Raw genomic sequence first — 56,781 nt, 5'->3', positions numbered from 1 at the left:
AATATAAGTTTAAAAAAGAAAAGTTATGAAAAAAAATTACAAGTAAATTTTTTAGAAAATTTACTTGTTGAAGCTAAAGATTTGATTCAAGAAAATTATGATAAATATAAAATTACTCACATGGTGATAAATAAATATATTATAAATGGCAAAATTTACACAAACTTCATAAATAATCAGGACACTGACAATCTTGGCTTAGAAATTAATTTTAAGTGTTTTCATAAAAATCTTTTGTTACAAATTACTCATATATTAGACAAATATCATATTGAGATTGATAGATTTCTTGATTTAAAATATGTAAATAGTTCTTTTCCAGATGAAAATATTGATCCGGTAATAAGATGCTATAAAGTTTTAGATGGTTTCAATCAAAATGAAATTAATTTAGAACCAAAAAATATTAAAAAAATTGGTTTTTTTGAGAAGTTTTTTCAACTTTTCAGCTAAAATTGTTTTTTCTTGTAACATTAGTTGTTTTTTAATCTTACAAATTTCAAAATAGACGTATGGTATGTCTTATTTAACTCAAAAAACTTTAAAAAATAATGTTTCATTTAGTGGGGTAGCACTTCATAGTGGCCTAGATGTAAATGTAAGCATTAAACCTGCTGAACCTAACTTTGGTATAGTATTTAAAAGGATGGACATCGCAAATGATAATTTAGTATATCCAAATTTTATGAATGTTTCTAATACCTCTTTAAACACAACTATAGAGAATGAATTTGGTGCAAAAGTATCAACAATAGAACATTTGATGGGCGCTTTGTTTGGTCTTGGTATAGATAATGCTTTGATAGAGATAGATAATGAGGAAGTTCCTATTTTAGATGGATCAGCAAAAATATTTATTGAAAAAATAATTAATGCAGGAATTGAGATAAGTGATGTGCCAATTAAAATAATTAAAATTAATAAAGAAATAAATTTTTCAGATGGGGAAAGGTTTATATCAATTAAGCCATCTACATTGAGTTTGGATATAGATTTTGAATTAAAATATAAAAATGAAATTATTGGAAACCAGAGAAATAATTTTAAAGTTTATGAAGATGATTTAACAGATGTATATAATTCTAGAACTTATTGTCTTTACGAAGATATAGAGATGATAAAGAAAAATGGTCTTGCTAAAGGTGGTAGCTTAGAAAATGCTGTAGTAGTTAAGGGAAAAGAAATTTTAAACCCCGAAGGATTGAGAAATGACAAAGAATTTGTAAATCATAAAATTTTAGATTGTATTGGAGATCTTTACACCTCGGGCTATAGAATTGTAGCATCTGTAAAATGTTCTCAAGGAGGACATTATTTAACAAATCAATTGTTAAGAAAAGTTTTTCAAAATAGAGAAAATTTTTCGATTATAGAAATTAAAGAAAAAAACCTTCCTCATTCACTAATAAATAGAAATATATTAAAATCTATTGCTTAAATATTAATAAATATTTATTAAAATATCATATTTAAGAGTATAAGTTTATCAATTGTGAAAAATATAGCACATCTTTTTGTAATATTGATTTTTTGTTTATCCTGCTCAAAGCAGACTGTTGAGAAATCGGTAATTAAAGAAACAAATCTAGAGCTCCAAATGATAGAAGCATACAAAGAAGGATTAGAACAATTAAAAAAAGGTGATGTTTTATTTGCTGCGAAAAAATTTAATGAAGCTGAAATTCTTTTTCCTCAATCTGAAGTGGCTCCAAGGTCAGCATTGATGGCTGCATATTCTTATTATTCACAAAATTATTATGGTGATGCTATAGCTGAATTAAATAGATTTCTTAGAGTTTACCCAAATCACAAAAATATAGCTTATGCTGAATATTTATTAGGTTTATCTTACTATGAACAAATTGTTGATGAAACAAAGGATTTAAATTCAATACAGAGTTCAAAAAAAATATTCTTAGATGTTGTGAAAAAATATCCCAATACAGATTTTGCAATTGATGCTGAATATAAAATTAGTCTAATTAATACAATATTGGCCGCAAAAGAGATGTATCTAGGAAGGTATTATTTTGATAGAAAAAAATGGATAGCATCTATAAATAGATTTAAATTTGTTGTTGATAATTACGAAACATCAATTTATGTGGAGGAAGCCCTTCATAGACTGGTTGAAATTTATTATATTATTGGATTAGAGCAAGAGTCAAAAAAATATGCTAGTTTATTAGGTTACAATTATAAGTCATCTAAATGGTACGAAAATTCGTATAATATTTTTGATAAAAATTACCAAAAAATTAAAATTCGAAAAGAAGAGAATAGTATTTTAAAAAGCTTTAAATCTCTATTTAATTGAGATGAATAAAAAAGTAATTCAAAAAAAATATAATAATAAAATTCGATTAATTAGCAAATATAATAGTTATTATTATGATAAGAGTGAGCCTATTGTTAATGATGAAGTATACGATAATTTAAAAAAGGAGATTTTACAACTTGAAATAGATTATGAATTTTTAAATTCAGAAAAATCTCCTAGTAAAATTGTTGGATATAAACCTTCAAAAAACTTTAAAAAATCATCACATAAAGTACCTATGCTATCTTTAGGAAATGCTTTTTCCGAAGAAGATTTGAACAACTTTGAAAAAAAAATTAAAAATTTTTTATCTATTAAAGAAAATATTAATATTTATTATAGTGCAGAACCTAAAATTGATGGAATATCTGCTTCTTTAACTTATATAAAAGGAAAGTTTCATAAAGGTCTTTCGAGGGGCGATGGGAAAGAAGGAGAAGATATAACTTTAAATTTAGAAACAATTGATGATATTCCAAAAGTTGTCTTATCTGAGGATTTTCCTGAGGAAATAGATATTAGAGGAGAAGTATTTATTCAAAATAGTGATTTTAAAAATTTAAATAACAAATTTGCTAATCCTAGAAATGCGGCATCAGGATCTTTAAGACAAAAAAACCCAAATGATACAAAAAAAATACCTTTAAAATTTATTGCATATACTTTTGGATATGAAAAAGGTTTGTTAGTAGAAAACCAATCTGATTTTATAAAAAAATTAAGCAAATGGGGTTTTAAAACAAATCCATTAAACAAATTAATTTCTGGAGTTAAAAATTTAATTGAAAATTATAATGAAATAGAAAAAAAAAGAGCAAATCTAGATTTTGATATAGATGGAATTGTTTACAAGATTAATGATTTTGCTATGCAAAAAAGATTAGGAAATGTGGCTAATGCTCCAAGGTGGGCAATAGCTCATAAGTTTTCATCTAATAAAGCTATTTCCCAAATATTAGATATTGAAATTCAAGTTGGTAGAACTGGAGCTTTAACCCCAGTGGCAAAAATTAAACCTATTAATATTGGTGGAGTAGTTGTGTCAAATGCAACACTGCATAATGAAGATGAAATAAATAGAAAAGATATCAGAATTGGTGATACAGCTGTTGTTGAAAGAGCAGGTGATGTAATACCTCATATACTATCTGTTGATTTAAAAAAAAGATCAAAAAATAGTTTAAAATTTGTATTTCCAAAAAAATGTCCTTCATGTGGGTCGGTAACAATTAAGGATTTTAATTCAGTTACAAAAAAAATTGATGCAGTTAGAAGATGTTCCAGTGAAGGTTATTATTGCGAAAAAATTTCAATTGAAAAATTAAAGCATTTTGTTTCTAAAGAGGCGTTCAATATAGATGGATTAGGAAAAAAGATAGTTGAAGGTTTTTGGAAACAAAAATTTATAAAATATCCTCAAGATATATTTAAACTAAACTATGATAAAATTGAAAAACTGGAAGGTTGGGGAAAATTATCTGTAGAAAACTTAAAATATTCTATTAATCAAAGAAAAAATATATCCCTAGAAAGATTTATTTATTCATTAGGCATAAGACATATAGGATTAGAAAACGCAAAATTGTTATCAAAATATTTTGTATCATTTTTAAAGTTTAAAAACTTATCTACAACAAAGAACTATGAAGATTTGTTAAATATTGATGGAATAGGTGATACTCAAATAAAATCTATTAAAAGTTTTTTTATAAATAAAGAAAATATTCAAGTTTTAAATGAATTAGAAAAAGTTTTGATAATTAAAAATGCAACTTCAACAAAAAAAGATGGAATTTTAAAAAATAAAACATTTTTAGTAACAGGAAAACTAAATAATATTAGTAGAGCAGAAGTTAAATCATTAATTGAAGAAAATTCAGGCACAACGGTAAGCACTGTTTCAAAAAAACTAGATTATTTAATTACAGGTGAAAAACCAACAAAAAAGAAAATAGATAATGCTAAGCAGTTAAAAATAAAAATTATAGATCAAGGCGAATTTTTGAAAATGTTAAATAAAACTAGCTAACCATTTTTTCTCATTTGAATTTAAATAGCCTGATATTTTTGAATAAACTTCCAAATGATATTTGAAAAGATAATTTTTTTCGTTTTTGGTTAACAAGTTATAATTTATTAAATCTTTTTCAATCGGCGCCAAAGTCAAATTTTCAAAAAATAAATTTTTTTTTGATTTTTTTACATAAACTAAATTTTCAATTCGAATTCCATATTCATTAGTTTTATAATATCCAGGCTCATTACTTAAAATCATACCTTCTTTTATTTTCACTGTGTTTATTTTTGTAATTGACTGTGGTCCCTCATGTACATTAAGAAAAAAACCAACACCATGACCAGTGCCATGTGCATAATCTAAATTACTTTTGTTTAAAAATTTTCTAGCTCTTTTGTCAATTTTTTTACCAACATTATCTTTATTAATGTCAGTTGTAGCCACTGCAATATGACCTTTGAGAACTTTGGTAAAAATATTTTTAATATTTTTTTTTTGTTTTGAAAAACAAATTGTTCTAGTAACATCTGTTGTACCATATTTGTATTGCCCTCCAGAATCACAAAGAAAAATGTCTTTTTTATCTATAATTCTGCAATCATTTTTTTTTGCTCGATAATGAACAATTGCACCATTCTTCCCAGCACCAGCAATTGTATCAAAGCTTGGATATAAAAAATTTTTATTTCTTTTTCGAAAATTTTCTAATTTTATTGCTGCGTCAACCTCTGTAATTTTCTTTTTATTAACTTTTTTTATCCAATATAGAAATTTTGTTAAGGCCACCCCATCTGAAATATGAGCATTAATCATATTTTTAATTTCAGTTTTATTTTTAATTGCCTTTAAATGATAAGTAGGATCTTCTCTGTTTATAATATTAAATTTCGACTTGATTAAATTTTCATAGAATATCGAGCAAGATTTATCATCTATTATAAAGTTTTTTCCTTTTAGATTTAAGATTTTTTTTGGTAAATCTTCAATATCTAAAAATTCATTTTTTTTTAAAATTTTATTTTTAAATAGTTTTTTACATTTTTGGATTTTGCTAATTAACAAAATTTTATTTGTTTTACTTATTATTAGTCTTGAATTTGGTACAGGACTGTTAGGACCATCCCCACCTCTTATGTTTAAAATCCACGCAACATTTTCTGGTGCGCTTATAAAAATGTAGTCTGATTTATTTTTTTTTAAATATTTTGATATTTTATTAATTTTAGATTTAGTACCTTCACCAGTAATTGTTTTGTTTAACGAGAAAAAAGGTATAGCTAAATTTTCTCTTTCTTTTTTTATTTCGTCAATTAGATTTTTATTGATAAATTTAATTTTATTATATTTTAAAAAAAAGTTTTTAATTTGTGTATTTGTAAATAATTTTGGATCAATACCAAGTTTTAGATTTTTAAATAAATTAAAATTTATTAATTTTTCAAATCCAAGAATTTTAAAATTTTTACCACACTCAATTTGACTTTGGATAGTATATCTACCATCAGTAAATAAATAATTTTTATTTTTTAATATTATAGCTAATCCAGCAGATCCACTAAAATTTGAAATAATTTTTAGTCGATTAATTTTAGAGTATTCAGTAAAATAATCATCATTTTTAGGAACGATATATCCATCAATTCCATTTTTTTTAAACTTTGTTCTCAATAATTTAATATAATTTTTCACTTAATTCTCTTTTGATATCTTATCCAACCTGGACTTCTAGTTCCTTCATCAATTTCAAAATCTTGGTTAAATTCAAAATCATCATCACTGTTAATTTCCTCTTCAAAGAAAGAATTTTTCTCTAAATGTTTTTCTGGTAGCTCGTCAATAAATCTTGAAGCCATACTGTCGATCCAGTCTCCTTGATAAAATCTGTTCATTGAAAAAGATATTATAGCTTTTTTCTTTGCTCTAGTAATCCCCACATAAGCTAATCGTCTTTCCTCTTCTAAGCCGTTTTGACCTTTTTCTTCAATTGATTTTTGATGAGGAAATAACCCTTCCTCCCAGCCAGGTAAAAAAACCACGTCAAATTCTAGTCCTTTTGCAGCATGCATCGTCATCATATTTATTTTTTCACCATCCCATTCTTGGTCTATTGACGTTGCTAATGAAACGTGTTCAAGAAAACTTTCTAAATTATCAAACTCTTTCATAGCACTTAATAATTCTTTGATATTTTCAAGTCTATTTTCATTATCAAGATCCTTCTTATTTTTTAACATGGCAGAGTATCCTGACTCATCTAATACTATTTGTAATAGTTTGATATGATTTGAATTTTTTATGATTAATTCATTTCTCCATTTATTTATAGAATTTAAAAATAAATTTAGTCCAATTTTTGCTTTCGGTTTTATTAGATTTTGTTCAAGCATAAGCTTTGATGCTTTTTCTAAATTTAAATTTTCTTTTTTTGCAAATTCATGGATATTTTTTAAAGTACCATCTCCTATTGATCTTTTTGGATTATTAACAATTCTCTCAAAAGCAAGATCATCTTTTTCTTGATGAATCAACCTCAAATAAGCTACACAATCTTTTATTTCAGCTCGTTCATAAAATTTCGTTCCTCCTAATATTCTGTATGGCATACCAATTTTGAGAAATCGCTCTTCAAATTCACGCGTTTGAAAAATAGCTCTAACAAGAATAGCTATATTATTGTAAGAAAATTTTTTTTTAATTTTTTTTTCTATTTCATCTGAAACTCCTATTGCTTCATCTTTTCCATTTTTAAAACAATTCAATTGAACTAAGTCACCTTCTTCCATAGTTGTAATTAAAGTTTTACCAACTCTATTTTGATTGTTAGAAATTAGATTAGACGCTACAGACAAAATATTTTGTGACGATCTATAATTTTGTTCTAATCTTATTACTTTAGTGTTTTTATATACTTGATCAAATTCTAAAAAATTTTTTATTTCTGCACCTCTCCAGCTATAAATTGATTGGTCGTCATCCCCAACACAACAAATGTTGTTATTTTTTTCTGATAATAGATTTAGCCATTTGCTTTGTATAAAATTTGTATCTTGATACTCATCGACAAGTATATATTTGAAATTTTTTGAATAAATTTCTCTAATATCAGAATTGAACTCTAAAATTTTTACTGTATGTAAAATCAAATCTCCAAAGTCACATGAATTTAGATCAGTTAATTTTTGTTGATAAATTTTGTATAATGGTAAAATATTTTTCTCGTAAATATCTTTTTTATTTATGATTACTTCATTTGGGTAATAGCCTTTATTTTTCCATCTATCAATTATTGCAAGTATAAATCTTGGCGATAGTTGTTTGATATCAATATTTTCAGCTTTACAGATATTTTTGATAAGTCGAGTTTGGTCATCTGTATCTATTATTGTAAAGTTGGAGTTCAAATTTGCTGCAGATGCATGTTTTCTTAATAATTTTGCACAAATTGAATGAAATGTTCCAAGCCAAGACAGTCCTATAGCTGTAGAACCAAGAATTTTACCAACTCTATTTTGCATTTCTTTTGCAGCTTTATTAGTGAATGTGACTGCAAGAATTTGATTTGGATAAGCTTTTTTTTCTTTAATAATGTTAGCTATTCTTGATGTTAATACTTTTGTTTTTCCAGACCCAGCTCCAGCCACAATTAATAAAGGCCCATCTAAGTGCATCACAGCTTCTTTTTGAGCCTCGTTTAAATTATTTAAATATTCTCTATTTATCATTCAAAATAATGTTTTATAAGTTTCTTGTTCAAAATGAATACTTCAAACTTTTTTGCTAAATTTCTTAAAAACCTTAGTAAATCAATTAATAGTCTATTAGAAAAATATTTAAACAAGTTAAATATTAATAATTTTAAAAGACTGTTATTAAACAATAAAATTTTCTTTACTATTGTCGCAGCAATTATTTTATTTTTTTCATATATTTCTTTACCTAATATTTATAACCAAGATAAAATTTCAAATGAAATACAAAGTAATCTATTTAACAAATTAAACCTAGAGTTTCATTTTTCAAATGAATTAGAATATAAATTTTTACCAAGACCTCATTTTGTAACTAAGGAATCATCAATAATTAATGATGAAAGTAAAATTTCTGAAATTAAAACAACAAAGATTTATGTTTCATTAGAAAACTTGTTTTCTTTAAGAAATATGAAGGTAACAGATGTTGTCTTAGAAGAAGCAAATTTCAATTTAAATAAAAATAATTACAATTTTTTTTTCAAACTTTTGAATGCTAATTTCAAAGAGAGTAAATTACAAATTATTAATAGTAATATTTTTTATAGAAATTATGAAAATGATGTATTGTTAATTAATAATATTTTAAATTCAAAATATTATTATGATCCAAATGAGCTAAAAAATATTTTTTATTCAGAGAATGAAATTTTTAACGTTCCTTATTCCCTTGAAATATTTACTGATGAGAATGATAAAATTATTTATTCAAAAATAAACTTAGAATCTTTTAGATTAAAGTTTGATAACAAATTATCTCTCGGAAAAGATTTTAATTTAGGTTTAACTGAGTTTAGTTTTTTAAATCAAAAAAGTATTGCAAAATACAAAACAAATAAGAATTTTTTTGAATTTAGTTTGAATGATAAATCACAAGCATTAAAATTTTTACTTAATGGCAAATTTAATTTTAAACCTTTTTATTCTTATTTAGAGGGTAAAGTAAATGAAATAAATTTTACATCTTTTTTTTCTTCAAATGCTATAATCAAAGACTTACTTAAAACAGAAATACTAAATAACAAAAATATTGATTTCAAACTTGATATTAAGGCTGAAGAAATAAAAAATTTTGATAGTTTTAAAAATATTTTTTTAAAATCAAAAATTCATGAGGGATTAATTGACTTTGATCAAACTAAATTTAGTTGGAAAAATAATGTTAATTTTGAACTTAAAGATAGCTTAGTTTATGTAAGAGATGGTCAACTGATTTTAGATGGAAGCACTGAGTTAGCTGTAATTAACTCAAATGAAGTTTATAAATTCTTATTGACTCCAAAAAAATTAAGAAAACAAATTAATAAAATTAATATTAACTTTACTTATTTTTTTGATGAAAAAATAATAAAAATTAAAAATATTCTTGTAGATGGTAAATTAAATAAAAAATTGAATGACAATTTGAGAATTATCTATTTAAAAGATGATAACTTGCAAAATAAAATATACTTTAAAAATTTATTAAATGATGCAATTAAAAATTATGCAGGATAAATCATTTTTCTTGGATCAACTATTTTTTCATAATCTTTTTCGCTAATTAATCCTGTTTTTAATGCTTCTTGTTTTAAAGTAGTATTGTTTTTTAGCGCAGTTTTTGCAATTTTGGCTGCATTATCATAACCAATATGAGGAGCTAAAGCTGTGACTAGCATTAGTGAATTATCTAAGTGTTCTTTAATTTTCTTCTTGTTAGCTTTAATCCCTTTCACACAATATACAGCAAAATTTTTTGTACTATCAGCAATTAAGTCAATCGATTGTAAAATGTTATGAGCAATTAATGGTTTGAAAACGTTTAATTCAAAATGTCCGTGGGATCCAGCCATTGTAATACCGTTGTGATTTCCAATTACTTTTACACAAACCATCGTAACTGCTTCACACTGGGTTGGATTTACTTTCCCTGGCATTATTGATGAGCCTGGTTCATTTTCAGGTAATATTAATTCTCCATATCCAGCTCTTGGACCAGAACCTAAGAACCTAATATCATTTGAAATTTTCATCAACGCAACTGCACAAGTATTTAAAGTTCCAGAAAAGTTAACAATTGCATCATGAGCAGCAAGTTCTGCAAATTTGTTTGATGAAGGTTTAAATTTTATTTTAGTGAATTTAGCAATTTCTTTAACAATTTTTTTATCAAAGTTTTTTTTTGAATTTATTCCAGTTCCAACAGCTGTACCACCTTGAGCCAAAAATAGAATTTCTCTTAATGCGTATTCAATCCGTTCAATACATTTTTTTAGTTGAGCATGATAACCTGAAAATTCTTGACCAAGAGATAGTGGTGTTGCATCTTGAAGGTGAGTTCTTCCAATTTTAACTATGTTTTTAAATTCTTTTGTTTTATTCTTTAGCTCTTTTTCTAAGATTTTTAAACTTGGCAACATTTTAGCTAAAGTTTCTGTTGCTATAGAAATATGCATTGCAGTCGGAAAAACATCATTGGTGGACTGTGATTTGTTAACATGATCATTTGGATGTACTGGTTTTTTTGTGCCTTTTTTTCCACCAAGTATTTCAATAGCTCTGTTAGCAATTACTTCATTAACATTCATATTTGTCTGTGTTCCAGAACCTGTTTGCCAAACTTTTAAAGGAAAATTTTCATCTAACTTTCCTTTAATAACCTCATCTGAAGCTTTGATTATTGCTTTAGAAATTTTACTATTAATTAATTTATCTTTAGCATGAACTATTGCTGCTGATCTTTTGATAATAGCAATAGATTTAATTATAGAAATGTTAACTAAAATTTTCCCAATATTAAAAAATTTATTAGATCTTTGTGTTGAGGCACCCCAGTACTTATTATTAGGTACATTTATGCTTCCAAGACTGTCAAATTCTTTTCTTAATTTCATTGATTAATTTTTAAGTAATAAATATTTATATTCATACAATAAATTTTAAAAAACTTACAGGAGCAATATGTCGAATTTTAGCAAAGTTGGAACTTTTATGAAAACTTTTGGTCAAGATGTTAAAACTAAACCATCTTTTAGTACCGATAAAATAAACAAACTAAGAATAGATCTAATTAAAGAAGAGTTAGATGAGCTTACAGAAGCTATGAATAATAAAGATTTATTAGAAGTTGCAGATGCTTTAACTGATATTTTATATGTTACTTATGGTGCAGGCCATGCATTTGGAATTGATTTAGATAAATGTTTTGAAGAGGTTCAAAATTCAAATATGAGTAAATTAGATGAAAATGGAAAACCAATTTATAATGAAGCTGGAAAAGTTATGAAAGGTCCTAATTATTTTAAACCAGATTTATCAAAGTTTGTGAATTAAATTTCTAATTTAAAGTCAACCGCAGGAGCGCTGTGAGTAATGCTGCCCACAGATATTCTATCAACACCAGTGGAAGCAATAGCTTTGACAGTTTTTAAATTAACATTACCAGATGCTTCTGTTTCATAATACTTTTTAGCAATTTTAACACTATTTCTTAAACTTTTAATATTCATATTATCAAGCAAAACAGTATTAAATTTTAGACCTATAATTGATTTAAGTTGTCCAACTGTATCAACTTCAACTGTAATTTTTTTCCCCTGTTTATTTTTTATGGCTTTTACAACTAAAGTTTTTAAATCCGAACTTGCTACGTGGTTATCTTTAATTAAATATTCATCACTTAAATTAAATCTATGATTTGTACCACCTCCAAGCTTAACAGCATATTTTTGTATAACTCTTAGATTTGGAATTGTTTTTCTTGTACAACAAATTTTAGTTTTCTTTCCAGCTAATTTAACAAATTTGTTTGTTTTAGTTGCTATTCCTGAAATGTGAGATAAAAAATTTAGAGCAACTCTTTCCGCAATCAAAATATTTTTTGCTTTGCCTTTTATTACTGCAACTAAGGATCCTTTTTTAATATTTGAACCATCTTTTTCTTTAATTAAAAACTTAATTTTACTATCAATTAATTTAAAAGTTTGTTTTGCAAATAATAAACCTCCTACTATTGCATTTTGATTCGATATCAATTTAACTGTTATGATCTTATCGTTTTCAATTAAGCTTGAAGTAATGTCTCCTGAAGGATATAGATCTTCGTTCAGAGCAAGTTTGACTGTGCTTTTGATAAATTCTTTACTTAATTTAATTTTTGACACTTAATTATCTGCCAATGGCTGCCATTCTTTCAACAGATATTCTAGCTTTTTCGATTGTTTCTTTATCCATTATTATTTCACCAGTTTCATTTTCTAAACAATCCAATATTTTTGGAAGCGTAATTTTTTTCATGTGCGGACACATATTGCATGGTTTAATAAAATCTACATTTGGATTTTCTACTTGTATGTTGTCACTCATAGAGCACTCAGTTACCATCATTACTTTTTTTGGCTGATTATCTTTTACATATTTGATCATTCCAGATGTAGATCCTGCAAAATCACTTGCTCCAATTACGTCTGGTGGACACTCTGGATGAGCAATAATTTTAATACCTGGATTGTTTTTTCTTATATCTTCTATTTCTTTCTTATTAAATTGGTCGTGTACTATGCAAATTCCTTTCCAAGATATAATTTCCACATCAGTCTGAGATGCAACATACTTTGCAAGGTAATCATCAGGTAAAAATATAACTTTTTTTACTCCAAGAGATTTAACAATTTTGACAGCATTAGCAGATGTACAACAAACATCTGTTTCAGCTTTTACTTCAGCTGAGGTATTTACGTATGATACTACCGGAACACCTGGGTACTTCTCTTTTAGTAATCTCACATCTTTACCAGTAATTGAGGATGATAAAGAACAACCCGCTTCCATATCTGGTAAAATTACTTTCTTATTAGGGCTCATTAGTTTTGCAGTTTCAGCCATAAAGTGAACTCCTGCCATTAGAATTATATCTGCTGAAGTTTTTGAAGCTTCTATAGCTAGCGCGAGTGAGTCTGCAGAGAAATCAGCAACACCATGATAAATTTCTGGTGTTTGATAGTTGTGAGCTAAAATTACTGCATTTTTCTCTTTTTTTAATTTATTAATTTTATGTATGTATGGTGCGTGTACTGACCATTCTATCTCAGGCATTACCTTTGAAATTTTTTGATAAATTGGATCTGTTGCTTTACGTACTTCTTGTGTAAATTCCATAAGGATTTTTTACCAATTTGAAACAAACTTGTCATTCATTAATTATGAGACATATCGCGGTCGTGCTGAAATTGGTAGACAGGCACGGTTGAGGGCCGTGTGGACTTAGTCCATGAGAGTTCGAGTCTCTCCGACCGCACCAAAATTATTTATTTTAATTAATCCAATAAGGTTTTTTAACAGTTATTGTTGCTTCTTTAGTTTTAAAATTTACTTTTTCATCAAAGTTTTCATCTAAATATTTTATTAAAGCAAAAGGGTAATCATTATCTATCAACACTTTTCCTATTTCATTTTCATTATTAAAGATACCTTCCCCTTCATTTAATTTTCCTTCAATAATTTTAATAGGCATCAATCTTTTTGAAAGTTTATTTTTTAATTTAATTCTAGCTGTATTTTCTTGGCCTACATAACAACCTTTTTTAAAATCAATTCCATTTAGTTCTTCAAAATTACATTCAATACCAAATAATTTATTTTGTAATTTATTCAAATCTTTCGGAACTATTCCTAGCTTATGACTTAGAGAATAGTATTCGTTTACATTTGAATCATGAAGATCAAGTTTTTTTAAAGATAAATAAAGTTTTTCTAAATTAATAATTAATCTTGCTCCCAATTGTTTATTTCTTGGGTCTAAAAGAATAGGATCTTCTCTATATTTAATTGTAAATCCTGCTTGATCTTTTGCATCATCAAATTTTAAAAATTTTTCATTAGAAAAAGCTGCCACAACAAATTCATTACTTAAATTAAGTATTTCAACTTTTGATCTTAGCTTATATAGAGACAACTGGTTGAATAATCCATCTGCTTGATACTTTTCACAATCTAAGAGATAACCTGATTTATGTTTTATAATAATAAATTCATATAAAAATTTTCCTTGTGGACTTAGCAAAGATGCAAAACAACTATCAACCTCGCTTACTTTATTTATGTCGTTGCTTATAAGATTTTGCAGAAAATCTTTTGCGTCATCTCCGTTTATATAAAGAATTGATCTATCTTCTAAAATGTAAACGTTTTTGATATTCATATTTGATTAATTGTTATTTTTAATATAATAACTTTTTCTTCAAATGTTAGATCTTATAATCAAAAATGGACAATGTTACATCAATGGTGAATTAAAAAATGTTGATGTTGCAATAAAAGATGGAAAAATTCATCAGATCGGTCAAATTTCTGATGAAGCAAAAGAGACAATTAATTCAGAAGGCCAAACTGTTTTGCCAGGTTGTATAGACACACAAACACACTTTAGAGAACCCGGATCAACAGATACTGAAGATCTTCACTCAGGAAGTAGAGCAGCAATTGCTGGAGGGATTACAAGTGTTTTTGAGATGCCAAATACAAATCCACCAACTTCAAATCTGAAAGAATTTCAAAGAAAACTAGATCTTGCTAAAAATAGAATGTATTGCAATTACGCTTTTTACTTTGGCGCAACTGCTGATAATGCAGATGATTTAGCTAGTTTAAAAAATTTAGAGGGATGTTGTGGAATTAAACTTTTTGCTGGATCTTCCACAGGTAATTTACTTGTTGCCGAAGAAGATGATATAGATAAAGTTTTTCAAAATGCATCAAAAGTTGTTGCAGTTCATTCAGAAGACGAAGCGATATTAAAAATTAATAAAAAATTAATTAAAGAGGGAGATGTTCATACTCATCCAGTATGGCGAAGTGCCGAATGCGCAATAGCATCAACTAGAAGAATTGTTAGAATTGCAGAAAAACATAACAAAAAAGCTCATGTTCTTCATATTACAACAAAAGAAGAAATAGATTTTCTTTCACAGCATAAAGGCAATATTACCTTTGAGATAACTCCTCAACATTTAACACTTTATGCTCCAGATTGTTACGACAAGCTTGGAACTTATGCTCAAATGAACCCACCATTAAGAGACAAATCTCATTATGATAGATTATGGTATGGAGTTAGAAATAATTTTAATGATACTATTGGATCAGACCATGCACCTCACTTAAAAGAAAATAAAGATAAAATATATCCTAATACTCCTTCAGGAATGCCAGGTGTTCAAACTTTAATGCCTGTAATGTTAAATCATATTAATGATGGAAAATTAACTTTAAATCAGTTGATGAATTTTGTTTGTGAGAATCCTGTAAAAATTTTTGGAATTAAAAACAAAGGGTTTATCAAAGAGGGTTATGATGCTGATTTTACAATTGTAGACATGAATAAAACAATTGAAATTAAAAATGAAAATATTGAGAGTAAATGTAAATGGTCACCATTTAATGGATTCAAATTTAAAGGAACACCAACGCACACTATCATTGCAGGAAAAATTAAAATGCAAGATGGTAAAATTTTAGGAGACCCAGAGGGAACTCCTTTACAATTTAGTTAATCTTAACTGTAAAACTATTAACAAGAATTACACCTAAAACAATTAAAAATAATCCCAAGATTGCTTGCCAAGCTAAGGTTTGTTTAAAAAATATATATCCTAGTATAGCAATTGTAAAAATTCCTAAACCACTCCATGTGGCATAGACAATTGCTATTGGAAGTTTGTTTACAACAAAAGTTAATAGATAAAATGCACAAAGATAAAAAATTGATAAAGCAACTGTAGGTATAACTTTAGTAAAGTTTTGAGAAACAGGTAACAACATTGTTCCAGCAACTTCACAAAAAATTGCAGCAATCAAAAATATATAAGTTTTAATCATTATTTAAAATTTTATGACTTACTAAATCTTCTTTAATTTCATCTAAAATTGCTGGATCATCTATTGTTGGTGGAATTTTATACTCAATACCATCTGCAATTTTTCTTATTGTTCCTCTTAAAATTTTTCCTGATCTAGTTTTTGGTAATCTTTTTATAACTATAACCGTCTTAAATGCAGCAACAGGACCAATTTTGTCTCTAACCATTTGCACACATTCTTTTGAGATAGTTTCATCGTCTTTATCAACACCTGATTTCAAAACTACTAAACCAATTGGTAATTGACCTTTTAATTTATCTGCAATTCCAAGTACTGCGCATTCAGCAACAGACTGATGTTCAGATAAAACTTCTTCAATTGCACCAGTTGATAATCTGTGACCAGCAACATTTATAATGTCATCTGTTCTAGACATGATCCAAATATAACCATCATCATCAATGTGACCTGCATCATAAGTTTGATAATAACCTTCGTAATTAGTCATATAGTTTTCTTTGTATCTTTGATCTGCATTCCAAAGAGTAGGAAATGTCCCAGGAGGCAAAGGTAGTTTCACCACAATGTCTCCCATTTCATTTGGTTTAGCTAAAGATTGATCTGGTTTAATGATTTTTACATCATATCCAGGAACCGCTTTACAAGCTGAGCCATATTTAGTCTCCATCATTTCAATCCCTGTGCAATTTGAGCTAATTGCCCAACTGGTTTCAGTTTGCCACCAATGATCAATAACTGGGACTTTCAATAAATTTTCAGCCCATTTAATAGTATCTGGATCTGCTCTTTCCCCAGCAAGAAAGAGGCTTTGAAAACTAGATAAGTCGTATTTTGAAAAAAATTTACCATCAGGATCTTCTTTCTTTATAGCTCTAAATGCAGTAGGTGCAGTAAATAATGATTTTACTTTATAATCTGAGATGATTTTCCAAAAAGCACCAGCATCTGGAGTTCCAACTGGTTTACCTTCAAATAAAACTGTAGTGCATCCCTTAAATAATGGAGCATAAACAATATAAGAGTGACCAACAATCCAACCAATGTCACTAGCTGACCACCAAATATCATCAGTATCAATATTGTAGATATTCTTCATAGTCCATTTAAGAGCAACTATATGACCACCAGTGTCTCTAACTATACCCTTTGGTGTTCCTGTTGTTCCAGAGGTATAAAGAATATAAGCAAAATCATTTGAATTAATTTCAACACAATCAGCATCAGATGAATTTGATATAGCTTCATCCCAACTAATTTCTGTTGGCGCATTTAAATTGACTTCATTTCCTGATCTTTGAAATAAAATCATCTTTTCAATTTTATGATTTGCTATTTTTATCGCTTCATCTACTAAAGGCTTATATTCAACTGTTCTTCCAGGCTCAAAACCACAAGAAGCTGTTACTAATAATTTTGCTTTGCTGTCATCTATTCTGCTTGCAAGTTCATTTGAGGCAAATCCACCAAAAACAACTGAGTGTATGGCTCCAATTCTAGCACAAGCAAGCATAGCAATTACAGCTTCAGGAATCATTGGCATGTAAATTATTACTCTGTCTCCTTTATTTACATCTTGTTGCTTTAAGGCTCCTGCAAATTTTGATACTTTTGACCTTAGTTCTTCGTAAGTAAACTTAGCTTTATTGCCAGTGATAGGACTATCGTAGATTAAAGCAGTTTTTTGACCTCTTCCTTGGTCAATATGAATGTCTAGAGCATTATAACAAGTGTTAGTAATACCATCCTCGAACCATTTATAGAAAGGAGGATTAGATTTATTTAAAATTTTTGTTGGTTTTTTAAACCAAAAGATATCTTCACTCGCTTCTTGCCAAAATTTTTCGGGGTTTTGAATGGAATTTTCGTAAATACTTTGAAATTTTTTTGACATTCTAATTTGATTCGATTTTTGTTATTTTTTTGGTTTTTAACTTATAAATTGCATTTAATTTTAAAAATTCAGTAAAATCAATGCAAATTAATGACAATTAAGTCTTCATAAAACTAATTTTATTTGCTATTTAACCCCAACTTTGGCTTAGGGTTACTTAAGTCTAGTTTATATAAACTAATAAATAAAAACTAACGAAGAGGGAGTTTTTTATGAAAAAACTTAAATTGTTTGCTCTTACAGTTGTTGCTCTTATGGGCGTAACTGGTGTTGCAAACGCTGAAACAGCTATGCTGGCTCAAGACGATTTTGTAGGTATTTCGTTTTGGTTAGTATCTATGGCTTGTTTAGCTGCTACTGTATTCTTTTTCTTAGAAAGAAGTTCAGTTCCAGCTGGATGGAGAGTTTCAATGACAGTTGCTGGTCTAGTAACTGGTATTGCATTCGTACACTACATGTACATGAGAGATGTATGGATCGCTACTGGTGACTCACCAACTGTATACAGATACATTGACTGGTTAATTACAGTGCCATTATTGATGTTAGAATTCTATTTTGTTCTAGCAGCGGTAAACAAATCAGACTCTGGAATTTTCTGGAGACTAATGATTGGTACATTAGTAATGCTAGTAGGTGGATACTTAGGAGAAGCTGGATACATCAACGCTACACTTGGTTTCATAATCGGTATGGCTGGTTGGGTATACATCTTATATGAAGTATTCTCTGGTGAAGCAGGTAAGAGAGCAGCGAAAAGTGGTAACAAATCACTTGTAACTGCTTTTGGTGCAATGAGAATGATCGTTACTGTAGGTTGGGCGATCTACCCATTAGGTTACATTTTTGGTTACCTAACAGGTGGTGTAGATGCTAACTCACTAAACGTGATTTACAACGCAGCTGACTTCTTGAACAAGATCGCTTTCGGTCTGATCATTTGGGCAGCAGCTATGCAACAACCTGGTAGAGCTAAGTAGTAGTTTTACTTAAGATTTAAAAAAGGGCAGGTACAATATTGTACTTGCCCTTTTTTTTTGCCTTATGTAAAATTATGTATAGTTATTATACATATTTTTTTATTATGGATGTAAAACTTGAAAAATGGCACCGATGTAAAGTTGATATAGAGGTTCTTAAAGAACTTTCAAAAAAATCTGACATTAAAGGACTTCAACATGTTTCAGTTTTTTTTGGATTGTTATTGGTAACAGGAACTTTGGCATATATAACTTGGGGCACATGGTGGTCTGCTTTTTGGTTTTTAGTTTATGGAAACATTTATGGTTTTTCAAATCCATTGTGGCATGAGACAGGTCATAAAACTGCCTTTCAATCAAAATCTTTAAATGAATTTTTTTACTATGTCTCTTCATACCTTTCTAATTTTGAACCATTAAGATGGAGATACACACACTTTGTTCATCATGGAAATACCTATTCAACAGAAAATCCATTTGATCATGAAATTGAATATGGAAATAATTTAAAAGAAACACCAAAAAATTTATTAATGAATTTAATTCCTTTTATGGAACTTATTTATTTTAAAAAAAGTATCGCTTACGAAATTATTCAACATGCATTGGGTGTAAAAACGAAAGTAATGCAAGACTGCATTCCTGAAAATGCACAATCAAAAGTAATTTTTAATTCTAGAATTTTTGTTGCAATTTGGATTGCAATTATTTTGTGGTCTTTAATTACTTTATCTTGGTTACCTGTTTTATTTTTTTTATTACCAAAATTTTATGGAAGAACTTTACACAAGCTTGTTTCTTTTACTCAACATGCGGGTTTAGCAAGAAATATTAAAGATCATAGATACACAACAAGAGAAATGTATTTAAATCCTATTTTAAGCTTTTTATATTGGAAAATGGAATATCATGTAACGCACCACATGTTTCCAACAGTTCCATCTTATAACTTAGATAAACTTCATCACCATATTAAAGATCAATTACCAAGGACAAATGATGGTTTAATTGATGCCTACAAAGAAATTTTACCAGCTATAATGAAACAAACAGAAGACACTAGTTATTTTTTCAAAAAGGAAGTACCTGAACCTCAAAATGCATAAAATTGACCAAGTATGTTTTTACTTACTTGCTCAATTTAGATAAGAACCTATATATAACGCATGGCAAAAATTACTTACCACACACACGATAATAAAACTCAAACTATTGATGTTCAAAACGGATTAACAGTAATGGAAGGTGCTGTTCAAAATGATATTCCAGGAATTGATGCTGATTGTGGAGGCGGGATGGCATGTGCTACTTGTCATGTGTATGTCAAAGAAGATTGGTTGGATAAACTTCCAACTAAAGAAGATGGCGAAGAAGATATGTTGGATATGGCGTATGAGCCTAGTAAAAATAGTAGATTAAGTTGCCAATTGATTGTTTCAGATGAATTAGATGGATTGGAAGTGACCATTCCAGAAAAACAAGCTTAAATGAATAAAACAGATGTACTAATTATTGGAGCTGGTCCCACAGGTTTATTTTGTGCTCATCAACTCGGAATTATTGGACTTCAATGTGAAATCGTAGACAATCTTGATAAAGCAGGTGGACAGTGTATCGAGCTTTATCCAGATAAACCCATTTATGATATTCCAGCTATTCCAGAATGTACTGGCGAAGAGTTAACAAATAATCTCTTACAACAAATTAAACCTTTTAATGTGAAATTTCATTTAAATGAAAGAGTAGAGGAACTTAAAAAAGTTGAAAATCGTTGGCATGTCAAAACTAGCAATGGTCAAGAATTTGATGTAGCAGCAATTATTATTGCTGGAGGCGTTGGATCATTTGAACCTAGAAAGTTTCCTGTTAAAGAATGTGAAAAATTTGAAGGATCTTCTTTATTTTACTCAATAAAAGACAAAACAATTTTTAAAGACAAAACTATTTCAATTTTTGGTGGAGGAGACTCAGCTTTAGATTGGGCTATAGAATTATCAAACACATCAAAAGTAAATTTAATTCATAGACGTGATGGATTTAGTGGAGCTGAATCAAGTGTTCAAAAAGTAAAAGAATTAAATGACCAAGGAAAATTAAATTTGTACACCAAATATCAAATGGATGCTGTAAGTGGAGATAATCAAATTAGTTCTGTTAAAATAAAACATGATGATGGCGAAATAAAAGAATTACAATCTGATTTTGTACTTGGTTTCTTTGGTTTAATTATGCAACTAGGTCCTATTTTAAATTGGGGATTAAGTATCAATAAAAAAACAGTCGAAGTAAACACTGAAAACTTTGAGACAAATGTTGAGGGTATATTTGCAATCGGAGATATTTGTTCTTACCCAGGTAAATTAAAATTAATTCTGTCTGGCTTTCATGAAGGGGCATTAGCTGCAAGAGGTTGTTTTAAATATGCAAGACCAGATGAAAAATTAAGATTTGAGTTCACTACCACTTCAAAAGCTGCACAAGAGCGACTTGGTGTAAAAAAATGATTGAACTTTTTTCTGCTAATACTCCTAATGGATGGAAAATAGGTATTATGCTGGAAGAGATTGGTTATGAGTATAAAGTAACTAAAATTGATTTAGGAAAAGACGAACAATTTAATCCTGATTTTATAAAGTTAAGCCCATTTGGAAAAATTCCTGTAATCACAGACCATGAAAATAACAAAAGTATTTTCGAGTCTGGTGCAATATTGATGTACTTAGGTGAAAAAAGTGGAAAATTTTATGATGAAAAAGATCGATTAGTGATTAATCAATGGTTGATGGCTCAAATGGGAACCATCGGTCCTATGATTGGTCAACATCACCAATTTCATCATTATAATCCTGGAAAAAGTGAATTCGGAGAGGAAAGATATTTTAAAATTGCAAAAAGAATTTATGGAGAATTAGAAGCAAGATTAAAAGTTTCTAAATTTTTAGCTGGAGATAATTACACAATTGCTGATATTGCAACTTGGCCGTGGCTTGCAAGGCATGAATGGCATGATATTGGCTTAAAAAATTATGAAAATTTATCTAGATGGTATTTAGAAATTGCAAACCGTGAGGCTGTAGTAAAAGGATACGCATTTATGGATAAAGAGGCTAAAATTCCAAAAATTTAATTAATCATCTGCATGAACTTTTTCGTCTTTTTCATGCTTTTCTTGTGCAGCAATCGTGTATTTGGCAACAGGTCTTGCCATTAATCTTTTTAATCCAATTGGTTCCGCTGTATCCAAGCAATAACCATAAGTATCATCCATTATTCTTCTTAAAGCTTTATCAATTTCAGAAATTAATTTTATTTGTCTATTAATTGCTTTCATTTCTACATTGCTATCAATATATGAGTTTGCTTGATCAACAATATCTGCAGAAATATTATTGTCATCCATAGAACCATTATAAAGAGCTTCATTATTTGCTTTAATTAATTCTTTTTTCCATTCATTTAATTTCATTCTGAAATAGACTTTATGTTTTTCACACATATATTTTTCAGTTTCTTTTGGAACATAAGTTTTTGAAATTTTTATAGAAGCTTTTTTAGCTGTTGAAGCCTCAGTTTTCTTTGGCTTACTTGCAACTTTAGTTTTTGGTTTAGAAACTTTTTTCTTTGCTTTAGTAGTTTTAGGCATTACTTAATTTTGAATTGCCGGAGTATATTCAGCAAAATAGGGGTGTCAAGCAAGCTGAATTGTTATAAATATTTACATAATGACCAATAATAACAAAAATATAGATAATCTTTTTTATATTTTTGTTACATCCCATCTAATTTTTTGGACTTTGATTCCAACTATTACAAATCACAATTTACCCTTAGATACAATTGAAGCTTTAGCTTGGGGGAGCAATCTAGATTGGGGTTTCAATAAGCACCCACCTATGAGTGCTTTTTTTCCAGAAGTATTTTTTCAAATTTTTGGTTCACAGGATTGGAGTTATTATTTACTAAGCCAAATTTTTGTAATTTTTTCATTTTATTATGTATTCAAACTTTCAAATGAAATACTTAAGAATAAATTTCTTGGTTTAATTTCAGTTTTATTAATTGAAACAATTTATTTTTATAATTTTACTACACCTGAGTTTAACGTGAATGTATGTCAGTTACCTTTTTGGTCATTAACAGCATATTATTCTTGGAAAATTTATAATGCTAAAAATATTAAATTTTGGGACTGTTTTTTAATAGGTTTGTTTGGTGCGTTAGGATTTTTATCAAAATATTTATTCGTTTACTTATTGGTTTCTATTGCTTTTTTATTTATTTATTTAATTATTAAAAAAGAAAGAAAGTTTGATTTTAAATATTTAATATCAATAGAAGTATTTATAGTTGCTTTAGTTCCTCACTTAATTTGGCTTAATAATAATGAATTCATTACAATTACTTATGGACTTGCAAGAACAGGTTTAGAGCAATCAAGTTTTATTGATCACATAAAATATCCATTAATATTTTTAGGAAAACAAATTGGTATATTAATCCCATTTATAATTTTGACTTTGTTATTGATCAAAAAACTTAAATATAAAATTAATTTCAAAGATAAAAATTTATTATTTTTGTTAGCAATAAATATATTACCAATTGCTCTGATGTTTTTAACTTCTTTGATTACAGGATCAAAAATTAGAACAATGTGGATGACACCATTCTATTTATTCTTTGGAACATTAATTGTTTATTTATTCCAATCTCAAATAAATTTAAAAAAAAAACTAAAACCTTTTATGGTTGGATTTTTGTTCTTTTTCTTTTTGTCACCTGTTCTATACGCTTATGTTTCGGCCTCAAAAGACGATAAGAGAACAGATTATCCAGGTAAAGAAATTGCGATGAAAACTCAATATGCTTGGGATCAACAGTTTGACTCAACTATTAATGTAGTGCTTGGAGATGAATGGAATGCAGGCAATTTATCTTATCATTTAAAATCTAGACCAGTTTGGGAAGGTATAGTTGAAAGAGAAAAACTAGATCAATTGAAAGATTATATGTGTCTTGATAGTATCTGTGTTGGATCAAGATAATCTATGAAATATGTCATTTTAGTACCTGTTTACAATGACCGAGAGTCTTTGAAGCTATTAATTGAAAATATTAATCATGAAATAAAAGATTTAAATTCTGAAATATCATTAGTGGTAATTAATGATGCTTCTTCACAACAAATCATTGATGAATATCCAAATATTGAAAATATTCACTCAATTGAAATCATCAACATGAAAGAAAACAGAGGTCATGCAAGATGTATTGCTTCTGGCTTAAAATATATCTATGAAAAAAAGGAATTTGATTATGTCATTCCTATGGATGGTGATGGTGAAGATAGACCTGAAGAAATTAAAAATTTTATTGAATTATCAAAAGAAGCTGGAGACAGATCTATAATAGGTGAAAGGGTAAAAAGATCAGAAAGTATGTTCTTTAAGTTATGCTACCAATTTCACAAATTTTTAACTTTAGCATTTACTGGACAATCAATTAAATTTGGTAATTTTACATGTCTTTCAAAAGCAACTGTAAAAAAAATGTTAGATGAAAAATCTACTTGGAATAGTTTTTCTGGATCATTAAAAAAAATAGAAAAAGATTTAATTTCTTCTCCATCAATTAGAGGAAAAAGATATTTTGGTCCATCTCAAATGAGTTTCTTTAAACTATTAAAACACTCTCTTTCAATAATAAGTGTTTTTAGAAAAACAGTTTTAATTCGTTCAGCTTTATTCATAGTTTTTTATATTTTGTTAATCAAAAGTAATGCATCAATTGTAACTTCATTACCTTTAGTTTTGTTATTAATAATGATTTATTCAATTTCTAGTTTAGCTTTAAGAGAAAATATTGAAGAATTTAATAATTCCTTAACAAACATACACGATATTGATAAAATAAAGTAATTTATTTATATTTTTGATAATGAAAAACTTTTTTAGAAAAGTTGCTTTTGGAATTGGTCCAAATGAAGAAGTACCTTCAGACCCACTTAATTGGGCTCTAAATCAACTAGATGATGTCCCAGACTTAGCGTGGAAAGGTAGAATTCATTCTGAAAAAGAAATGAGAGAAATATACTCACGTGAATGGCGTGTTGAGGAGATGAAACTTAGAAAAAAATTTAAGGATAACAAAAATCTTTATAAAGCTAATAAAAATTTATTAAGACACAAAACAGGACAAAGATTTTGGGAGTCACTTGAAATAAGTATTAGGCATACCGAGGCATTACAAAGTCAATCTCCTGTGCTTGCAAAATTATGGTTTTTTTGGGCAAATCATTTTGCAATTGTTGATAAAGATTTTTTACCAAACTATCATACAGGACCTTACCACAGAGAAAGCATCAGGTTGAACTTAAATCAATCTTTTGAAAAGTTAGTTTATGATGCAACAACATCCTGGGCAATGATAAGAAATCTAGATAATAGTGATAATGAAGGTCCAAAAAGTAAATCAGGAAAAGAAGAATGGAGAAGAAAAAAAAAGAAACCAGCAACAATTAATGAAAATCATGCAAGAGAATTATTAGAACTTCATACTGTTTCACCAGCAGCTGGTTATACTCAAGAAGACATAACACAATTAGCCTACATCATGACTGGCTGGAGACTTGGTTGGAGTAAATCAACTGATGATACTAAAAAAGTTGAATTTGCAAGTGATGTTCATCAACCTGGAAAAAAAACTGTATTTGGAAAAAAATATAAAAGTGGAAGAAAAGGTTTAGCCGCTGTGATCAAAGATTTAGTTCATCATCCAAACTGTAGAGATTTTATTGCTACAAAATTATGTAGACATTTAATTACTGATGAACCTACCGAGGAAATGAAAAAACCAATCATTAAAGCTTTTAAAGACTCTGATGGTTTTTTACCTGAAATTCATAAAGCAGCGATCAAAGTGGCATTTGAATATAATGATGAATACAAAAAATTTCAAAATCCAGAAAATTGGTTTATTCAAATGTCTAAATTGTCAGATTTTAAATGGCCACCATCACCAAAACTTATGGATACATACGAATTAGGTAATAAACCTTTGGGCATATATAGAAAGCCAGAGTGGAAACTTAATGATTTAGGACACAATCCTTTTAGAGCAGCACAACCAAATGGATTTTCTGATTTGGCGATTGATTGGATATCTCCAGAACTTTTAATTAGGAGATTAGTATATGCAAAAGATACTTATGAGTTAACAAGATCTGAAAATAATAATTTAGAGTTTTATGAAAAAATAGTTAACAAAAATTTTGATAACCCTGAAAAAATATTAAAATACCTTGAAAAAACTAATAAACTTTATGAAAAACAGATATTGTTATTTAACCATCCGGAGTTTTTAAGAGCATGAAAATAAATAGGAGAGATTTTTTAAAAACCACAGCAATGACATCTTTGTATTTTGCTGGGTTCGGACTACCAACTTTCGCTAGTCAAAATAAGAAAAATTTGGTTGTCATCATGTTACAAGGTGGAATGGATGGGCTTTGTGCTGTTCCTGTAAAAGATGATAAAAATTTTCAAAAATTAAGAAGTAAAATAAATTTAGATAAGACTTTAGATTTAACCTCTGATTTTGATTTACATCCAGCATTAGAAAATTTTAAATCTTTGTGGGATCAAAATAATGCATCTGTGTTTCATGCAACTAGCATTCCTTATAAGGAAAGATCTCACTTTGAAGGCCAAAACTTAATGATGACGGGTGGAAGAGTGCCATATAAACACAAAACAGGCTGGCTCGGAAGAGGGATGAAGCTTGCAGGCTTAACAGGAAATGGTTTAGCACTTTCGCTTCCAATGCCACTACTGATAAGAGGTGTCCCACTGAATGATAACTATTATCCAATTAAGTCCTCTTTGCCTAATAAAGGACTTTTAAATATTATTGAGGGAGAGTTTGAACAATATTCAGAGAGTGATTTGAGTGCAACATTATCTATGGTTAAAAAAAGAAAATTTAATTCTTATGCTGGAAATAATAATAGTTCTTTAGCAAGAGAGGCAGGTCAACAACTTTCCGATCCTAATGGACCTAGAGTTGCAGTCTTTCAAGTTGAAGAGTTTGATACGCATGCTGCTCAAGGAGGAGTTCATGGAACTCACGCAGATTGTTTAAGGGAGTATGATCAAATATTAAGGGGATTAAAAGCTTCTATGGGATCCGCTTTTAAAGATACTTTAATATTAACTCTCACTGAATTTGGAAGAACTATTAAGCAAAATGGTGGAAATGGAACAGAGCATGGCTATGGAACAGCAGTTTTAATGGCAGGAGGTTTGATTAAAAAATCAGAAGTTCATGCAGATTGGCCAGGTTTAAAGAAAAAAGAATTATTTCAAGGTAGAGATTTAAATGCAACAGTAGATGCAAGATCTATATATGCTTCTGCCATGTCAACAGTGTTTGATGTTGAATTTGAAAGAATTCAAAAAGACGTTTTCTGGGGTGAAGATTTACAAAATTTATCGGATAAGCTTTTTAAAGCTTAATGAAAAAGTTACTAATTATATTTGTATTACTTTTTTTCCCAAATTTAAGTTTAGCTAATGATTTTAAATCAATAAAAAAGAAAGCGACAGTTAGTAATCCAAAAATAATTTTTCCAATTCAAACCAACAAGGGTGAGTGTTCAGAACCTGCATATCATGCCTTTGTTCAAAAAATTGATCCAATTGAAAAATTAGATGCTCCTACAGGATATGGTTTAGATGATAGATTTGATCAAGTTAGAAGCAACTTTGAGCAATACAGTATTCCTTGCAGTGGTGGTAATGTTCAATCATGCGAAATAGTAAAAAAAATTATTTTAAAATGGGCTAAAGCAGATGCTCCAAAAAGATTAAAATCAGGTGATTTATGGAACGATACGTTAACTATTAATTTACATATAAATAATCCAATGATGTCAGCTTATTCTTTTGCAAGACAATTAATTGAATTTACGTCTGAAGAAGAAAAATTAATTGAAGACTGGTTTACAAGAACTGTCAAAAGAGGAGAGCATTTAATGTATGGTGAGAAATACGGAGATAGTACAGGCGCAAGAGGAGTTCCAATGAGCGCCCATAATCATGCTATTACTTCTGCGATTTCTCATATGCAGTTAGGAATAATTTTGAATGATCATAAACTTTTTAGAAAAGCATTTAAAAATTTTGAGCACGCCATTAGGTATCAAAGAAAAAATGGAAGTTTACCTATAGAAGTTAGACGAGGTGGAAGAGCAATGTTCTATCAAGGAAGAGCTATGAATGCACTTACAGCAATTGCAATTATTGCTGAACATCAAGGATATAATATTTGGGAATATGATCATAAAGGCAAGGGAAAAAATTTTCATAATCTAGTAAAATTTTTTATAGATTTTACAGAAAATAATGAAATTGTTTTTAAGTATGCAAAAGAAATGAAAGCACCTGGTCCTGCAAAAGATTATAAAAATCAAGATTTAAAAATTAGGAGAAGTTCTAATTGGGGTTGGTTTTATGCTTATGCCACAAGATTTCCAAATCATGAAAATATAAAAAGAATTGAGCAGTGGGTCAAAAATCCAGAAGACCTAAACAAATATCAATTAGGTTTTGTAAGACATTATAATAATATTGGTAAAAGGATGTTTGGGGATGCTTCATGGACAGTTGTTGAGGCCAACTGTCATTTTTTAAAATAAAGATTTGATACTTATTTAAAAAACTTCAAAACTTATCCACAGCCTGTAATTTGAATTGAAATAGTATTTTATAAATAATAGCATTTTGATTTATGAGAATAGAAGAAGAGCTTAAGCTAGATTACTCTGATGTCTTATTTAGACCTAAGAGAAGTACTTTAAAAAGTAGAAAAGACGTCAATCTACTTAGAACTTATAGATTTAAATATAGTAAAAACGAGTGGTCAGGCATTCCTATTATGGCAGCCAACATGGATGGTGTTGGTGAATTAAGTATAGCTGAAAAATTAAATGATCATCAAATGATTACCTGTTTAACAAAACAACATGATGTAAAAAAAATAAAACAAAACAAAAATATTAAAAAAATCTATCCTAATATCGCACTTAGTGTTGGTATTAAAAAAGAAGATTTTCAAAACTTAGATAAGGTTTTGAAAGAATTTAGTTTTTTCAAATTCATTTGCATTGATGTTGCAAATGGTTACTCAGAGCATTTTACAAATTTTATTAAATCAGTGAGAGAAAAATACCCAACAAAAACTATTATTGCTGGAAATGTTGTTACCGCAGACATGACACAAGAATTAGTCCTAAGTGGTGCAGATATTGTTAAAGTTGGAATAGGACCCGGAAGTGTTTGTACAACAAGAATTCAAACTGGAGTAGGGTATCCACAATTAAGTGCAGTTATAGAATGTGCAGATGCAGCTCATGGACTTGGCGCGCATGTTATTGCTGATGGAGGATGCACATGTCCAGGTGATGTTGCAAAAGGTTTTGGAGGTGGCGCAGACTTTGTAATGTTAGGTGGAATGTTGGCAGGTCATGATGAGGGAAAAGGAAAAATAGTAAAAGTAAATGGCTCTAAATATATTGAATTTTATGGATCAAGCTCAGAAGTTGCCAATAAAAAACATTATGGTGGTTTAGCAGATTATAGAAGTAGTGAAGGAAGAAAAGTTAGAGTTAAATATAGAGGCAAAATAAACGATACAGTTTTAAATATTCTTGGTGGTGTTAGAAGTAGCTGTACTTATGTAGGAGCACCATCATTAAAACAATTAAGTAAATGTACTACTTTTGTAAGAGTATCTAGTCAATTTAATGATACTTTTGTGAAGTAATATTATTTTATTATGAAAAAAATTATAATTATTATTTTTAGCTTTGTATTTTTGTCCAACAATGTTGTTGCAAATGATAAATATCTTAACGAGTTTAATAAGTGGTTATTAGACAACGGTCATACTCAGTATGTAAATATTGAACAAAAAGAAGGATGCAAAAAATTAATTCAAAAACATGGTTTAAAATTACCAAAGGTCGGTCTTGTTGATGAACCAAAGGTTAAAACTAACGAGTGGTTCTGGCTTGAATGTCATAAACCTCAAATTATAAATAATCTAAAAATCAAATTTTTTAAAAAAAAAGATGGTAAAATTCGTGACTCAATTCCGTGGAATGCAAAAAAAATTAGTGATGATACTTTATTATATTATGGATTTGTAAGAAGTAAAAAAGCAGATTTGATGGGCGGAAAATGGTTAACGGAAGCTTCATCAAAACCATATGAATTTGAACTCGATTTACGTGAAGACAAAAAGGTAGATAAAGAATTAAAGAAATCAGCTTTAATGAGCTATCTATTATTTGAAAATGGTAAAATAACCGTAGACAAGAAAAGTCCTGAAGATCGATTTGGTATTCTTTTACATGAAGAGGCTAAACTTTTTTCATCATCAGTCGGCAAAACAATTGTATCGTATGTTTTAGGAAATGCAGTCTGCGAAGGGTATATTGATGGAGTAAATTCTAAAATCGATGATTGGCCACTAATAAAAAATACACTTTATGATGGTCAAAAAATAATTGATGTAATTAATATGTCTGCTGGAGATCAAGAATATATAAATGTTAATGAGAGAGTTAAAAAAACTGGAAACACAGCAGGCAATTATACAATTAAATATCTTATGGAAGAAGTTTTTAAAAATTCTACAAAAAAGAAACAAAAATGGAATTATAGTGGATTACCTCCACATTTGATAAATAACTATATATGGTTCAAGTCTAATGGAGATTATCAAAAAATATTAGATAAAACTTTTAAAGAAAAAGCTAAAATTAAACATAGTGTTCAATTTAGAACGAAGAAGTATGAAAAAAATTATGAAGATAGAATTGCAACTTATGAAGATGGAATATTGGATAGTCATTTTTGGGCTACAAGATATGATTATTTAAGAATTGCAAAAGCAATGTTGGATGATTGGCAAAATGATACTTGTGTTGGGAAATATCTTAAAACAGTTTTTAATAATAGAGTGAATAAAAATTACCAAGGAACTGTAGACAATAATAGTAATTGGTTCAATCCTAAACAATATGCAGGCTTTTTTCACACTGGATATACAGGAATGAAAGACAGAGCTGTAATGGGAATGGATGGAAATGGTGGTCAATCAATAATGATTGATTTTGATCGTGGACGGATAATTGTAATAAATGCTATTCATAATAATTATAATTGGAAAAAACTGGCACATTCTGTAATTAAAAAAGGTAAATGAAGAAAATAGCAATAATACTATTTTCATTTTTATTTTTAACAAATATCGCAAATTCTGAATCTAGATTTGGAGAGTTAACTGAAATACGCGATGAAAAAATGCGAGGTAAGGATGGTCAGTGGGTCAGACCTCATCCGGGACCTTTTATTTGGAATCATATTGAAAGCAAAAAAGGAAAATTCTTTTGGGAAGATGTGGATCAGTATGTTGTTTATGCACAAGAGCATGATCAAACAATATTAGCAACGATTTGGCCTCACACAAATTGGGATCAAAAATCTTGTAAAAGAAAAAAGGCAAGAAGTCCTTTTGGAAAACATTTTACAAAATATTTAAGTAAACCTTGCTCGATGGATGATTATAAAAATTTTCTAATAAAATTAGTCGATCGTTATGATGGCGATGGTTTAAATGATATGCCTGGATTAACTGAACCAATTAAATATTGGGATGTAATGAATGAGCCAGAGTTTAATATGTTTTTTAAGGGGAGCGAGGAAGACTTTGTTGAAATTTTTAATTTTTCCTCAAAAATAATTAAAGAAAAGCAACCTGATGCAGTAATTGTTATGGCTGGAGCAGCTGGAATGTTTCCAGAAAATAAAAAGTATTGGAAATCAGCTTTGCCAAAAATTAAAGATCATTTTGATATCGCAAACATTCATCACATAAGCGGTCCAGATGGTCAGTGCGATAAGCAGCTTTGGGTAGATGAATTTGCTGATTTATTAAAAAGTGTAAATATTGATAAACCCATTTGGCTTACAGAAGCAATGACATGTGGTGATCCAATAAAAGCATATGTAAGTGCTTTTTTAAATGGAGCTGAATTAATTATTGATGTTGGCGTGAATGCACCAGGAAAAAAAATGAGCAAGAAGAGTAGAAAAAAATTAAATGAATTTATAGCTGAATATGATGGATTCACCTCAATTAAAAGTATTTCTGAAAAAAAAGTAGAGTTTACATATAAAGATGGGTCCTCAAAAACTTTAGAGTTTTAAAAAATATAGAGTAGTAATTCGACTCTAGTTTCAGGATTTGGTAATCTCGAATTATGAAAAAACTTTTAGGGATTGTGGTTCTAAGCTTATTGCTTTACAATGCAGCATTTTCTAAAGAAAAACATGACTCGTTGAAAAAAAACGTTGGTATTAAAAGTAAGGATACGACAATAAAAGGTTGGAAATTTAGCTCATCCAATAAATTAAAAGAACTAATTAAAGAGGGTAAAATTCAATATGTTTACAGAGTATCTTATAAAAAAAATGGTGAACCAGTTAGACATGGTGACACTTCTCAAAGATTTGAATTAAGATCTGATTGTACAGATAAGGATGGTTCTGATTGTGCAAAAGCTGCTGAGTCAGTGATAAGATCAGAAGTTTTTCTAAATGATGATTTTCAAATGAAAAATAAATCCGAATATTGGATTGCTTGGTCAGTTTATATTCCTAAAGATTATGTACTTTATCATAAAAAGACAGGTATGGGGCAGTTTCACTCCAACCAAGGTCCAATGCCTTCATTATGGGAGTTTAAATTATTTAATGATGATAAATCTAGTGGTTATCAATTATATAATTCTGTAACAGGTGGAACTGTAAAAAGTTTTAATGCTTGTGGGGGTAGCAGTGTAGTTATAGAAAAAATGGCTGGGGATGCTAAATTCCATTGGTGTGAAACTAAATATTATAAATATAATTTAATGTCACTTAAGGAGTTTTATTCTTACAGAGGTAAATGGTTAGATTTTATTGTTAACGTAAAATGGGATCAAAAAACGATTGAAGAAGGTGGAAAAGGATTTTTTAAACTTTGGATTAACGGAGAACAAAAAGTTAATTACTCTGGTCAAACTATGCATAAAGCAAGACAATATGGCAGCAAATATAAAGTAACATTTCAATACGGTCTTTATAATGAAAGAGCTCCAGGATCTGGATATACCGATGCAGATATTTCAAATCCAATAGTTGTTTATTATGATGAATTGTGGAGAGTAAAATCTTGTAAAAAACTAAAATTAGAAAGACTTGGTTATTCTTGTGATACTCTTGGACAAGATGGAAAAACTGAACCTGACATTATTTCAGAAAAAGATTTAAATATGCCATCCAATGATTCAGAAAATAATGTAGAGTTTATCGTTGTAGTTAAAAATAAAGATGATCCAAAATACCTTTATAAAGTTAGAGGGAAAAGCAAAGTAGAAGTAGAGAAAAAAGCGTTAATGAAATGTAAGCAAACGTATCCTGATCTCTCAGGATCAGGAGATACAGGTTGCTATGTGCATTATTTAAGCCAAGTTGCTTTTGGGCAATGATTATGAAAAAAATAATAATTATTCTGTTTGTATTAGTTTTTTCAAATAATGTTTTTGCCAAAGACAAACCTCAAGCAGGAATTTTTATTGAAAATTATGGTGGTATGACTGTTTTTGGACAGTCTAGACCTGGGATAACAAAGCAAAGATATTATTTCGGTCACAGATGGAACTACCACGACTTTAATAATGATGGAGTAAAAGATTTTTTATACTCAGGGACAATGCGTCCGACTAATATTAAGACAAGTGGCAAAACTACAGCAGGAGCATGTGGTGGTAAGAAATGTGAAGGGGATATGCCAGGACCGACACTTTATTTGGGTCAAAAGGATGGGTCTTTCATTGATAATTCAAAACTTATAATTGATAACAGAAATCCTTCTGGTCAAAGTTTATCTCGTCAGCAACTGATAGCTGATTTTAACAATGATGGAATATTAGATTTTTATTTAGCAGATCATGGAATTGGTGGTGGAAATTATGATGGTTTTAGAGATAGTTATTTCTTAAGTCAAAAAAATGGAACTTGGTTAGAAAGTTCATCGACTCATTTATCTAAAAAGAAGTTTAAAATTTTTGATCATGGTGGAGCTGTAGGTGATATCGATAATGATGGAGATATAGATATTGTTTTAACAGATTTAAAAGGGGTTTTGCAGTGTTTGTACAATGATGGCACTGGTAAAATGAAGATAAAAAAATGTGGATCTATCAATGCATTTGGAATTGAACTTGGTGATTTTGATAATGATGGAGATTTAGATATTGTTCATGGAGCTCATGAGTATGAGGGAACATTAACAGGTATAGCATTGAATAACGGCAAAGGTAAATTTAAAAAGAAAATTAAACTACCTGTCCCTGAAGGAAACTGGGGCACAGTACCAGAAGTTTCTTTTTGGGATTTAGATAAGGATGGTGACTTAGATATTGTCGTATCTAGAGCGGGGGAATTGTATGTTGGTACTGGAGTTCAGGTTATAGAAAATTTAGGTGAAAATAAATTTAATTCTAAATTTTACATTTTAGTAAATCCACCAAAAGACTATGTGCCAAAACATGAGGGAAATGAATGGAATAGTTTTGTTGATCAAATAAGATTTTCAGATCTTGATAATGATAATTTAACTGACATTGTTTTAGTTCGTCCAGGTAGTCTTAAATTAAAAGCGGGTTCAATACTAAAAAATGAAGGTGGAATGAATTTTAAACACATCAAATACAAAGAAGCAGGTAATCCGATCAAAATTGTTGATGATAAAATGTATAAAGATGATCCAAGTACTTTTTTTGATAATTTTGAGATTGCTCGTGGGAAATCTAAACCAACTGATTCCTCAAAAAAATTTAAAAAGTTTATCAAAGATAAAAAACTAGAAAATTTTGATTTAAATGGATTTGAAAATATTGATAGACCAATATTCTTGAAAAGATCAGGAGCATCTTTAGTAGCTTATAAATATATAAAACATGGAGATGATTGGATTGATTACGATATTTTAGTTGAATGGGATGGGCTTAAATTCCCAATAAGCATGTGTTTAGAATATTATTCTCGATTTAATTTTCCCGCAAATAGAGCCAGTTTAGTGGATAGATATAAATTTGGAGGTCTGGACGAAACTTCAATTCCTAGCTTTCAAGAATGCAGGGGAGAAAATGGATATATTGCTGGTTGGGATATTACTGAGCCCAAAATTATAGAAATAGGAATAGATACCTTGCTTAAAGATTTAAATTTTGAAGCAAGACCGATTTTAGCAAACATTCCTCAGTTAAGTGATGATCAAAAGAGAGAGCTTTTAACCAATCTAGATAAAAATATTAATTAAATGAAAAGAGTATTTTTTACTTTAATTGTATTAATTTTAACCAATACTAGTTATTCAAAAAATTTAAATAGCTATGATGATCTTGATTTAACCACAAAACCAAAAAAAGTTTTATCTAAAAGCAAAACTAAAGCTATGTGGAATATTCATGAAACAGCAAAAGAATGTTTTGAGCATCCAGAGTTTGGAAAAGGTTTTGGTTATAAGTTGAAAAAACAGAAAGAAGATTACTTTAAAAATAAAAATTGGGTCTCTCCATTTTATAATTTTGCAGAGCAAGATAAACATAAAGTAAGTTTAAAAAGAGCGCCAAAACCTTTGGAGATAATTAAATTGAATGAAAGTTATGGTGAAGAAGTTTTAGAGGCTAATTCTGCTACTGATTACTTTCAAGAAGCAGCATACATAGGAAGAGTTGGAAATTCTGATGAAAATATTGATAAAATAAAATCAGTAATATTAGATTGGGCTAAAAAAGATGCTTTAAGGAAAGGCATCAATGTTTCGTGGGGTAATAAACCAGTAGATTGGCAAATGATGGTTTTAATAAACTCAATCTTAACAACAACAGCTGTAATTGCAGATACTTTTGATGCTGAAGAGAGAAAAATATTAGGACCTTGGTTAAATAAGCTTGTTAGAAAAGTTGCAAAAAGTAGTTGGATGAATAGACAAGATAACAAAGCTTATCTAACTTCATATATAACTTTAATTTGGGGATTGATGACTGATGACTTAAAAGCAGTTCAGCACTCTATTGATGTTGTTAAATTAGCGATCCATGACATGAGACCTGATGGAAGTTTTCCAATTGATACCCAGAGAAGTGGTATGGGTCTAAAATATAATTCTGATAGCTATGGATATCTATTAATGATGGCATCCCTATTAAAAGATGCAACAGGTAAAGATTTATTTAATTATGAAGTTGATGGCAGAAGTTTACACAATGGAGCAGATTTTATAATTCAAGGGATAATGGATCCATCAAAAACAAATCAAAAATATGCAATCTCATGTCCAGGAGGAGGCGATCGATGGGGTTCTATTGAAAAACCCTCAAAAAGTTTTATAAAATCCTCAACTTATTTGATGGTTTATGTAAGTAAATTTCCAGATTATAAAAATTCTGATATAGTGATCAAAAAATACAGTGATACTTATAAGAATGAATACTTACCAAAAATTAAATCAGAACCTTCTAGGGTATTCACATTACATCCAATGTTAATTTCTAAATAAAATGAAAAAAATTATAATCATTCTTCTATCTCTCTTGTTAATTCCATCATATTCGTACGCTGGTAAATGGCATACAAATATGAAAAAGCAGGAGAAGAAAGATTTTGCGAATTATGTCCTTAGAAATCAATCTAAAAATAAAATGGTTTTTAATCTTAGAAATGTTCCTAACAGACCTGGACTATATAAGTTTTTTGATAATCTTGAAGACCGTATGGGAGTTGCAGAAAAAGGAATTGAATTCAATTTAAGCTACACTGATGTAGGTGATAAATTAGATTGGAGTAGATGGAGCAGACCAGGTTTTGCTCAGAGATTTCAAATTATGGAACCATTGAAATACACAACTAAAAAAGGAAAAACAAAATGGTATCGAGTTGGCTATTTTATTCCTAAAAATTTTAATACATCAAAGCATAATATCTCTTTATTTGATTTTAAAATGATTTATGGTAAAGGAGAAAAGGCAGTAGGACCATCATTCAACATAAATAATAATAGTATTCTATGGATGTGGAATGACACAAATTATAAAGTGGCACCAAATGAGGGCGGAGAACAATATTACTTTGACAGTTATGGAATTCATCTTGATGATAGATTTTCTCCTTTAAGAGGTAAATGGGTAAACCTACTAATTAATGCAAAATGGGCTAAAGATGGGTTTTTACATTTATGGATTGATGGAAAATTAAGATCTAGTTACTTTGGAGATGTTTTAGGAGGAGCTTCAAGAGTAAGGTTTAAATTCGGTCCTTATAGAAATTATATGACAGATGCAACTGATCAAGGTTTAGAAGTTAAAAATGCTGTCATTCGTTACTCTAATGTTGGAAAAGCAGATAAATGTGATGATTTATGGAGTGGATGTGATGAAATTATTAGTCAACTAACTAACAACTCTCAAGTTCATGGAGCAATATCTGTTAATTTTTGTATTCCGTCTGGTGACGGTGATAAACCAGCAACTTGTGAAAATCTTGGCTATCCACAAAATCCTAGACCCTTTTAATTAAGCTCTAATCGTTGGTAAACAATAAAAATCAGCAGTATCTATTTTAGAAGAATACTGTCTTCTCATATTCCATTTTTTATTAACACCAGCACTTGCAACACTTAAGGTAGATCTTCCATATCGGTGATTAGTATTATCAATAGATCTCATTAAGCTATTTATTTTTTCATCTTTTTCAGAAGTGAATAAATTTGTTTTATCACTTGCATTCGATAATCCTGTTAGCATTACACCTGCTTTTTGATAGCGATAACCATTTTTAAATATACTCTCAAGAATTGAAACTGCAGTTTTAACAGTTTCAATACTGTTGTTTGTTGCAATAGGAAAATCAACTGTCTTTGCATTTGAATAATAACCAAAGTTTCTATGAAAAGGACTGGTTCTGACAAATACCGTAATTGCTTTTGCAACTAAAGATTCTGATCTAATTTTTTCAGATGCATTTAAACAATAGTTTGCAACTGCTTCTTTTAATTCTTGGAACGTTTCAATTCTTTTTCCAAATGATCTTGAAACTACACAACTCTTTCTTTTGGTAGTAGTTGTTTCTAAATCAATACAAGGAATCCCTCTAAGCTCCATTGCTGTTCTTGAACTTAAAACATTGGAACTTTTCTTTATCCATGTATTAGATTTATTCTTAAGTTGCTTCGCATTATAAATTCCATGCTTTTGATAAAATTTAGTAAGTTGTCGCCCAACACCCCAGACATCATTAATTTCAACTTTTTCTAAAATAGGATCTAAATTATCTATTCCAATTAAACTGGTAACACCTGATTGTTTTTTCTTTGCAATATGGTTTGCAACTTTACTTAATGTTTTTGTTTTTGCGATCCCTATACTCGTTGGAATACCAGTCCATTGTAAAACTGTTTCTCTAATTTCTTTTCCAACTTTTTCTACATCCTGATCTTTAAAGTTTGATAAATCTAAAAATGCTTCATCAATTGAATAAACTTCTATTTCAGAATTAAATCTTTTAAGAGTTCGCATCACTCTTCTTGATAAATCTCCATACAAAGAATAGTTTGATGAAAAAACATTTACATTATTCTTAACAATAATATCTTTTGCTTTAAAATAAGGTTCCCCCATTTTAATTCCTAAAGCTTTTGCTTCATTGGATCTTGAGATGATACAACCATCATTATTAGACAAAACAACAACAGGTTTTTTTCTTATTTTAGGATTGAATAATCTTTCACAAGAAACATAAAAAGAATTGCAATCAACGAGTGCTATTTTTTTAGTATACTGAGTGGATGACATAAGTAACTACTCCCCAAATAAAAACATCTTGTTCTTCATTAATTAAAATTCTGTCAGAAAATTCTTTAGAACCAGAAGTTAAAAATTTTTTATCTCGTTCTTGAACTAAAGTTTTAACTACAAGTTCGTCATGAACATTTGCAATCACTGTTGAAAAGTTTTTTGGTTTTAAACTTTTATCAACGACTAATAAATCTCCATCATTAATGCCAACATCGACCATCGATTTACCTTGAACTCTGATGATGAAAGTTGCTGGAACATTTCTTATTAAATGCATGTTCAGATCGATATCTTCTTCGATATAATCTGTTGCAGGAGAAGGAAAGCCAGCGCCTGCTTTATGTAGATAATAAGGGATTGTTAGTTTCATGTTCTTGTTTTGTTCTAGTTTATAGACTATTTATGGAATACACTCAATAGGTTGTATTTTGAGTCTGTAACTGAATCAAAAGTGAATCAAAACGTGAACATCCAATCCACATATTGTGGACTTGTGGATAACTTCAACCATAGATAGTTTAAGTTGGTTATTTAAATATATAAATTCTGAGTTTGATTATGAACGTTTTAGATTTTGTTATGGTTGGTTCTAATGATCATCAAAAATCAGGTGACTTTTATGATGCTGTTTTTAAACCTTTAAAATTAAAAAGAATTTTAAAAACAGAAAAGTATTTGGGTTACGCTCATTCAAGTGATCCAGATAAAGTTCAATTTTATGTAACACATCCTGTAAATGGTGAGCCTGCAACTTTTGGAAATGGAACGCAAATTACTTTGTTAGCTGACACTAAAGAAGCAGTGGATAAATTTTACGAAGTTGCGATTTCAAAAGGAGCGACAGATGAAGGTGGACCAGGCGTTAGAAAAGATGGAAATTATTATGCATACGTTCGTGATTTAGATGGAAATAAGATTGCAGCAAAAAGTATTTTAACTTAAATTAAGGAGATATATGAAACTAAGTTGTCATTGTGGATCTGTAGAAGCTGAAATTAATTCTACAGTTAATGAATTAGCAAAGATTGTCAGATGTAATTGTTCAATTTGTAAAAGAAAAAATGCAACAATGGGTATGGTTAAAAATGAAGATTTTAAACTTACAAAAGGTGAGGATAAAATAAAACTTTATCAATATCATACAAAAGTTGCCAAACATTATTTTTGTACAGAATGTGGAATTTACACTCATCATAATCCAAGAAGTGCACCAACTATGACTGGATTTAATTTAGGTTGCGTTGATGAAGTTAAAGTTGAAGATATAAAAGAGATAGCTCAATTTGATGGTCTCAACCATCCAATGGACCAAGAAAAATAAAAGTTCAATGCAATCTACTGCTGAGTGTTTTAAAAAAGTTAAAAGTGATTGTCTAAAGTTTATTAAATCACAAGAAACCTCAAAAGAAAAATTTAGCAATAAAGACAAGATGCTAAAATCTTTTCTGATTCCAGTGAGTTTTTGGATTGCAAAAAAAGCTAATAATAAAAAACCTTACTTTGTTGGTTTGGCAGGAGGACAAGGAACTGGTAAAACTACAATAAGTTCAATTATAAAAATAATTTTAGAAAAATATTTTAAATTAAAAGTATTTAAAATTTCTATTGATGATTTTTATAAAACTAGAAAAGAAAGATCTAGTTTATCTAATAAAGTCCATCCTATGTTGATGACAAGAGGAGTGCCAGGAACGCATGATGTAAAAATTATGTTGGATTTCTTTAAAAAATCAAAAAGTAAAAACTTTAAATCAATAAAGTTACCAAGTTTTAATAAGGCAGTTGATGACCGATCTCTTAAAAAAAATTGGTACAATATTAAAGAGCAGCCAGATGTAATTATATTTGAAGGTTGGTGTGTTGGTGCAAGAGCTGAAGTTAGCAAAACGCTTAAAAAACCAATTAATTCTCTTGAAAGAACTAAAGATCAAAAACTTATTTGGAGAAAATATGTAAATGAGCAACTTAAGACAAAATACAAAAAGCTATATTCTCAGTTAAATTGTCTGATTTATTTAAAAGCTAAAAATTTCAGCTTACTTCAGAAATGGAGACTTAAACAAGAGCATAAGTTATGGTTAAATACTAAAAATAAATCTAGTCATAAAATAATGAGTAAAGGTGATGTTATTAATTTTATGCAAACTTACCAAAGAATTACACAGAACATGTTTAAATTTGCTTCAAAATATTCTACAATTATCTTAAATTTAAATAGCAACCATCAAATTAAGACAATAAAATATAATAAATGAAAAAGTTTTTAATAATTATCTTTTGTTCAATTATTTTTCCATTAAGTGCATTTTCAGCAACTTTAAAGGAAGCACTTAAACAAACATTTGATAATAATCTTGAGCTTCAAGCAGAAAGAAAAAATTTAGAAATCCAGCAAGAAGTAATCAATATGTCTAGAAGCGATTTATTGCCTACTTTAACTCTTACAGGTAAAAAAAATTTTGAGGAAACGAATGAAATTACCACACAGGCTGGTGCAGATACATCAGTTGCAGATGTAGATACAGGATCAGCTTCAATTAAACTTGAACAAACATTACTTGATGGAAGCGGAAGAAAAACAGAATATGAAAAAAGTAAGTTAGGGTTAAATTTAACAGAAGCAAAATTAATACAAAAAGAACAAGAAATATTCTTAAGAGCGATAGAAGCATATACAGGATTAATCTTAGCTTATGAAAAATTAAATATTAATGAAGAAAACGTAAACTTACTACAAAGACAATTTGAATTAGATAATGCAAGATTAAGTAGGGGACAAATCACTGCATCAGATTTAGCACAATCACAATCTTCTCTTGCTGGAGCACAAGCAAGATATATTGAGGCTCAAAATAATATAGTAACTAGTAAATTAAATTATGAAAATGTAATTGGTACTATTGCTGAAGAAGCTAAATTGAAAAAAATATATAACGCAGAAGTAACAATCCCTAAAAATTTAAGTGAAGCTAAAAAAATATCTTTAGAGAAAAGTCCAGAGTTAATTATTGCTGAAATAGAATACGGTCAATCAGAACTAGATGTAAAAATTGCAAGATCTGATCTTTCGCCAACTGCAAAAATTTCATTAGAGAGAACTTATACTGATGATTTAAGTTCAACTTATGATGAAAGAGAAAAAGATGTCTTGCAAGCAACAGTTTCATGGCCTTTCCAATTTGGTGGAAAGAATAAATCTAACGTAACAAAAAATCTTCAAGCTAAGGGAATGAAAAGATTGCTATTAGAGAATGCTCAGAAAAATAATACACAATCAGTGACTTCTTCTTGGTCAACTTTACAATCTTCAAGAAGCTTTTTACAAGCTGTACAATCACAAGTTAAAGCTTCAGAAGTTGCAACTGAAGGAATTAGCTTTGAATATGAAAGTGGATCAGGAAGATCTACATTTGATGTTCTTCAATCTAGGTCAAACTTAATTAATGCTAAAATTAATCTTGCTGAAGCTGAAAGAAGCTATTTGTTAGCTCAATACAGAGTTTTAAAATCAGTAGGACTTTTAAATAGCGACTATTTAAATCTTAAGTAATTTAGTCATTTTTACTCAATAAAAACAAAAATCTTGCCAATGAGAACAAAATGTGTACATTTAAACCATGATTCGACTGTTAAAAAACGTAAAAAAAGAGGCAAAAAATGACGAAAAGTAACCTAAAAGTAGTTAAATCTACTAAAGATCAAGAAATGGATATTAAAGAAAAGAACAAAGCATTAGATGCTGCAATAGCTCAAATTACAGATAATTTTGGAAAAGGCTCTGTAATGAAGCTTGGCCAAAAGAGAGCTATGGATATTGAGTCTGTTTCAACAGGTTCTTTAAGTCTTGATTTAGCTTTAGGTATAGGCGGATTACCAAAAGGAAGAATTATTGAAGTTTATGGACCAGAATCATCTGGAAAAACAACATTAGCATTGCAAGTTGTTGCTGAAGCTCAAAAAGCAGGTGGAATTTGTGCATTCGTTGATGCAGAGCACGCTTTAGATCCAGTTTATGCAAAAAAATTAGGAGTAAACACTGAAGAACTTTTAATCTCACAGCCAGATGCTGGTGAACAAGCATTAGAAATTGCTGATACGCTAGTAAAATCAGGCTCTATTTCAGTTATTGTAATCGACTCTGTTGCAGCTTTAACGCCAAAAGCTGAGATCGAAGGTGAGATGGGAGATCATCATGTTGGTCTTCAATCAAGATTAATGAGTCAGGCTTTAAGAAAATTAACAAGCTCAATATCAAACACAAACACAATGATGATTTTCATCAACCAAATCAGAATGAAGATTGGAGTTATGTTTGGAAGTCCTGAAACTACATCAGGTGGTAATGCACTTAAGTTTTATTCATCTGTTAGAATGGATATTAGAAGAATAGGTGCAATCAAAGACAAAGATGAAATTATTGGTAACTCTACAAGAGTGAAGGTAGTTAAAAATAAAGTAGCTCCGCCATTTAAAGTAGTTGAATTTGATTTGATGTATGGAAGAGGAATTAGCAAGATGGGTGAATTAGTCGATCTTGGTTCCAAAGCAGATATTATTGAAAAATCAGGAGCATGGTATGCTTATAAAGGAGAGAAGATTGGTCAAGGTAGAGAGAATGCTAAGACTTATCTAGCTCAAAATCCTAAAGTTGCTGCAGAAATAGAAATGGCAATTAGGGAAAAAGCTGGTGTTATATCTAAAAAAATAGAAGGAAACCCGATAGATCCTGAAAAATTGGAAAAAGAAAAGAAAGTAGCTGAAAAAGAAGAAGAAGCAAAAGCTGAAGCTACTCCTCCATCTAAAAAGAATTAATAGGTCATCTTTATTAATAAAAGGCGCTTAATTTAAGCGCCTTTTTTCCCGTACTGCATCTAGACATAAAATAAAAAAGCTGTATTTTAAAAATATGGCAGACAAAACTCTCAACGAAATTAGAAATACTTTCCTAAAGTATTTTGAAAAGAATGATCATCAGATTGTGGAATCTAGTAATTTGGTTCCAAATAATGATCCAACATTGATGTTTGCTAATTCTGGAATGGTTCAATTTAAGAACGTGTTCACAGGGTTAGAAAAACGAGATTATGTAAGAGCAACTACTTCACAAAAATGTGTCAGAGCTGGTGGTAAGCATAATGATTTAGAAAACGTAGGTTACACACCTCGACATCATACTTTCTTTGAAATGTTGGGAAATTTTTCATTTGGAGATTACTTTAAAGAGCAAGCAATTGATTACGCATGGAATTTAATCACTAAAGATTTTGGAATAGATAAAAATAGACTTTATGTAACTGTATTCCATGAGGATGATGAAGCCTTCAATTTTTGGAAGAAAATAGCAGGTTTTAGCGATGATAGAATTATCAGAATAGCAACATCAGATAATTTTTGGTCAATGGGAGAAACAGGACCATGTGGACCATGTTCAGAAATCTTTTTTGATCATGGTGAACATTTACATGGTGGATTACCTGGCACTAAAGATGAAGATGGAGATAGATTTATTGAAATTTGGAACTTGGTCTTTATGCAATTTGAACAAGTTAAAAAAGATAAAAGAATAAATCTTCCAAAACCATCTGTTGATACTGGAATGGGGTTAGAAAGAATTGCTGCATTATTGCAAGGTACTCACGATAATTATGAGACAGATCATTTTAAAAAAATAATTAATTCTGCATCAGACATAATTAAAATTAAATCAGATAAATCTAATCTTTCGAGCTTTAGAGTTATTGCTGATCACTTAAGAGCAAGTTCATTTTTAATTGCTGAAGGAGTGTTGCCATCTAATGAAGGAAGGGGTTATGTACTTCGAAGAATTATGCGAAGAGGGATGAGACACTCTCATTTGTTAGGAGCTAAGGATCCAGTTTTTTCTAAATTGTTTGATACATTACTAAATGAAATGTCAGGAAATTATCCTGAACTAAAAAGAGCAGAGTCTTTAATTAAAGAAACTTTAAAAATGGAAGAAGAAAAATTTTTAGTTCTTTTAGATAGAGGAATTAAAATTTTAAATGATGAGATTTCTAAAATAGACAAAGTTTTACCAGGTGACATTGCCTTTAAACTTTATGAAACTTATGGTTTCCCAATTGATCTTACAGAGGATATTTTAAAATCAAAATCTTTAGAATTTGATAAAGAAAGATTTGGCGAGTTGATGAGAGAAAGTATAGAGCTTGCTAGAAAAAATTGGAAAGGATCCGGAGATAGTGCAGTTGAGCAAGTTTGGTATGGTGTAAAAGAAAAACACGGAGCTACAGAATTTTTAGGATATGAAAATGATCAAGCACAAGGAGTTATAAAATCACTTCTTAAAAATCACAAAGAGGTTGATACTTTAAATTCTGGAGATGAGGGCATCATTGTTGTTAACCAAACACCATTTTATGCTGAATCTGGAGGTCAAGTAGGGGATACAGGATTGATTTCTAAGGATGAGTTTGAATTTGAAGTAAATGATGTTCAAAAAAAATTGGGAGATCTATTTGTTCATTATGGAAAAGTGAAAAAAGGTTCAATAAAATTAGAGCAAGATGTTGAAATGAAAATCAATATTGAGAAAAGAAATGATACAAGAGCATATCATTCAGCAACTCATTTATTACACGAATCTTTAAGACGAGTTTTAGGTCCACACGTTACTCAAAAAGGTTCTCTTGTTGAGCCAGAAAGATTAAGATTTGATTTTAGTCATATGAAACCAATTTCAGATGATGAGATGGTAAAAATTGAAAGTCATGTAAATGATATGATTTCTAAACAATCTGATGTAACCACAAGAATTATGACACCTAAAGAGGCAGTTGATAATGGAGCTTTGGCTTTATTTGGTGAGAAATATGGAGATGAAGTGAGGGTATTATCAATGGGAGATGAAGGAGAAAAATACTTTTCAACTGAGTTATGTGGTGGAACCCATGTAAAAAATACTGGTGATATTGGTAAATTTAAAATTATTAGCCAATCTTCAATTGCTGCAGGAGTTAGAAGAGTAGAAGCTTTAAGAGATAAGCAATTAGAGGATTATCTTAAAAATAAAGAGAAAATGTTAAATTTGTCCTCTGAAAAAGATGATGAACAAATTAATGCATTGAGCAGGCAAATCTCTGATCTTGGTGGAAAACCTAGTTTAGATGAAAGTGATAAAAAAGTTTTAATCAAAAATTTAAATAAACAATTAGAAACTCTATCAGTTAATTCAATATTACAAGATCGATCCAAAAATAAAGTTAATGATCAAGATATCAATGGGGTGAAAGTAAGATTTCAAAATGTTGAAGATCTTCCACCTAAAGAATTAAGAAAACTTGTAGACAAAGGAAAAAAAGAATTGGGTGAAGGTATTGTAATAGTTTTTGCAAGCAAAGACGACAAAGTTGGCATTGCTGTAGGTGTAACTGAAAAATTAACTGAAAAATTTGATGCAGTAAAATTTGTTAAAGCAGGCTCAGAAGTAATTGGAGGTAAAGGTGGAGGTGGAAGAAAAGACTTTGCTCAAGCAGGTGGTCAAGACCAATCCAAAATCAATGATGCTTTTGAAAAAATAAAATCTTTAATTTAATTTCTTTTTAAGATTACCATCAATTTCATCTAAAAACTGATTAGTAGTTAAAAACTTACTGTTCGGTCCAACAAGAATTGCTAAATCTTTTGTCATAGATCCATTTTCAACACACTCAATACATACTGTTTCTAGTGTTTGAGCAAATTTAATTAACTCTTGGTTGTTATCTAATTTTCCTCTATGAGCCAATCCTCTTGTCCATGCAAATATAGACGCAATAGGATTTGTGGAAGTTTCCTTGCCTTGTTGATGCATTCTATAGTGTCTAGTAACAGTTCCATGAGCAGCTTCTGCTTCCATCACTTTTCCATCAGGAGTTAATAGAGTACTTGTCATTAATCCTAATGATCCATAACCTTGAGCCATGGTATCAGACTGGACATCGCCATCATAATTTTTACATGCCCAAATATATTTTCCACTCCATTTCATTGCACATGCAACCATGTCATCAATTAATCTATGTTCATAGGTTAATTTATGTTTTTCAAATTCTTCTTTGTATTCATTATCGAATACTTCTTGGAAAATATCTTTAAATCTTCCATCATATTGTTTTAAAATTGTATTTTTTGTCGACATGTACACAGGCCATTTTTTAATTAAGCCATAGCTAAAGCATGATCTTGCAAAGTCTTGAATAGATTTATCTAAATTATACATTGATAGTGCTACACCAGGACCAGTGAAATTAAATACCTCATATTTTATTTCATCTTTTCCATCTTCTGATGTCCACTTAACTTCCATTTTACCTTTTCCAGGCACTTTAAAATCTGTGGCCCTATATTGATCACCAAAAGCATGTCTTCCAATAATCACAGGATCTGTCCACGAAGGAACTAGCTTTGGAATATTTTTACAAATAATTGGTTCTCTGAATACCGTTCCTCCAATAATGTTTCTGATTGTTCCATTAGGAGATCTCCACATTTTTTTTAAATCAAATTCTTCTACTCTTGCTTCATCAGGAGTAATGGTTGCGCATTTAATTCCAACACCAATTTTTTTGATAGCATTTGCTGAGTCTATTGTGATCTGGTCATCTGTATTATCTCTGCTTTTCATTCCAAGATCGTAATATTCAATGCCAAGATCTATATATGGAAGAATTAATTTGTTTTTAATAAACTCCCAGATAATTCGAGTCATTTCATCGCCATCTAACTCGACAACTGGGTTATTTACCTTGATTTTACTCATTAAATTAAATTTATCTTATTAATTGAATTTGATTGGTTTATATACATATTAATCGAAAATTAGCAAATAGAAGAATATGTTTACCAAGATTTTTCCAAAAATACATACAGAGGGTTACAAGTTTATTGTAATCGCAGGCTTCATCACAATCATCTTACTGTTAGTAAATGGATTTTTAGGATTAATCGGATTGCTATTAACAATATGGGTTTATTATTTCTTTAGAGACCCTGAAAGAGTCATCATAAGAGACGATAATTATCTAGTAAGTCCAGCAGACGGAGAGGTAATTAAAGTTGAAGAGGTAGATGGACCAAAAGAATTAAATTTAGAAAACAAGAAATTTAAAAAGATTAGTATCTTCATGAACGTATTTGATTGTCATGTAAATAGAACTCCTTGTTCAGGACAAGTTGAAGATATTTTATACAAGCCAGGAAAATTTTTAAATGCCTCATTAGATAAAGCGAGCGAAGATAACGAGAGGAATTATTATAAGTTAAAAGATAATCATGGAAATGATATTGTCATAGTTCAAATAGCAGGTTTAGTTGCAAGAAGAATTGTTTGCGAAACAAATAAAGATCAAACATTAAATCAAGGTGATCGAATAGGAATGATAAGGTTTGGCAGTAGAGCAGATGTTTATTATGAAAATTATGAACCATTGGTTAAAATTGGTCAAACTGCTATTTCAGGGGAAACTCTATTAGCCAAAAGATAGATATGCAACAACCTAAAAAAAATTTTAAAATAGTTCCTGAAAAAAGGAGTGCTAGAGTAATTTTACCTAACATGCTGACACTTATAGGTGTTTGTATTGGTCTTACTTCTATAAGATTTGCACTGGATGGAAGATATGAATTTGCAATTATTGCAATAATTATTGCAGCAGTCATTGATGGACTAGATGGTAGAATAGCAAGACTAATCAAAGGTACTTCAAAAGTTGGGAAAGAATTAGACTCTTTGACTGATATGATAAGCTTTGGAGTCGCTCCTGCCTTTATAATGTATTTTTGGAAATTAAATGAACTTGGAAGATTTGGTTGGTTAGTTTGTTTAATTTATGTAATTTGTGTTGCATTAAGATTGGCACGTTTCAATGTAAATACAGGAGGTGAACCATCTTGGAGAGATAATTTTTTTGAGGGCGTCCCATCACCAGCTGGTGGAATTTTAGTATTAACACCACTGATATTTAGTATGTCTAGTATTGAATTATTTAAAATAGATTATGCGATTATTGTACCAATTTTCTTTATCGTCACCTCTTTTTTATTAATTAGTAAGTTTCCAAGTTATTCATTTAAAAAAATTGTAATACAAAGAAAAGCAACAATATTCTTGCTATTTGGTATAGTATTATTTTTTGGGCTTCTATTAATCTACCCATTTAATGTTATTTCAATAAGTGGAATTATTTACTTATCATTATTGCCAATTAGTTATTTCCATTATCAAAAACTTAGAAAAGAAAATGAAGATATTAATCAAACAGAAGATGATGATCTTGAAGACGTTCTTTAATGAAAAAAAATGTAATTATATCTTTAGCTGATTCAAAATATTATGAACTTTTGGACGAACTTGTTAATTCCATAAAACAATTCAAAGAAAGTGAAAATACTGCTATTTGCATTTTAGATGCAGGTTTAGCCGATGAACAAAAGGAAAAATTATCTTTAAAAGTAGACGAGATTAAATCTGCAGATTGGGATATTGAAGTTCCTGATTTTAAAGTAAAAGGAAGAGAATGGTTAAAAAGCCAGGTATCAAGAGCTTTTTTACCAAAATATTTTCCTGGTTATGAGAAATATTTGTGGATTGATGCAGATGCTTGGGTCAATTCCTGGGATGCAATAGAATTATACTTTAAAGGGTGTGAGAATAACAAACTTTCTATAGCAACATCAGCTGATAGAGCTTATGGAAGAGTTTTAAGAGCTGAATGGGTATTTGGAAGTTTTGCAAAAATCAAATCACAAAATTATAAACATGCGAAATCATCTGGATTTTCAGAAAAGATAGCAAGAACAGTTGCATTAAAACCTCATTTAAATATTGGAGTTTTTGCTTTAGAGGCAAATGCAAATCACTGGGAAGTCTGGCAAAAAAATTTGAGGATAGCTTTGAAGTCTGGAAAAATTTGGGGATCTGAACAAATTGCAATGAATATAACCATTTATAATGACGAGCTTCCTGTAGAGATATTACCTGCATACTGTAATTGGACTTTAATAGAAGCTTTAAGATTTGATAAGTCTACTAGTACTCTTGTTGAACCATACTTACCAAATCATCAAATAGGAATTGTACATTTTGCTGGAAAAAATAACGACCAGATAAGAAACAACAAAAATTTTATATCAAAAGTAAAAACTTTAGATGGTGATTTAATTGATTTAAAACTTAGGTTTAATAAATAATTGAAAAAAAATAAAATATCTAAAAATTGGGTCAATAAACAACGAAGAGATATTTACGTAAGGCAATCAAAAGTTGATGGATATAGAGCACGTTCTGCTTATAAATTAATTGAAATTGACGAAAAATATAAAATATTTAAAGGCGGATTAACCGTTATAGATATAGGTGCAGCTCCTGGTAGCTGGTCACAATATGCTGAAAAGACAGCTAAGAATGGAAAATTAATTTCAATTGACTTAAAAAAAATGGAACCCATTGGATCTAGTATCCAAATTCAAGGAGATTTTACTGAAGAAAATGTCCAAGAAGAAATAAAGAAGAATGCTATATCTAAAGTAGATGTTGTAATGTCAGATATGGCGGTAAATACAACGGGAATTAAGAATATAGATTCAATTCAAACAGGTGAACTATGTAAAGAAGCAATGGTATTTGCAAAAGATTTGTTAAGTGATAATGGTTATTTTATTTCTAAAATTTTTATGGGTGGAACTTTCAACGAAATAGTCGCAGAAGGTAAGAAATATTTTAAAGAAGTTAATGTTTTCAAACCTAAATCGAGTAGAAAAGATTCTAAAGAAAGTTTTATAATTTGTAAAAAACTTAGATAGAGACTTTAAAATTAAAAGGAATCGTATATAAAAGATCATGGTTCCTATAAAAGAAGCACTTACCTTTGATGATGTTACACTAGCCCCCAAGTACTCGGAGATATTGCCATCTGAAGTAAATACATCAGTCAATTTAACGAAAAATTTAAAACTTAAAATCCCACTTTTATCTTCAGCTATGGACACTGTCACAGAAAGCAATATGGCTATAGCAATTGGTAAAGCTGGAGGAATAGGGGTTATTCATAGAAATTTAGATATCAAAAAACAAATCTTAGAAATTAAAAAAGTTAAAAAACAAAAATTATTAGTTGGTGCAGCTGTTGGGGCATCAATTGCTGAATTTGATAGAGCAAAAGCAATTCTTAAAGAAGGTGTTGATTTAATCGTAGTAGACACTGCCCACGGCCATACCAAAAAAGTAGGAGAAATAGTTAAATTTATAAAAAAAATTAAAGGTAAAAATATTGCTTTATGTGCTGGAAATATTGCAACACCTGAAGCAGCAAAATTTTTAATTAAATTAGGAGTAGATATTATTAAAGTTGGGATTGGACCAGGATCAATTTGCACAACAAGATTAGTAGCAGGGATAGGTGTTCCACAGTTAAGTGCAATTTTATCTGTAAGAAATGGACTTAAAAATAAAAATGTAAAAATAATTTCTGATGGTGGAATAAAATATTCTGGTGATTTGGCAAAAGCTTTTGCAGCAGGTGCGGATGCAGTCATGATAGGCTCTTTATTTGCAGGTACAGATGAAACACCTGGTAAATTAATAAAGAAAAATGGAAAATTATTTAAAAGCTTTAGAGGGATGGGTTCTGTAGGAGCTATGAATAAAGGTTCAGCAGATAGGTATTTTCAAACTAAGCAAAAAGATACATCCAAGTATGTTCCAGAGGGAGTAGAGGGTTTTGTAAAATACAAAGGTGATGTTGGTAGTATTATATTTAAATTAATTGGTGGCCTTAAATCATCTATGGGTTATCTTGGTTCAAAAGAGATTGTGAAATTGAGAAATAAACCACAATTTGTTAAAATTACTAAAGCTGGATTTTATGAAAGTATGGTTCATAATGTAGACGTAATCAAAAATGATAGTAAATATTAATGAATAAAATTTTGAAATTTATTTCACTGGTTGTTTTAATTATTTCGTTTCAATCTAGTTCTTTTTCAAAGGAAAATTTTTTCAATGAAGCAATTCAATTATATGAAAAAGAAAAATATGAGGATGCGAGATTTTTATTTGAGAGAAATATTGTATTTAATCCAAAGGATGCAAATTCATATTTGTATTTAGCAAAAATTTATAATCATGAGGAAGATCAAAGAAAAGAAGAATATAATTTAGAAACTACTTTATTAATTGATCCTCAAAATGAAGAAGCTATTTTAATGCTAATGAAAATTGCACTTGAAAAATCTAATTACGATAAAGTTAAAGAATTATCTGAAACATTTGTTAAAGTATGTAAGTCATTATGTGATGAAAATAATGAAATTTTAGAGTCTTTAAAAAATCTAGAACCAAGTAATGAGTCTTGATAATAGCCTTAACAAAATCTTAATTGTAGATTTTGGTTCACAATTTACACAATTAATAGCAAGAAGAATTAGAGAACTTGGAGTTTTCTCTGATATTGTGAGTCATAAAAAAATTAAACTTAATCAAATTAATCAAAGCGTAAAAGGTATAATTTTATCAGGAGGTCCTCTGAATGTTTATCAAATTAATAAATATTCATTTGATAAAAAAATTTTGGAATTAAATATTCCTGTTCTTGGTATTTGTTTTGGCCATCAAATATTATCTAAACTTAATGGTGGAAGAGTTAAGCAATCAAAGCATCGTGAATTTGGTTTAGCAAATGTAATTAAAAAAAATAATAGTCTCTTAACTAATAATTTTTTTGGTACAAAAAAATCTAAAGTGGTCTGGATGAGCCATGCTGATCAAGTATCTAAATTACCTAAAAATTTTAAAGTAATTGCTTCAAGCTCAAATTCTAAATTTGCAATTGTAGAAAATAAAATTAAAAATTTTTATGGTGTTCAGTTTCACCCAGAGGTAACCCATACAGAGAACGGAAAAAAACTAATTAGTAATTTTATTTTTCTTATTTGTAAAATTAAGAGAAATTGGTCTTCAAAAGATCAAAAGGTACAATTAATTAAAGATGTAAGGTCTCAAGTTGGAGATAATAAAGTAATTTGTGCATTATCAGGTGGTGTAGATAGTAGTGTGGTTGCTCAATTATTGAATAAAGCTATAGGTAAAAAACTATATTGTATTTTTGTAAACACTGGATTGCTTAGAAAAAATGAAGAAGTTCAGGTTGTTCAAACTTTTAAAAAAAGATTAAAAATGAATTTAATCTATGTGAACGCAGAAAAGGAATTTTTAGGTAAATTAAAAAATGTATCTGATCCAGAGAGAAAAAGAAAAATAATAGGAAATTTATTCATCAAAATTTTTGAAAGGTATGCAAAGAAAATAAAAAATGTAAAATTTTTAGCACAAGGAACGTTATACCCAGATTTAATCGAAAGTAAGTCAGTTACAGGGAGTCAAACTTCTAAAATAAAGTCTCACCATAATGTAGGCGGTTTACCTAAAAAAATGAACTTAAAATTAGTAGAGCCATTAAAATTTCTATTTAAAGATGAAGTTAGAAAATTAGGATTAGAGTTAAATTTAAGTCATGAAATAATTTCACGACATCCATTTCCTGGCCCAGGTTTAGCAATCAGAATGCCTGGTGTTATAACAAATGAAAAAATCAAAATTTTAAAAGACGCAGATCATTATTTTATTCAGGCCTTAAGAGATCATGGGCTTTACCACAAAATTTGGCAAGCATATGCAGCATTACTTCCAGTAAAAACAGTTGGAGTTATGGGTGATAATCGAACATATGAATATTTATGTTTGCTAAGAGCAATTACCTCTGAAGATGGAATGACTGCAGATTTTTATGAGTTTAAAAAATCTTTTATGCAAACTATTTCCAACAAAATTGTCAATAGCATAAGAGGAATTAATAGAGTTGTGTATGATATTACTTCTAAGCCCCCAAGTACTATTGAATTAGAGTAATTTTAATTATAAAAACATCTTATGAAATATTTACATACAATGATCAGAATTAAAGACGTAGATGAATCTTTAAGATTTTTCTGTGAAGGTCTTGGGTTAAAAGAAACAAGAAGAATGGAGAATGAAAAAGGAAGATTCACTCTAATATTTCTTGCAGCTCCTAACGATGAAAAGGCAGAAATTGAGTTAACTTACAATTGGGATGGTGATGAACTGGGTGAAGGTTCTAGAAATTTTGGTCATCTTGCATACAGAGTAGATAATATTTATGAAACATGTCAAAGGCTAATGGACATGGGATACACTATAAATAGACCGCCAAGAGATGGTCATATGGCATTTGTTAGATCGCCTGATAAAATTTCAATAGAAATACTTCAAGAAGGAAATTTAGAGCCTAAAGAGCCATGGGCTTCAATGGAAAATACCGGCTCTTGGTAGGTCGATGAACAAAAAGATTTCAGATTTTATAAAGAAAAAAAATAAAACTAAATTAGTAACCTTAACTGCTTACTCTAAAAATACTGCTTCAGTTTTAGACAATTATTGTGATCTAATTTTAGTGGGAGATTCGCTTGGATCAGTTTTATATAATTATAAGTCTACTAGAGAAGTAACTTTGAATACAATGATCGAACATTCCAAGAGTGTTCGTATGGGTATAAAAAAAAGTTTAATGATTGTTGATATGCCTCACAATACTTATCGTAATTCTAAAGAAGCATTAAAAAATGCAAAATTAATAATGAAAAAAACTAAATGTGACGGAGTCAAATTAGAAGGTGGAAAGAAAATTATAAATACTATTAAAACTTTAGTTAAAAATAATATTCCTGTAATGGGCCACATAGGGGTTTTGCCTCAATCGGATAAAACATTTAAATTCAAAGGTAAGAAACAAAGTGAAAAAGAAAATATTATGAGAGATGCAAAGTTAGTTGAAGAAGCTGGCTCATTTTGCATGGTTTTAGAATGTGTTCAAACATCATTAGCAAAACAAGTAACTAAAAGTGTTAGTGTTCCAACAATTGGGATAGGAGCATCTAATAATTGTGATGGTCAGATTTTGGTATTAGATGATTTAATAGGTTTAAATCCAATTAAATTTAGATTTGTTAAGAAATATGCAAATATCAAGACAGAAATATCAAAAGCAGTTTCTAAATATGCAAATGAAGTTAAAAAGAGAAAATTTCCCTCAAAAAAATATTCTTTTAATTAAAAATATTTTTTAAATTCTTCGTTAATATTAAGTATTTCTAGATCTACCAAACCACCAATAATTAATTGTAGACCAACAACTAAAATAAATATTAAACCAATGTATGCTATCCAAATATGTTTTTGAATATAATTAGCCATATAAGTAGCTAATGCACCTGTAAGAACAACCGATAGGACAAGACCAAAAATCATATAGCCAAAATATCCTTGAGCTGCAGCAACAACTCCTATGACATTGTCAAAACTAATCATTAGATCAGCAAATAGTACTTTACCTATACTATTTATGTACGATGGTTGTTTTGTTTTTTTAATTGAAGGTTTTATATTTTTAATATCAACAAGGTCTTTTCTTAAATCATTAACTATCCAAACTAACAACAACCCACCTAAAATTTTTATAAAATAAAATTCAAATAAAAAAGTAGCAAAGATTGCAAAAAAGATTTTAAATACAAATGCTCCAATTACTCCCCATAAGATAATTTGCTTTCTATTTTTGGGTACAAAATTTGATGCAATAGAACCAACTATCACAGCATTATCTGCTGTTAAGATAATAGTGATAAAAATAATTTGGGTTAGAATTATGAGCTCTTCTATCAAGATGTCTAATTATTATTTCAATTTAAGAAGATTGCAATCAAAAGAATAAAAAAAGGCGGTCAAAAAATTTGACCGCCTGATAAATTAGTATTTAGATTTCTTAGTTCCTTCTATTATTTCTTTTAACTCGTTATATTCTTCACAGTTACAAGTCTTTAATACTTTAAGTCTTTCTTTAGCTAAATTCATTCTATTTGTAACAACATAAAGTTCACCAAGGTATTCGTTAATACCTTTATGATTTGGATCAATTTCTAAACCTAAAAGATAATATTTTTCTCCATTCTCAAAATCTCCAAGTTTTCTAGTTGTAAAACCGAGATAGTTTAAAGTATCTGCTTGAAGAGGCTTTTCTTTATTAGATTTGAGAAGAAGCTTTTGAGCTTTGGCATATCTTTTTTTAGCTTTTTCTAACTTACCTTTTTTTTCATATTTTTTTGCCCATTTAACTGATTCCACTGCTTTATCATAATCTGACTTTACTTTCTTAGGTGTTGAGTCTGAACCTGCAGACATTGCATTAGAAGCAAATAAAACAAATATCAAAGTAATAAATATTTTTTTAATCATTATAAAAATTTCTCCATTTGGCTTAAAGGTTTTAAGTTTAGTCCATTTTCAATTAAATTTTCTTTAATTGATCTTGCTGTTGCAAGCGAACTTTCATTATCTCCATGTATGCACACAGAGTCGATTTCACAAGGTATTTGTTTTCCGCTGTGACAATTCAGTGCCTGATTTTTTACCATACTCAATACATGTTTTTTAGCTTCTTCAGGATCAGTAATTAATGCATGTGGTTTTTTTCTAGAAACTAAATTTCCATCATCTTCATAAGTTCTATCTGCAAAAATTTCACAGGCAATATTCATATCTAATTTTTTAGCTGCTTGTTCCATTTTAGAGCCAGTAGGAACTAAATAAATTAAATCTTTACTTATTTCATTGATCGCTTTTGCTAATGTAGTTGCTAGATCAATATCTTCACACGCCATATTGTTTAATGCTCCATGCGGTTTTATATGAGTAACATTTTCTCCATGATCTTGAGCAATTTTTTGTAAAATTTCATATTGATCAATAATTAATTTTCTAACTTCTTCAGGTGCAAGGTTCATTCTTTGTCTTCCAAAGTTTTCAGGGTCATTGAATGATGGATGAGCACCAATACTTACACCATTTTTTTTTGATATTTGAACTACTTGGTTCATAGATTCTTCATCACCAGCATGGAATCCACATGCAACGTTA

54 protein-coding genes and 1 tRNA gene (1 of these 55 cut by a window edge) are annotated in these 56,781 nt (G+C 29.2%); 40 read left to right on the top strand and 15 right to left on the bottom strand.

The features are described from left to right. From ACTTBN_RS07715 to ligA, 4 genes are all read left to right on the top strand, one after another. On the top strand, nt 1-453 hold a 453-nt coding region (locus ACTTBN_RS07715; RefSeq protein WP_440681851.1), incomplete at its 5' end, for a hypothetical protein. Between the two features lie 64 nt (nt 454-517). After that, entirely contained in the window at nt 518-1,438 is a 921-nt protein-coding gene (gene lpxC / locus ACTTBN_RS07710) for a UDP-3-O-acyl-N-acetylglucosamine deacetylase (protein WP_440681850.1), read from the top strand. Between the two features lie 54 nt (nt 1,439-1,492). Beyond that, entirely contained in the window at nt 1,493-2,317 is an 825-nt protein-coding gene (locus ACTTBN_RS07705; RefSeq protein WP_440681849.1) for an outer membrane protein assembly factor BamD, read from the top strand. Nucleotide 2,318: 1 nt separating this feature from the next. Next, nucleotides 2,319-4,349 carry an NAD-dependent DNA ligase LigA gene (gene ligA / locus ACTTBN_RS07700; RefSeq protein ID WP_440681848.1) on the top strand — a complete coding sequence of 677 codons (2,031 nt, stop codon included), beginning with the start codon at nt 2,319-2,321 and terminating at the stop codon, nt 4,347-4,349. On the opposite strand, the gene ACTTBN_RS07695 is transcribed toward ligA, so the two are convergent. Continuing rightward, nucleotides 4,332-6,026, bottom strand: a complete 1,695-nt coding sequence (locus ACTTBN_RS07695) for a M24 family metallopeptidase (RefSeq protein ID WP_440681847.1) — start codon at nt 6,024-6,026, stop codon at nt 4,332-4,334. The two genes, ligA and ACTTBN_RS07695, sit on opposite strands and share 18 nt — an antisense overlap. Further along, entirely contained in the window at nt 6,023-8,059 is a 2,037-nt protein-coding gene (locus ACTTBN_RS07690) for an ATP-dependent helicase (RefSeq protein ID WP_440681846.1), read from the bottom strand. Before ACTTBN_RS07690 ends, ACTTBN_RS07695 begins: the two co-directional genes overlap by 4 nt. 33 nt (nt 8,060-8,092) lie before the next feature. On the opposite strand from ACTTBN_RS07690, the gene ACTTBN_RS07685 reads away from it, so the two are divergent. Beyond that, complete coding sequence (locus tag ACTTBN_RS07685; protein ID WP_440681845.1) at nt 8,093-9,583, top strand: hypothetical protein; 1,491 nt, start codon at nt 8,093-8,095, stop codon at nt 9,581-9,583. On the opposite strand, the gene fumC is transcribed toward ACTTBN_RS07685, so the two are convergent. After that, nucleotides 9,571-10,959, bottom strand: a complete 1,389-nt coding sequence (gene fumC / locus ACTTBN_RS07680) for a class II fumarate hydratase (RefSeq protein WP_440681844.1) — start codon at nt 10,957-10,959, stop codon at nt 9,571-9,573. The genes ACTTBN_RS07685 and fumC overlap by 13 nt on opposite strands. A 67-nt stretch (nt 10,960-11,026) precedes the next feature. Between fumC and ACTTBN_RS07675 the strand changes: the two genes are divergently transcribed. Further along, on the top strand, nt 11,027-11,398 hold the full coding sequence (locus ACTTBN_RS07675) for a phosphoribosyl-ATP diphosphatase (RefSeq protein ID WP_440681843.1): 372 nt from the start codon (nt 11,027-11,029) through the stop codon (nt 11,396-11,398). Here the strand turns inward: ACTTBN_RS07675 and nadC are convergent. After that, nucleotides 11,395-12,228, bottom strand: coding sequence for a carboxylating nicotinate-nucleotide diphosphorylase (nadC, locus tag ACTTBN_RS07670; protein ID WP_440681842.1), 834 nt, complete (start codon nt 12,226-12,228; stop codon nt 11,395-11,397). The two genes, ACTTBN_RS07675 and nadC, sit on opposite strands and share 4 nt — an antisense overlap. A gap of 4 nt (nt 12,229-12,232) precedes the next feature. Further along, the gene (gene nadA / locus ACTTBN_RS07665) at nt 12,233-13,222 is read right to left on the bottom strand and encodes a quinolinate synthase NadA (RefSeq protein ID WP_440681841.1); all 990 of its coding nucleotides are present in this window, start codon (nt 13,220-13,222) and stop codon (nt 12,233-12,235) included. Nucleotides 13,223-13,278: 56 nt separating this feature from the next. Between nadA and ACTTBN_RS07660 the strand changes: the two genes are divergently transcribed. Continuing rightward, nucleotides 13,279-13,364 (top strand) — tRNA-Leu (locus ACTTBN_RS07660). Nucleotides 13,365-13,376: 12 nt separating this feature from the next. Here ACTTBN_RS07660 and ygfZ read toward each other — a convergent pair. Continuing rightward, entirely contained in the window at nt 13,377-14,264 is an 888-nt protein-coding gene (gene ygfZ, locus ACTTBN_RS07655; RefSeq protein ID WP_440681840.1) for a CAF17-like 4Fe-4S cluster assembly/insertion protein YgfZ, read from the bottom strand. A gap of 43 nt (nt 14,265-14,307) precedes the next feature. Between ygfZ and ACTTBN_RS07650 the strand changes: the two genes are divergently transcribed. After that, entirely contained in the window at nt 14,308-15,615 is a 1,308-nt protein-coding gene (locus ACTTBN_RS07650; RefSeq protein ID WP_440681839.1) for a dihydroorotase, read from the top strand. Here ACTTBN_RS07650 and ACTTBN_RS07645 read toward each other — a convergent pair. Further along, nucleotides 15,608-15,940 carry a DMT family transporter gene (locus ACTTBN_RS07645; RefSeq protein ID WP_440681838.1) on the bottom strand — a complete coding sequence of 111 codons (333 nt, stop codon included), beginning with the start codon at nt 15,938-15,940 and terminating at the stop codon, nt 15,608-15,610. The genes ACTTBN_RS07650 and ACTTBN_RS07645 overlap by 8 nt on opposite strands. Continuing rightward, a complete protein-coding gene (locus ACTTBN_RS07640; protein WP_440681837.1) occupies nt 15,933-17,834 on the bottom strand; it encodes a propionyl-CoA synthetase in 1,902 nt (633 codons plus the stop codon). The genes ACTTBN_RS07645 and ACTTBN_RS07640 overlap by 8 nt, the downstream gene beginning before the upstream one ends. A gap of 212 nt (nt 17,835-18,046) precedes the next feature. On the opposite strand from ACTTBN_RS07640, the gene ACTTBN_RS07635 reads away from it, so the two are divergent. From ACTTBN_RS07635 to ACTTBN_RS07615, 5 genes are all read left to right on the top strand, one after another. Then, nucleotides 18,047-18,814, top strand: a complete 768-nt coding sequence (locus ACTTBN_RS07635; RefSeq protein ID WP_262589654.1) for a bacteriorhodopsin-like — start codon at nt 18,047-18,049, stop codon at nt 18,812-18,814. 74 nt (nt 18,815-18,888) lie between these two features. Continuing rightward, nucleotides 18,889-19,920 (top strand): fatty acid desaturase, encoded by a 1,032-nt coding sequence (locus ACTTBN_RS07630; RefSeq protein ID WP_440681836.1) that lies wholly within the window; start codon nt 18,889-18,891, stop codon nt 19,918-19,920. 60 nt (nt 19,921-19,980) lie between these two features. Further along, a complete protein-coding gene (locus ACTTBN_RS07625) occupies nt 19,981-20,301 on the top strand; it encodes a 2Fe-2S iron-sulfur cluster-binding protein (RefSeq protein ID WP_440681835.1) in 321 nt (106 codons plus the stop codon). Continuing rightward, complete coding sequence (locus ACTTBN_RS07620) at nt 20,302-21,318, top strand: NAD(P)/FAD-dependent oxidoreductase (RefSeq protein ID WP_440681834.1); 1,017 nt, start codon at nt 20,302-20,304, stop codon at nt 21,316-21,318. Beyond that, on the top strand, nt 21,315-21,941 hold the full coding sequence (locus tag ACTTBN_RS07615) for a glutathione S-transferase family protein (protein ID WP_440681833.1): 627 nt from the start codon (nt 21,315-21,317) through the stop codon (nt 21,939-21,941). The genes ACTTBN_RS07620 and ACTTBN_RS07615 overlap by 4 nt, the downstream gene beginning before the upstream one ends. Here the strand turns inward: ACTTBN_RS07615 and ACTTBN_RS07610 are convergent, their stop codons facing one another. After that, nucleotides 21,942-22,457, bottom strand: a complete 516-nt coding sequence (locus ACTTBN_RS07610) for a TraR/DksA family transcriptional regulator (protein WP_440681832.1) — start codon at nt 22,455-22,457, stop codon at nt 21,942-21,944. Between the two features lie 79 nt (nt 22,458-22,536). On the opposite strand from ACTTBN_RS07610, the gene ACTTBN_RS07605 reads away from it, so the two are divergent. The 12 genes from ACTTBN_RS07605 (at nt 22,537) to ACTTBN_RS07550 (ending at nt 37,496) form a co-directional block, all read left to right on the top strand. Next, a complete protein-coding gene (locus tag ACTTBN_RS07605; protein WP_440681831.1) occupies nt 22,537-23,859 on the top strand; it encodes a glycosyltransferase family 39 protein in 1,323 nt (440 codons plus the stop codon). Between the two features lie 3 nt (nt 23,860-23,862). Beyond that, nucleotides 23,863-24,732: a glycosyltransferase family 2 protein gene (locus tag ACTTBN_RS07600; RefSeq protein ID WP_440681830.1), complete on the top strand. Its 870-nt coding sequence runs from the start codon at nt 23,863-23,865 to the stop codon at nt 24,730-24,732. Between the two features lie 19 nt (nt 24,733-24,751). Continuing rightward, nucleotides 24,752-26,185 (top strand): DUF1800 family protein, encoded by a 1,434-nt coding sequence (locus ACTTBN_RS07595; protein ID WP_440681829.1) that lies wholly within the window; start codon nt 24,752-24,754, stop codon nt 26,183-26,185. Further along, on the top strand, nt 26,182-27,327 hold the full coding sequence (locus ACTTBN_RS07590) for a DUF1501 domain-containing protein (protein WP_440681828.1): 1,146 nt from the start codon (nt 26,182-26,184) through the stop codon (nt 27,325-27,327). Before ACTTBN_RS07595 ends, ACTTBN_RS07590 begins: the two co-directional genes overlap by 4 nt. Then, nucleotides 27,327-28,508: an alginate lyase family protein gene (locus ACTTBN_RS07585; protein WP_440681827.1), complete on the top strand. Its 1,182-nt coding sequence runs from the start codon at nt 27,327-27,329 to the stop codon at nt 28,506-28,508. Before ACTTBN_RS07590 ends, ACTTBN_RS07585 begins: the two co-directional genes overlap by 1 nt. 92 nt (nt 28,509-28,600) lie before the next feature. Then, on the top strand, nt 28,601-29,635 hold the full coding sequence (locus tag ACTTBN_RS07580) for a GMP reductase (protein ID WP_440633861.1): 1,035 nt from the start codon (nt 28,601-28,603) through the stop codon (nt 29,633-29,635). Nucleotides 29,636-29,647: 12 nt separating this feature from the next. Further along, entirely contained in the window at nt 29,648-31,081 is a 1,434-nt protein-coding gene (locus ACTTBN_RS07575; protein ID WP_440681826.1) for a hypothetical protein, read from the top strand. Further along, a complete protein-coding gene (locus tag ACTTBN_RS07570; protein ID WP_440681825.1) occupies nt 31,078-32,085 on the top strand; it encodes a hypothetical protein in 1,008 nt (335 codons plus the stop codon). The genes ACTTBN_RS07575 and ACTTBN_RS07570 overlap by 4 nt, the downstream gene beginning before the upstream one ends. A 53-nt stretch (nt 32,086-32,138) precedes the next feature. Then, nucleotides 32,139-33,407 carry a heparin lyase I family protein gene (locus tag ACTTBN_RS07565; protein WP_440681824.1) on the top strand — a complete coding sequence of 423 codons (1,269 nt, stop codon included), beginning with the start codon at nt 32,139-32,141 and terminating at the stop codon, nt 33,405-33,407. A gap of 2 nt (nt 33,408-33,409) precedes the next feature. After that, nucleotides 33,410-35,242: an FG-GAP-like repeat-containing protein gene (locus tag ACTTBN_RS07560; RefSeq protein ID WP_440681823.1), complete on the top strand. Its 1,833-nt coding sequence runs from the start codon at nt 33,410-33,412 to the stop codon at nt 35,240-35,242. Further along, a complete protein-coding gene (locus tag ACTTBN_RS07555; protein ID WP_440681822.1) occupies nt 35,243-36,484 on the top strand; it encodes an alginate lyase family protein in 1,242 nt (413 codons plus the stop codon). Between the two features lies 1 nt (nt 36,485). Then, the gene (locus ACTTBN_RS07550; protein ID WP_440681820.1) at nt 36,486-37,496 is read left to right on the top strand and encodes a heparin lyase I family protein; all 1,011 of its coding nucleotides are present in this window, start codon (nt 36,486-36,488) and stop codon (nt 37,494-37,496) included. Here the strand turns inward: ACTTBN_RS07550 and ACTTBN_RS07545 are convergent, their stop codons facing one another. Beyond that, nucleotides 37,497-38,774: a Y-family DNA polymerase gene (locus ACTTBN_RS07545; RefSeq protein ID WP_440681819.1), complete on the bottom strand. Its 1,278-nt coding sequence runs from the start codon at nt 38,772-38,774 to the stop codon at nt 37,497-37,499. Further along, the gene (locus tag ACTTBN_RS07540; RefSeq protein ID WP_075506508.1) at nt 38,752-39,147 is read right to left on the bottom strand and encodes a LexA family protein; all 396 of its coding nucleotides are present in this window, start codon (nt 39,145-39,147) and stop codon (nt 38,752-38,754) included. Before ACTTBN_RS07540 ends, ACTTBN_RS07545 begins: the two co-directional genes overlap by 23 nt. 188 nt (nt 39,148-39,335) lie before the next feature. Here ACTTBN_RS07540 and ACTTBN_RS07535 point away from each other — a divergent pair, with 188 nt between their 5' ends. From ACTTBN_RS07535 to alaS, 6 genes are all read left to right on the top strand, one after another. Continuing rightward, the gene (locus ACTTBN_RS07535) at nt 39,336-39,719 is read left to right on the top strand and encodes a VOC family protein (RefSeq protein WP_440681818.1); all 384 of its coding nucleotides are present in this window, start codon (nt 39,336-39,338) and stop codon (nt 39,717-39,719) included. A gap of 13 nt (nt 39,720-39,732) precedes the next feature. Further along, entirely contained in the window at nt 39,733-40,098 is a 366-nt protein-coding gene (locus tag ACTTBN_RS07530; RefSeq protein WP_440681817.1) for a GFA family protein, read from the top strand. A gap of 7 nt (nt 40,099-40,105) precedes the next feature. Next, entirely contained in the window at nt 40,106-41,032 is a 927-nt protein-coding gene (locus ACTTBN_RS07525; RefSeq protein WP_440681816.1) for a uridine kinase, read from the top strand. Continuing rightward, on the top strand, nt 41,029-42,327 hold the full coding sequence (locus ACTTBN_RS07520; protein WP_440681815.1) for a TolC family protein: 1,299 nt from the start codon (nt 41,029-41,031) through the stop codon (nt 42,325-42,327). Before ACTTBN_RS07525 ends, ACTTBN_RS07520 begins: the two co-directional genes overlap by 4 nt. Nucleotides 42,328-42,434: 107 nt before the next feature. Beyond that, the gene (recA, locus tag ACTTBN_RS07515) at nt 42,435-43,589 is read left to right on the top strand and encodes a recombinase RecA (RefSeq protein ID WP_440613910.1); all 1,155 of its coding nucleotides are present in this window, start codon (nt 42,435-42,437) and stop codon (nt 43,587-43,589) included. A 94-nt stretch (nt 43,590-43,683) separates the two neighbouring features. Beyond that, the gene (gene alaS / locus ACTTBN_RS07510) at nt 43,684-46,350 is read left to right on the top strand and encodes an alanine--tRNA ligase (RefSeq protein WP_440681814.1); all 2,667 of its coding nucleotides are present in this window, start codon (nt 43,684-43,686) and stop codon (nt 46,348-46,350) included. On the opposite strand, the gene ACTTBN_RS07505 is transcribed toward alaS, so the two are convergent. Continuing rightward, a complete protein-coding gene (locus ACTTBN_RS07505; protein WP_440681813.1) occupies nt 46,342-47,556 on the bottom strand; it encodes an NADP-dependent isocitrate dehydrogenase in 1,215 nt (404 codons plus the stop codon). The two genes, alaS and ACTTBN_RS07505, sit on opposite strands and share 9 nt — an antisense overlap. A gap of 76 nt (nt 47,557-47,632) precedes the next feature. Here ACTTBN_RS07505 and ACTTBN_RS07500 point away from each other — a divergent pair, with 76 nt between their 5' ends. The 9 genes from ACTTBN_RS07500 to panB are packed head-to-tail and all read left to right on the top strand — an operon-like array spanning nt 47,633 to nt 54,922. Next, nucleotides 47,633-48,280 carry a phosphatidylserine decarboxylase gene (locus ACTTBN_RS07500; RefSeq protein WP_440681812.1) on the top strand — a complete coding sequence of 216 codons (648 nt, stop codon included), beginning with the start codon at nt 47,633-47,635 and terminating at the stop codon, nt 48,278-48,280. Between the two features lie 2 nt (nt 48,281-48,282). Further along, entirely contained in the window at nt 48,283-49,086 is an 804-nt protein-coding gene (gene pssA, locus ACTTBN_RS07495) for a CDP-diacylglycerol--serine O-phosphatidyltransferase (RefSeq protein ID WP_440681811.1), read from the top strand. Next, nucleotides 49,086-49,985: a glycosyltransferase gene (locus tag ACTTBN_RS07490; protein ID WP_440681810.1), complete on the top strand. Its 900-nt coding sequence runs from the start codon at nt 49,086-49,088 to the stop codon at nt 49,983-49,985. The genes pssA and ACTTBN_RS07490 overlap by 1 nt, the downstream gene beginning before the upstream one ends. Next, on the top strand, nt 49,986-50,597 hold the full coding sequence (locus ACTTBN_RS07485) for an RlmE family RNA methyltransferase (protein ID WP_440681809.1): 612 nt from the start codon (nt 49,986-49,988) through the stop codon (nt 50,595-50,597). Between the two features lie 37 nt (nt 50,598-50,634). After that, the gene (gene guaB / locus ACTTBN_RS07480) at nt 50,635-51,711 is read left to right on the top strand and encodes an IMP dehydrogenase (protein WP_440681808.1); all 1,077 of its coding nucleotides are present in this window, start codon (nt 50,635-50,637) and stop codon (nt 51,709-51,711) included. Further along, a complete protein-coding gene (locus ACTTBN_RS07475) occupies nt 51,711-52,148 on the top strand; it encodes a tetratricopeptide repeat protein (RefSeq protein WP_440681807.1) in 438 nt (145 codons plus the stop codon). Before guaB ends, ACTTBN_RS07475 begins: the two co-directional genes overlap by 1 nt. After that, nucleotides 52,138-53,700, top strand: a complete 1,563-nt coding sequence (gene guaA / locus ACTTBN_RS07470) for a glutamine-hydrolyzing GMP synthase (protein ID WP_440681806.1) — start codon at nt 52,138-52,140, stop codon at nt 53,698-53,700. Before ACTTBN_RS07475 ends, guaA begins: the two co-directional genes overlap by 11 nt. Nucleotides 53,701-53,721: 21 nt before the next feature. After that, entirely contained in the window at nt 53,722-54,141 is a 420-nt protein-coding gene (locus ACTTBN_RS07465) for a VOC family protein (protein WP_428080744.1), read from the top strand. A 4-nt stretch (nt 54,142-54,145) separates the two neighbouring features. Then, nucleotides 54,146-54,922: a 3-methyl-2-oxobutanoate hydroxymethyltransferase gene (gene panB, locus ACTTBN_RS07460; RefSeq protein WP_440681805.1), complete on the top strand. Its 777-nt coding sequence runs from the start codon at nt 54,146-54,148 to the stop codon at nt 54,920-54,922. Here panB and ACTTBN_RS07455 read toward each other — a convergent pair. From ACTTBN_RS07455 to ACTTBN_RS07445, 3 genes are all read right to left on the bottom strand, one after another. Beyond that, nucleotides 54,919-55,530, bottom strand: a complete 612-nt coding sequence (locus ACTTBN_RS07455) for a YjbE family putative metal transport protein (protein ID WP_440656332.1) — start codon at nt 55,528-55,530, stop codon at nt 54,919-54,921. The two genes, panB and ACTTBN_RS07455, sit on opposite strands and share 4 nt — an antisense overlap. An 84-nt stretch (nt 55,531-55,614) precedes the next feature. After that, the gene (locus tag ACTTBN_RS07450) at nt 55,615-56,100 is read right to left on the bottom strand and encodes a tetratricopeptide repeat protein (protein WP_440681804.1); all 486 of its coding nucleotides are present in this window, start codon (nt 56,098-56,100) and stop codon (nt 55,615-55,617) included. Further along, on the bottom strand, nt 56,100-56,781 hold the 3' portion of the coding sequence (locus ACTTBN_RS07445; RefSeq protein WP_440681802.1) for a 5-oxoprolinase subunit PxpA. Its footprint extends 92 nt past the window's final position; the window shows 682 of its 774 coding nt (coding positions 93-774); its start codon lies off the right edge, out of view — the gene reads right to left on this strand; the stop codon is at nt 56,100-56,102. The genes ACTTBN_RS07450 and ACTTBN_RS07445 overlap by 1 nt, the downstream gene beginning before the upstream one ends.

The sequence above is a fragment of the Candidatus Pelagibacter sp. HIMB1623 genome (assembly GCF_052047695.1).
Lineage (GTDB): Bacteria > Pseudomonadota > Alphaproteobacteria > Pelagibacterales > Pelagibacteraceae > Pelagibacter.
The sequence above is the reverse complement of the archived record's forward strand: the minus strand, read 5'-3'. Positions and strand labels throughout refer to the sequence as shown.

Bases quoted from the DNA above. Each gene is read 5' to 3' on its own strand.
- ACTTBN_RS07580 (WP_440633861.1), top strand. From the start codon at position 28,601: ATGAGAATAGAAGAAGAGCTTAAGCTAGATTACTCTGATGTCTTATTT.
- ACTTBN_RS07605 (WP_440681831.1), top strand. From the start codon at position 22,537: ATGACCAATAATAACAAAAATATAGATAATCTTTTTTATATTTTTGTT.
- ACTTBN_RS07600 (WP_440681830.1), top strand. From the start codon at position 23,863: ATGAAATATGTCATTTTAGTACCTGTTTACAATGACCGAGAGTCTTTG.
- ACTTBN_RS07450 (WP_440681804.1), bottom strand. From the start codon at position 56,100: ATGATTAAAAAAATATTTATTACTTTGATATTTGTTTTATTTGCTTCT.
- ACTTBN_RS07570 (WP_440681825.1), top strand. From the start codon at position 31,078: ATGAAGAAAATAGCAATAATACTATTTTCATTTTTATTTTTAACAAAT.
- ACTTBN_RS07595 (WP_440681829.1), top strand. From the start codon at position 24,752: ATGAAAAACTTTTTTAGAAAAGTTGCTTTTGGAATTGGTCCAAATGAA.
- ACTTBN_RS07685 (WP_440681845.1), top strand. From the start codon at position 8,093: ATGAATACTTCAAACTTTTTTGCTAAATTTCTTAAAAACCTTAGTAAA.
- nadA (WP_440681841.1), bottom strand. From the start codon at position 13,222: ATGGAATTTACACAAGAAGTACGTAAAGCAACAGATCCAATTTATCAA.
- ACTTBN_RS07575 (WP_440681826.1), top strand. From the start codon at position 29,648: ATGAAAAAAATTATAATTATTATTTTTAGCTTTGTATTTTTGTCCAAC.
- lpxC (WP_440681850.1), top strand. From the start codon at position 518: ATGTCTTATTTAACTCAAAAAACTTTAAAAAATAATGTTTCATTTAGT.
- ACTTBN_RS07525 (WP_440681816.1), top strand. From the start codon at position 40,106: ATGCAATCTACTGCTGAGTGTTTTAAAAAAGTTAAAAGTGATTGTCTA.
- ACTTBN_RS07535 (WP_440681818.1), top strand. From the start codon at position 39,336: ATGAACGTTTTAGATTTTGTTATGGTTGGTTCTAATGATCATCAAAAA.
- ACTTBN_RS07550 (WP_440681820.1), top strand. From the start codon at position 36,486: ATGAAAAAAATTATAATCATTCTTCTATCTCTCTTGTTAATTCCATCA.
- fumC (WP_440681844.1), bottom strand. From the start codon at position 10,959: ATGAAATTAAGAAAAGAATTTGACAGTCTTGGAAGCATAAATGTACCT.
- ACTTBN_RS07615 (WP_440681833.1), top strand. From the start codon at position 21,315: ATGATTGAACTTTTTTCTGCTAATACTCCTAATGGATGGAAAATAGGT.
- guaB (WP_440681808.1), top strand. From the start codon at position 50,635: ATGGTTCCTATAAAAGAAGCACTTACCTTTGATGATGTTACACTAGCC.
- alaS (WP_440681814.1), top strand. From the start codon at position 43,684: ATGGCAGACAAAACTCTCAACGAAATTAGAAATACTTTCCTAAAGTAT.
- ACTTBN_RS07610 (WP_440681832.1), bottom strand. From the start codon at position 22,457: ATGCCTAAAACTACTAAAGCAAAGAAAAAAGTTTCTAAACCAAAAACT.
- ACTTBN_RS07500 (WP_440681812.1), top strand. From the start codon at position 47,633: ATGTTTACCAAGATTTTTCCAAAAATACATACAGAGGGTTACAAGTTT.
- ACTTBN_RS07675 (WP_440681843.1), top strand. From the start codon at position 11,027: ATGTCGAATTTTAGCAAAGTTGGAACTTTTATGAAAACTTTTGGTCAA.
- ACTTBN_RS07540 (WP_075506508.1), bottom strand. From the start codon at position 39,147: ATGAAACTAACAATCCCTTATTATCTACATAAAGCAGGCGCTGGCTTT.
- ACTTBN_RS07545 (WP_440681819.1), bottom strand. From the start codon at position 38,774: ATGTCATCCACTCAGTATACTAAAAAAATAGCACTCGTTGATTGCAAT.
- ACTTBN_RS07640 (WP_440681837.1), bottom strand. From the start codon at position 17,834: ATGTCAAAAAAATTTCAAAGTATTTACGAAAATTCCATTCAAAACCCC.
- ACTTBN_RS07560 (WP_440681823.1), top strand. From the start codon at position 33,410: ATGAAAAAAATAATAATTATTCTGTTTGTATTAGTTTTTTCAAATAAT.
- ACTTBN_RS07625 (WP_440681835.1), top strand. From the start codon at position 19,981: ATGGCAAAAATTACTTACCACACACACGATAATAAAACTCAAACTATT.
- panB (WP_440681805.1), top strand. From the start codon at position 54,146: ATGAACAAAAAGATTTCAGATTTTATAAAGAAAAAAAATAAAACTAAA.
- ACTTBN_RS07505 (WP_440681813.1), bottom strand. From the start codon at position 47,556: ATGAGTAAAATCAAGGTAAATAACCCAGTTGTCGAGTTAGATGGCGAT.
- pssA (WP_440681811.1), top strand. From the start codon at position 48,283: ATGCAACAACCTAAAAAAAATTTTAAAATAGTTCCTGAAAAAAGGAGT.
- ACTTBN_RS07690 (WP_440681846.1), bottom strand. From the start codon at position 8,059: ATGATAAATAGAGAATATTTAAATAATTTAAACGAGGCTCAAAAAGAA.
- ACTTBN_RS07645 (WP_440681838.1), bottom strand. From the start codon at position 15,940: ATGATTAAAACTTATATATTTTTGATTGCTGCAATTTTTTGTGAAGTT.
- ACTTBN_RS07590 (WP_440681828.1), top strand. From the start codon at position 26,182: ATGAAAATAAATAGGAGAGATTTTTTAAAAACCACAGCAATGACATCT.
- ACTTBN_RS07490 (WP_440681810.1), top strand. From the start codon at position 49,086: ATGAAAAAAAATGTAATTATATCTTTAGCTGATTCAAAATATTATGAA.
- ACTTBN_RS07520 (WP_440681815.1), top strand. From the start codon at position 41,029: ATGAAAAAGTTTTTAATAATTATCTTTTGTTCAATTATTTTTCCATTA.
- ACTTBN_RS07650 (WP_440681839.1), top strand. From the start codon at position 14,308: ATGTTAGATCTTATAATCAAAAATGGACAATGTTACATCAATGGTGAA.
- ACTTBN_RS07475 (WP_440681807.1), top strand. From the start codon at position 51,711: ATGAATAAAATTTTGAAATTTATTTCACTGGTTGTTTTAATTATTTCG.
- ACTTBN_RS07635 (WP_262589654.1), top strand. From the start codon at position 18,047: ATGAAAAAACTTAAATTGTTTGCTCTTACAGTTGTTGCTCTTATGGGC.
- ygfZ (WP_440681840.1), bottom strand. From the start codon at position 14,264: ATGAATATCAAAAACGTTTACATTTTAGAAGATAGATCAATTCTTTAT.
- recA (WP_440613910.1), top strand. From the start codon at position 42,435: ATGACGAAAAGTAACCTAAAAGTAGTTAAATCTACTAAAGATCAAGAA.
- ACTTBN_RS07585 (WP_440681827.1), top strand. From the start codon at position 27,327: ATGAAAAAGTTACTAATTATATTTGTATTACTTTTTTTCCCAAATTTA.
- ACTTBN_RS07630 (WP_440681836.1), top strand. From the start codon at position 18,889: ATGTATAGTTATTATACATATTTTTTTATTATGGATGTAAAACTTGAA.
- ligA (WP_440681848.1), top strand. From the start codon at position 2,319: ATGAATAAAAAAGTAATTCAAAAAAAATATAATAATAAAATTCGATTA.
- ACTTBN_RS07565 (WP_440681824.1), top strand. From the start codon at position 32,139: ATGAAAAAACTTTTAGGGATTGTGGTTCTAAGCTTATTGCTTTACAAT.
- ACTTBN_RS07620 (WP_440681834.1), top strand. From the start codon at position 20,302: ATGAATAAAACAGATGTACTAATTATTGGAGCTGGTCCCACAGGTTTA.
- ACTTBN_RS07530 (WP_440681817.1), top strand. From the start codon at position 39,733: ATGAAACTAAGTTGTCATTGTGGATCTGTAGAAGCTGAAATTAATTCT.
- ACTTBN_RS07555 (WP_440681822.1), top strand. From the start codon at position 35,243: ATGAAAAGAGTATTTTTTACTTTAATTGTATTAATTTTAACCAATACT.
- ACTTBN_RS07465 (WP_428080744.1), top strand. From the start codon at position 53,722: ATGAAATATTTACATACAATGATCAGAATTAAAGACGTAGATGAATCT.
- guaA (WP_440681806.1), top strand. From the start codon at position 52,138: ATGAGTCTTGATAATAGCCTTAACAAAATCTTAATTGTAGATTTTGGT.